A 57,671-nucleotide genomic window follows, 5' to 3' on the forward strand; every position below is an offset into this window, starting at 1 on the left:
CTTGATTAAAATACCATGGACGATAGCCAGCAGGATCAGGATCAGCAGAAAGACAAATTCTATGACGCTTATTAATAGGATCATATACAATAATAATATATTCATTGTCTAATGAATATAAGTCATAACCTTCTCCAAATCCTGATTTCTTTAGCATTACTTGTAATTTTGATTTTGTGGGAGATTGAGACGCGAGCTCAATGCCCATATAACTTCCCGTTCCAGCAGTAAAAACATCTCCGCGTACCCAATACAAATCTTTATTCAGTTGAGAAATAGTTGTAATCGCTCCATCCACAGGCACAGGAGTATTATTGAGTACCCATTTAAATGAAGGGTCTGTATGTGCAGGTGTTTGCGTATAATCAGCTGTTAATATACTTACCTGATTAGCGAGCACTACTCCAGCTTTCGCATATCTGCTAGTAAAGTTTTCCTGTCTATAAATATGATATGTAGCCATTTTTTAAAACCTCCAATTAAAATTAACAATTATATACTAGATTATAAAAAATTTTTTCACATTCTTATTTTTATATATGACTTAATAATAACCATAATATTTCGACACTATTTTTAAAATTTCTATAAATAGGGAGAATATAGATGCACAGCGTGGTTTTACTTCAATTAAATTATTTTTTCTGGTATTTTTCCCTCAATGAAAAAGACTGCGTTGACCATTCAGGAAATATATGACTGTGATGTTCTACACATTCCATGGAACGAGTTTAAAGTTGGAAAAAATTAGTCGTGAGAATATTTTTAAAGCATCTTCTTACTATAAAAAAGGGTGATAATAGTCAATTTCGTAACAGAGCACCACGTAACCCGCGCTTCAGCGGGATCAATACCGGAATTAAGCTAGGGAGAATTGGTTTAAATGCCATCAATTGAGCTAGGTCTTAATCCAGGTTTATAATGAGTAATGCTAGTTATTCGCGTTCTAAACCTGTGAGTGACAAAATAGTCGGCTACCCGAACAATATTTCTTATACCCATCATGGGTATTGGTGTTGATGGTGGGTATGAGAGGTGCTATCATTCTCTTGGTTTTGATTAAAGAGAGGGATAATGTCTAGCGATGAACTAATAAAGCAAATCAAAGCGGTTGGCTGGAATTTTGTGCGAGCCAATGGTTCGCATCATGTTTTCGAGAAATCAGGGGAACCCAGCCCGATAGTAATTCCGCATCCGCGCAAAGATTTGGCGGTCGGGACGCTCAATAAAATACTTAAACAAGCAGGACTGAAATAACTTAATTAAGCGGTTGAAAGGCCGCTCTTTAATCAAAGAGAAGGTGTAAGCATGAGATATCCTATTTATTTACATCAGGCTGACGACGGATCGTTTTCCGGTTTTGTGCCAGACGTGATCGGATGTTACTTTGCTGGCGATACCATTGACGACGCTATTAGCGATGCTCAAAACGCATTAGATACTTATTTTGAATACATGAGCGAAAAGGGTGAGGCTCCAGTACAAGCCAGAACTGTTGCTGACCATCTAAGCAATGAAGATTGCACCGGCGGCAGTTGGGCTTATGTTGACATGGATTTAACTAAATACGATGGAAAAGCCATCAAGCTAAACATTACTATGCCCCAACTTTTGTTGGGTAGAATTGATGAATACGTGAACTCACATCGTGAGTATCATAGCCGCAGCGGATTCTTGGCTGAATTGGCTCGGCGTGAGCTGTCGAAACACTCGTAAGATAATCCCTCTATCAAAACCATGAAAAGCCCGCTAACAGCGGGTTTTTTCTTTTAAGAATACCAAAGTGACATGACTAACCTCAGTTTCGTTTAAAAATAGCGATATCACAATCCCGTAAATTCAAGCTCGGTTTTTAACCCTTGTACCCGTGCTTTGACTGGATGACGATCATCTTTATTTCCTGAGGTCAACTTAACCGCCAAAAGTTCACCACAATCATTGATAATCAGATGAAGTTTAAAGCCATAAAACCGTCTGTACTCGTTTTCCCTCGCTGTGCGACGCCCTCAAATACGCGATGACGGGGAATACGGAGGTTGTGACAAACGGCAATTTTGGTTGAATCAATAAAAGCGATCCTCTGGGTTTCAGCCTTGCGTGACGAAAGAAAAGCACAGAGGGGAATGAGCGCCTTTTGCTTCAAGGTTAACATCCGGGTATAGCTGACCAATTTGGGAAAATCGGCCTGAAGATAGTGTTTAACATGCTGAATATAAAACGTTTTAAAATCACGATAATGGCTCATGTGGAATAAAATGAGGAGCGTCATGACTTCACTGAGAGAAAGGGAAACTTCGCGGCGACGTTTGAGCAAGCCATTTTCAATTAACTGTTGATGCCAGAGAGGAATAAATTGTTGGCAAAAGTCATCGACGCCGCAGTAAAGTTCTTCTAAATTAGACATGCCTGAGGATCTCCACGATTTTGTTTTATTTGACAAAAACTTTGATCGTGCCTCAGGCACTTAGTGCCCTTCTTAAGCAAACCTCAGGTTAAATAATAAGTTAGTGAAAGTTAAACAGCGGGTAAATTACGTCCATAGTAAATTTCTTGTATCTCTTTTTTTAAGAGATGGGTAATTTCCAGCTTTTCAGTTTCACTTAATTGCTCTGGTGTGGCATTAAATAAACAATCATTCAGGTCAAATTCTTTTAGCATCATTTTTGTATGAAATAAATTTTCCTGATAAATATTGACATCCATCATGTAATACTGTGATTGCACTTCTTCGGTCATATAATTCTGAATAGAACTGATTTCGTGATCGATATAGTGCTTCACGCCATTCACATCTCTGGTGAAACCACGCACGCGATAATCCATTGTGACAATATCCGATTCCAATTCGTGGATCAGATAGTTCAGCGCTTTGAGAGGTGAAATAACACCGCAGGTTGATACTTCAATATCAGCCCGGAAAGTGCATATGCCACCGCCCGGATGACTCTCTGGGTAAGTGTGGACACAGATATGGCTCTTATCCAAATGAGCAACGACAGAATCGGGTAATGGACCTGGATTTTCAGTATTGTCTACATCCTTTGGATCCATCGGCTCTTCGCTGACGAGTATAGTGACACTTGCCCCTTGTGGCTCATAGTCTTGGCGGGCAATATTCAGAATATTTGCACCAATGATCAAACAGGTTTCGCTGAGAATTTCCGTTAAACGATTAGCGTTATATTGTTCGTCAATGTAGGCGATATAACTATCCCGATCAGCTTGGCTTTTTGCATAGCAGATATCATAAATACAAAAACTCAGGCTTTTTGTCAGGTTATTAAAGCCGTGCAATTTCAGCTTGTGCAATTTATTTCACCTCTTGGCTTATGGGTGATTATGGGTTCTTGGATAGTGCATCCAGCAGATATTGCGGTAGAGCAAAGCTACCTGCGTGAACGGCTGGGTTGTAGTAGCGGCAGGTAAAACCTGCGGCATTAAAGCGCTGTTGCAGTGTTGTCGGATCTACATGACGTAATGCCCGGTTCTGGCTTGCCCATGCAAAGGTCATTATTCCACCATAATAGGTTGGAATAGCAGCCTGATAGAAACTGCTGTCAGCGAAATAGTTGCTCAATTTTTTATGGCTGGTTACCGCTTCATCCTGTTGTAGAAAACAGACGCCATTCTGGGCAACCAAAATGCCACCTTCATTCAGACAGCGCTGGCAACCTTGATAGAATTCCGATGTGAATAATCCTTCACCAGGTCCGATCGGATCAGTGCAGTCAGAAATAATGACATCGAATTTCTGGTCGGTGGTGCTAACGAAATTAACACCATCGTCAATGACCAGGTTGAAGCGCGGATCATCATAAGCACCGGCATTATGGTTAGGCAGATACTGACGGCAGAATTCAACTACGCCGGCATCAATTTCAACCATAGTAACGCTTTCAAGGTATTGATGACGACAGACTTCGCGCAGCATACCGCCATCGCCACCGCCGATAATCAGCACGCGTTTGGCGTTTCCGTGGGCGAACAGAGGAACATGAGCCATCATTTCGTGGTAGATAAATTCATCACGTTCAGTCGTTTGTACTGTACCATCCAGCGCCATGATGCGGCCTAACTCCGCATTTTCAAAGATAATCAAATCCTGATGCTCAGTTTTATCGTGATAAAGCACTTTATCGACCGAAAAATACTGACCAAAATTGGCGTGCAGGGTTTCGTACCAAGTTTCTTTTTGTGACATTCCGCAGCTTTCCTCCACTGTGATGGCCGTGAAAATTGGGCTCACATAATAGCCAACAATCCTCACAGTTGCACGGTGAAATTTACCCCTTAAGGGGTATTAGGGGAGGAACTACTTCACGTAGGCAAATAGGCTCAACGAATCTCTGGCGAGGGCATGGCACTTTATCGCATTGGAGAGGTAAATACCTTTCAGATCCTGATAGCTTTCTTCATTGAGTCTATCCATCAATTGGCTGTTGTAATTGGTCAAATCCCACTTATTACGTTGAGCGAAATAGATAATGGCCCGCTTAATTTCCCGGTCAGGGATTTGGCTGTAACCACAGTCATATTTCAGATAGATAAACACCGCCGTCAGATCCGCCAGATCTTCAGCTTCATTTTCTGTCAGCGCTTTTGCGGGGTGGGAAAAACCGAAAAGAACTAATAGGTAAGTCAATAAGGCTAATTTTCGCATTTGTATTATTATAATGAATTCGTGTCAGGTTACGTTAACATATTAATATCTTTGTCCGGTAAAATTTATTTTTTTAAATTATTGTAAAGATCGATTTAAATCACATTCCCATTGCTTGACCTTCCTGTAAGGGCAACCTTTACGTTGCTGTTATGTGTTATTTTTTGCCAGTTTAATCAGGAGATTGATATGCAACGACGTGATTTTATTAAATTAAGTGCCGTTATCGGTGTCTCCGGTATGTTACCTGTCTGGAGCTGTTTCTCCTTTGCTGAACCCTATCCGGCGCTCCCCATTCCTCCACAGATAGAGCCAGATGCATCAGGTAAAATTGCTATTGAAATCAAAGCCGGGCAATCCTGTTTTAGAGCGGGATCGGTGACTAAAACTTGGGGTTACAATGGTGATTTACTTGGCCCGGCATTGAAATTGACTTCAGGTAAACCTGTTACTATCGATATTCGTAATCATCTGCCGGAAGAGACGACGGTTCACTGGCACGGTCTGGAAATTACCGGGGAGGCTGATGGTGGTCCACATGCGATGATTGCACCAGGTGGGAGTCGAACCGTGAGTTTTACCCTTGAACAACCGGAAGCAACTTGCTGGTTCCATCCGCATACACATGGTAAGACGGGTTATCAGGTGGCAATGGGGCTTGGTGGATTAGTACTGATTGAAGATGAGAACAGCATTAAAACGGGTTTGCCAAACCAATGGGGGGTGGATGATATTCCGGTGATTTTACAGGATAAACGCTTGAATAAAGAGGGTCAGATTGATTATCAACTGGATGTGATGAGTGCTGCTGTTGGTTGGTTTGGCGATATGATGTTGACCAACGGCGTTGTTTTACCTCAGCATATCGCGCCACGTGGTTGGTTACGCCTGCGTTTGCTGAATGGTTGTAATGCCCGCAGCCTGAATATTGCTGCTGGTGATGGCCGCGAATTGTATGTTGTTGCCAGTGATGGCGGCTTGTTAGCGGAACCCGTTGCGGTTAATGAGTTATCGATTCTGGCGGGAGAGCGTTTTGAAGTCGTAGTGAATACGTCGGATGGAAAACCTTTCGATCTGGTGACGTTACCGGTAGTTCAGATGGGAATGACATTACCGCCGTTTGATCAGCCATTACCAGTTTTGCGCATTCAACCTCAGCTTTTTTCTAGCCGCACAATACTGTCGGAGCAGCTTGCCACTCTTCCTATCTTGCCTTCCTTAAAGGGCTTAAATAGACGTAGTTTGCATCTGGCGATGGATGGTCGTCTGGATATGCAGGGGATGATGCTGTTGTCTCAGCGCTACGGTGAGCAAGCTATGGCGGGTATGGGAATGCATCATGGGAATATGAACCACGGAGATATGCATCATGGCGGTGAATTCAATTTCCATCATGCGAATACCATCAATGGACAGGCTTTCTCTATGACAGAACCTGCTTTTGATGTTAAACAGGGGCAATATGAGCACTGGGTGATTTCGGGGGTTGGCGATATGATGCTGCATCCGTTCCATATCCACGGTACCCGTTTCCGCATTTTGCGTGAAAATGGCCGCAAACCTGCCGCTCACCGCAGTGGCTGGAAAGACATTGTTCATGTGGAAGGTAAAGAGAGTGAAGTGCTGGTTCAGTTCAATCATACGGCGGGAGCTAAACATCCATTTATGGCGCATTGTCATCTGCTGGAGCATGAGGATACCGGTATGATGCTGGGTTTTACTGTTAGTAAATAATCTTGCTCACATTGCCTCTTATTTGGTTTTATCGTGTTTTTTAGGCCATGGTGGCGGTCAGTATCAATAGAACACCACAAAGCGTTGTACAGTGATTGCTGTAGGCACTAAAATAGACGCAGATTTTTGAGAGTTATTTGTCCTGTTTAAATGAAGGTGTTGAGATGCTTAATGTAAGGTTTGACTCAGAAAAGGCTGTAGAGGCTATTCTGTATGTTGCCTCTGTAGCGCCAATCCCTGATATTTATCATGTGGGTAAAATTCTGTATTTTGCTGACAGGCTCCATTTAGAACATTATGGACGGCTTATTACCGGTGATAACTATCTTGCGATGAAAGATGGGCCTGTCGCAGAAAATGCTTATGATATTATAAAGATAGCCAGAGGTGACGGGCGCTTTATTCCAAATGGGTGTGACATTGATGTTATTCGATCATCTTTGTCAGTAGACGGCAGTAATGGAAATCATCAGGTGCGTGCGTTACGTAATTTCAATGAAGATGTATTCAGTGATTCAGATATTAATTGCATAAATGAAGCAATTGAGAAGTATGGGAATCTTTCTTTTAAAGAAATACGTGATATCAGTCACGATAGCGTTTGGATGGCCGCTGATCAGAATGGTGAAATTCCATTGGAAGTAATAGCGGCCAGTTGCAAAGATGGTGACAAATTAGTTGCTTATCTGACTTCTGCTGAGTAGCTGATGACTAATCTTGGTGACAAATTTCCTGCATCTTTTAGGGCAGATTTCTTAGCCCGGCAGAGTTTAGCTATAGGAGATGTTCTTTATCTTCACTGTCCTTTTACAACGCCTCCAAAGTTAAAATATCTGTTGGTTTGCTACTGTGAGCCGCTGCTTGTTCTGATAATTAATTCTAAAATCAGCGAATTTATCCAATTACGGCAGGAGCTTCTTCAATGTCAGGTTGATCTGCTTCAGAAAGATCATAAGTTTTTGCAATGGGATTCGTTTGTTAATTGTATAGATGCTCATGCGGCATTTGATATTAATGATATTAAGGGAAAAATCAGCACTGATTATCATAATATTGTTAAAGGTAAAGTCGCTGATTATTGTATGCGTGAAGTTTATAAGGCGGTTAAATGTTCCCCGACGATGAAACGTGGACAGAAACGCAAAATATTAGAGTCACTAGAACGATTTGTTGGTTAGCTGTATCTTATTCTGTTCAAAAGAACGGAGTATCAATCGGCATACTAATAATCATGATTTTCACTGTGCTTTATCATGATTATTATTTTTAAAAACAATTGGTTATATTTATAATGAAACACACTGTAGAAGTTATGATCTCCGAACAGGAGGTTAAGCAACGTATCGCTGAGTTGGGAAAACAGATCACTGAACACTATCGTGACAGTGGCAACGAGCTGGTTATGGTCGGGTTACTGAGAGGCTCATTTATTTTTATGGCTGATTTGTGCCGTGAAATTCAGGTTCCTCATGAAGTGGATTTTATGACGGCTTCTAGTTATGGCAGCGGTATGAATTCCACCCGCGATGTGAAAATTCTTAAAGATTTGGATGAAGATATTCGTGGCAAACATGTGCTGATTGTGGAAGACATTATTGATTCAGGTAATACTCTGAATAAAGTGCGTGAAATTCTGGCACTGCGTGAGCCAAAATCACTGGCAATCTGTACTTTGCTTGATAAACCTTCCCGCCGTGAAGTTGATGTTCCGGTTGAATGGATTGGTTACTCAATTGAAGATAAATTTGTTGTGGGTTACGGTATTGATTATGCGCAGCATTATCGCCATTTGCCTTATATCGGCCATGTGATTTTGTTGGAAGAGTAATTTTGACAGAATCTGGAAGCGGCAGCTTTCGGGTTGCCGTTTTTATTTTGTGATTCAGGAATGATGTATAGGGCTGCGTCCCTATCTACATTTCGGCACTGGTGCCTAATACGGCTTCCGGTCGTAGAACCATATCGGCAGATATCCCTGATTAACAGTAGAATTTATTCCAATATGTATGGCCTTTTGTCACCTTGCAGCTCTTGACCAGCGACTGGGTTTAAGCAAGCCTCAATAATATCCCTTCGTTGAAATATTGCCATTACACTTCATTCCCTACAGGCTTACTGGCATCCCATTCTTTTAAGATTTCAGGCATTGGTGCTTCTGAGTCACATAAAGCAAGTCGATCGGCTAATTTGTACTTGGGACGATGGTTTACCGCAGAGATCACGGTTTTCCTTTGTTCTTCGACAATTGATAATTGGTCACCCTCTTTCAGGTAGAGGGATTTCAATAGTTGAGCTGGAATAATAGTACCAACAGAGTTTGCAATTTTTCTGACATGAGTGAGCATAGAACTTTCCTCGCAAGTAACTGTTATCACATTGTTGACACTTTAGAGTGGTCTTACCGAAATATCAACATTGTTATTACAGGTAATGTGATTAGATCGCCCATAAAAATGTTCTTTTTCATGAACTATTTTGTTTTCTTTTTATTACCATATGCGTACATTCGTAAAATAAAGAAATCAAAATAGATACTTGATATTTAAATAGGCAGCGATTTAATAAAATGAAAATCTGTATTAATCTTCGTTTAATTACGCTGTAGAAGAGGTTAAATATAACCTTTTCTACAGCGTATTTTGTTATACCCGTTATCTTTCAAGTTGCCTCTTTGTTGGCTGCACTCGCTCACCCCGGTCACATAGTGAGCTATGCTCCTGGGGATTCGCTCCCTTGCCGTCGCGATGCATCTTGAAATCTATAGGGTATAGTTACCTGAAAACTTACTTTTTATTCGTCAGTTTGGATACGGTCTGACGATAGGCAAGTTCCAGCTTTTCACGACTGTCAGCCGTGACGTCCAGATCCTGCAACTGACCATTATGGATACCGTAAACCCAGCCGTGGATCATCACTTTCTGTCCCCGTTTCCATGCGGCTTGCATAATAGTTGAGTGACCAAGGTTATACACTTGTTCGACAACGTTGATTTCGCACAGACGGTTCAGGCGTTCATTAGGCGGTAATTCACCTAGCATAGAACTGTGTTTATACCAGAGATCGCGGATATGCAGCAGCCAGTTGTTAATCAATCCCAGTTCAGTGCCATCAATTGCGGCTTCGATACCACCACAGCCATAATGGCCGCAGATAATAATATGTTCAACTTCCAGTACGTCTATTGCGTATTGAATAACAGAAAGACAATTTAAGTCAGTATGGATAACCAGGTTTGCCACATTTCTGTGCACAAACAGGTCACCGGGAGCGGCATCAATCAGTTTTTCTGCGGGTACCCGACTGTCTGAGCAACCAATCCACAAGAAATGGGGTTTCTGAGACTTTGCTAATTCTTTGAAAAATTTTGGGTTTTCTTCGTTAACCGATTCTGACCACTGCTTGTTATTGGCAAGCAACTCTTCTATTTTTTTCATCATGGTGAATAGCCTGATAGCGTTTATTTAAGATAGAATCATATACAACATCAATTAAAATTTTAATATTTTGTTGCTGTTTGTTTTTCATCTTTCTACTGTTTTTGCAAAGAAAACCAGGCAGGAAAGGCGCATTATATTTTCATATTGCACGCAAAAGCGGCCAGATAATAAAGGTTTTTTTAATTTATGACTTATGCATTGGAGTTAACGCAGCTTACCAAGACCTACACTGGTGATGTTAAGGCGCTGCGTGGGATTGACCTGAATGTAGAAGCAGGAGATTTCTACGCGTTATTGGGTCCGAACGGTGCAGGGAAGTCCACCACAATCGGTATTATCAGTTCTCTGGTAAACAAAAGCAGCGGTAAGGTTAAGGTGTTTGGCTACGATATTGATACGGATATTGTGAATGCTAAGCGCCAGTTAGGTCTTGTTCCGCAGGAGTTTAACTTTAACCCGTTTGAAACGGTGTTGCAGATTGTTCTCAATCAGGCGGGTTATTACGGTGTGCCGCGAAAAGTGGCTCAAGCCAGAGCGAAAACTTATCTGTCAAAATTGGATCTGTGGGAAAAACGCGATCAACGGGCGATCCGCTTGTCTGGTGGTATGAAACGGCGTCTGATGATTGTACGTGCTTTGATGCATCAGCCTAAATTATTAATCCTTGATGAGCCGACAGCCGGTGTTGATATTGAACTGCGCCGCTCTATGTGGAATTTTTTGCAAGAGTTGAATGCACAGGGAACAACGATCATTCTGACCACGCATTATCTGGAAGAGGCAGAAATGCTATGCCGTAATATTGGTATTATTCAGCATGGTGAGCTGGTGGAAAACACCAGTATGAAAAATTTACTTAGTCAGGTGGAATCTGAAACGTTCTTCTTCGATCTGGCGACGAAAAGTCCAGCGCCTGAACTTGCCGGATATAATTACCGGGTGATAGACACATCGACCCTGGAAGTCGATGTTCAGCGTGAACAGGGGTTAAATGGTGTATTTACCCAATTAAATGCTCAGGGTATTCAGATCCCAAGTATGCGTAATAAAGCGAACCGTCTGGAAGAGTTGTTTGTCAGTTTGGTGAACAACAAGCAAGGAGACCGTAAATGATTCAGCTGTACTGGGTGGCGCTAAAAACGCTCTGGATTAAAGAAATTACCCGTTTTGGTCGTATCTGGGTACAGACTTTATTACCGCCGGTTATCACTATGTCACTCTATTTTGTTATTTTTGGTAGTTTGATCGGTTCGCGGATTGGACAAATGGGCGGTGTGGATTATATGCAGTTTATTGTCCCTGGCCTGATTATGATGGCAGTGATTACTAACTCTTATGCCAATGTTTCTTCTTCTTTCTTTGGGGCGAAATTTCAGCGCAGTATTGAGGAATTATTGGTAGCGCCGGTTCCAACACATATCGTTATTGCGGGTTTTGTGGGTGGCGGTGTTGCTCGTGGTGTCTGTGTCGGTATTCTGGTGACATTGGTTTCTCTGTTTTTTGTTCCGCTTCATATTCATGCGTGGTGGATGATTGTTGTCACTTTGCTGATGACATCAATTCTGTTCTCGCTGGGTGGTTTGCTGAATTCTATTTTTGCTAAGACATTTGATGATATCAGCATTATTCCGACCTTCGTATTAACGCCTCTGACTTATCTTGGCGGGGTGTTTTATTCGCTGACATTATTACCGCCATTTTGGCAAGCTGTTTCCAAACTGAATCCGATCGTTTATATGATTAGTGGTTTCCGTTACGGCTTTATGGGAATTACCGATGTTTCTTTAACAGTAACGTTGGGTGTTTTGACTGCGTTTATTGCGGTTTTTTATTTTGTCGCCTGGTATTTGATTGAAACAGGGCGGGGGTTGAGGACTTAATTTGTAAATTGTTTTGTAATTAAGTGGTGGTGATGGGTAGGGGAAGTTTATTGATAATGTCTTCACGACCTACCCATTATTAATCATGTGGTGAGTATTCAGGCCACTTGAACCGGAACGGCTTTGGCAATACGGCTCATAATATTGTCACCGTCAAAGTAAGCCATATTAGGCTTATGATGACGGGCATCTTCGTCAGAAATTTGTATATATGAGCAGATAATTAACTTATGACCTACCTTAGCACGGTGAGCCGCTGCTCCGTTGACTGAAATGATTCTGGAACCACGTTCAGCGGCAATAGCATAAGTGGAAAAACGTTCGCCGTTATCCACGTTATAGATATCAATGGCTTCATATTCCAGAATACCGGCTGCATCCATAAAGTTCTGATCAATTGCACAGGAACCTTCATAATGCAGATCTGCCTGAGTGACTTTCACTCGGTGCAATTTCCCTTGTAGCATAGTGCGCAACATGGTTTTCTCCTGATTTGATGACAACTTAGAACCTGTTATTTTATTTTTCTGCGCCAATAACGTCTGACAGAACAGACTATTATTGAGTTAAATCGACCTGCTGATTATCGATTAATCGGGTTTGCCCTAACCAGGCGGCCATCAGAATAACCGCGTTTTTACTTTCGGTATTCAACGGTGTCAGAGTTTCGGCATCACGGATAAACAACTCATCAGGCATAAAACCCGCTTCACGTAGCTGTTCGGAAGCTTGAGTGAGTAATTGTTCTGTGTGGCGTTCACCCTGCGCCATTTTTTCAGCGATAGATTTCATGATCTTGCTGAGTTCTGGCGCAATTCTATGTTCATCGGCGGTTAAATTGTTATTACGCGAACTCAGTGCCAGGCCATTTTTATCGCGTACCGTTGGTACTGAAACCAAAGTAATATCATAAGCCAGATCGGCAATCATCTTGCGGATAAGTTGTAATTGCTGAAAATCTTTCTCGCCAAAATAGGTTAAATCCGGTTGCACCAGATTGAACAGTTTGCTCACCACGGTTGAAACACCGCGGAAATGACCAGGACGGCTGGCACCTTCCAGTATGGTAGAAAGTTCAGGAACTTCAACATACGTCTGATGTTCCATACCATTGGGGTATATTTCCTTATCGGAGGGGGCAAAGACCAGATCAGCACCATGTTGGTGAAGTTTTTCGCAATCTTTTTGTAAGGTACGTGGATATCTTGCCAGATCATCCTGACGATTAAACTGCATCGGGTTAACGAAGATACTGACGATGACAATATCTGCCTGCCCTTTGGCTTCATCAACTAATGTCATATGGCCGTTGTGCAGGTTACCCATTGTTGGCACCAATGCAATGCGTTTCCCTTCCTGACGCCAGCGGCGGATTTCACGGCGTAGAATCGGTACTGTTTCGACAATCAGCATTGCTTAATACTCCTTAATGTGTTCAAAGTCTTCGGGCTAACAAGGATAATTTATTAATCAAATGAATGTTCTTTACCAGGATAGGATCCACTTTCTACCTGCTCTTTATACAGGCGGATGGCATCGCGCATATTTCCTGCCTCTTCAAGGAAGTTTTTCGCAAATTTAGGTGGTCTGGCGGTAATTCCCAGTGCGTCATGCATCACCAAAACTTGTCCGTCAGTCACATTACCGGCACCAATACCAATCACCGGGATTTGTAATTCATCGGTAATCCGTTTAGCTAATTCGGTAGGGACACACTCCAGCACCAGCAATTGTATGCCCGCTTGTTCCAGTGTAATCGCATCTTTTATCAACTGATTAGCCGATTTTTCATCACGTCCCTGGACTTTATAACCCCCAAGAACATGAACAGACTGAGGCGTTAGTCCCAAATGAGCGCAAACAGGTACGGAACGTTCGGTAAGCATCTTAGTGGTATCGCTTAACCAACTGCCGCCCTCAATTTTCACCATGTTAGCTCCGGCACGCATAAGTTTGGCGGCGTTTTCACAACTTTGTTCCGGTGTGGCATAACTCATGAAAGGCATATCGGCAATAAGGAAAGTATAGGGCGCACCAGCACGGACGCAACGAGTGTGGTAGACAATATCTTCGACAGTCACTGGAATGGTGGTATTAGCCCCTTGTAATGTCATACCCAGTGAATCACCAACCAGCATGACATCAATACCTTGCCCGGCAAATAGCTGGGCAAAGCTGGAGTCGTAAGCGGTAATAGTAGCGAATTTACGTTTTTCTTTTTTGAGCTGATTCAGATCAGCCATGGTGATGGGTTTCATTATCTATCTTCCTCCTGCAATTTTTCTTGTTATATACAGAAATCGGCCACGGACTGAACTGAGATCCTTATCTACAATGATTAGGATCAGAGGGCTGCGGTGGCTGCCAGAGTACCAGGCCGTTTTCCGGGATATGTTTCAGTCTTTCAGATAAAGCTTCCCCATCAGGAAATACCAGGTCAGGGGCGATTTCAGCCAACGGGTAGAGCATGAATTCGCGTTGTTTCAGTCCATAGTGGGGGATGGTTAAGCGTTCGGTATCAATCACCTGATCACCAAATAGCATGATATCCAGATCAAGTGTCCTTGGCCCCCAACGTTCATCTTTTCTGACTCGTCCCTGAGCCAGTTCAATCGCTTGAGTGTGATTGAGCAGCTCTTCCGGTGCCAGAGTGGTTTCCAGTGCTACCGCCATATTCAGAAAGTCAGGCTGATTTTGTGGCCCCATCGGTTTGGTTCGATACCATGAGGAGCTGGCAATAAACTCTGTTTCCGGTAAATCTTTTAATGCAGCAAGTGCATTTTTTACTTGCTGCACAGGTTCTGCCAGGTTGCTGCCAACCGCGATATAAACACAGGTCATGATGATCAGCTGTCCCTGCTCAGTCTTGGTTTATAGTGGCGGCGTGGTCGTGTGCGACGACGGACAATATCACTGCCCAGCTCAGAAATCATACTCCGTTGTTGTGATGCATTGGCTTGCTGGAATGCTTCCCACCAATGAGCAAGGTCTTTTAGCTCATTGCGGTTTTCGACATTGGCACGCAGTTCCAGCAGGTCATAGGCGGCACGGAATTTAGGGTGTTCCATCAGTTTGTTTGCCCGTCTACCATGGCGGCGTGGCAGACGTAACTGCAATTGCCAGATATCACGCATGATGGTTGTCAGGCGCTTAGGAATGGCAAGAGAGTGGCACTGTTCGTCCAGAATATCATTCATCGCCAGGGCGAAGGAGTCGTAGTAAGTCAGACCACTTTCCTGAGACAGCTTTTCTGCATGTTCAACCAATGGATACCAAAGCATTGCGGCGAACAGAAACGCGGGGTTAACCCGTTTATCATTTTGTAACCGATAGTCGGTATTCTTCAAAACCTGATTGAGCATACGTTCCATAGGCGAATCGTTATTTTCGGTGAAATAGCGTTGGACCAATGGGAATAGCGGTTGAAACAGGCGGTATTTGCGCAGAAGTTTATAAGTGCTGTAGCCTTGACCTGTTTGCAACAATTTTAACGATTCTTCAAACAGACGAGCTGGTGGAATATTACTCAGCAGAAAAGCCAGACGGGAAATAGGCTCGGCAGTATCTTCGCTGATTGTCATATCCAGTTTGCTGGCGAAGCGAACTGCACGCAGCATTCTGACCGGATCTTCCCGATAACGGGTTTCTGGATCGCCAATTAAACGGATAACACCGGTTTCCAGATCATTAAGGCCACCGGCATAATCACGCAGAGAGAAATCGTTGATGCCGTAATAAAGGCTGTTAATGGTGAAATCACGGCGCATAGCATCTTCTTCAATTGAACCAAAGATGTTATCCCGTAACAACATACCGCTCTGAGCCTGTTGTGACTGATTTTTATCGTCAGAATCAGTCTGCTCATGTGGTCCACGGAATGTTGCGACTTCAATCACTTCCGGGCCAAACATAATATGGGCTAAACGAAAGCGGCGTCCAACCAGACGGCAGTTGCGAAATAATTTACGGACTTGTTCTGGTGTTGCATTGGTTGCAATATCAAAATCTTTCGGTTGTGTGCCGAGTAGTAAGTCACGGACACCACCGCCGACCAGATAAGCTTCAAAGCCGGATTTATTTAAACGATAAAGTACTTTCAGGGCATTTTCACTGATATCTTTGCGGGAAATATTGTGCTGCTCCCGTGGAATTACCGTTATTGGTAAATCCAAATGAAGACTCTCCTGCTCAACCTTCCTTTGTGTTTTCACGTTGGATGAGGATTGATGGGGGTTTTGGCGATTAGAGTGAAGAGTTACGTACTCTTCCTGAGTAGAATGGTCAGATACGGTGACTGGCCTTTCACTGGCTGCCTGTAGCTCGCGGTTAATTTTCCCCTCGCGGATCAATAAATTACGGCAGAAATTTGCTACTCGGTTAAAAATGGTACACCTCGATAAGTAACTAATCATATAAAACGAATAAAAAACAGCAGCTAATCATAGCCTACTGTGTATTTTTTGAGAATGGTTGTTATGACTAACCTTAACTTTATTCACGTTACCTGTATATTTTACCTTGCCGTGGAATTCGATCCAAATCCCAACGTGCTGTTGCTTTTTTCAACAATTGATCGCGGGAAAGATCTTGCCAGTTTTTTATGACAGGCTGATTAAGAAAAGATAATGCTTCAATTAATAACGGCCGGGGATCATCTAATGGGATTGGCTGGGCGTGATTTTGTTTGGAAAGTTTGTTGCCGTCCTTATTCAGAACCAGTGGCAGGTGAATGTAATCAGGTAGCTTGAGATTTAATTGCTGATAAAGTGCAATCTGGCGGACAGTTGGCTCAATTAAATCAGCGCCTCTGACGACCTCAGTCACGCCTTGGTAATCATCATCGATAACAACTACTAAATTATAGGCAAATAGACCATCACGACGATGAATAATAAAATCTTCTTCAGCCATGACAGGATCGGCGTTTAGGTATCCCTGCAACTTATCTTTAAAACCATAAACAGGGTTGTTTTGTTTTAGCCGGATTGCGGCGTGATTAACAGGCAAATTTAATTCACGGCAGTTTCTGTCATAAAAACCATTAACTTGTTGAATACGTTGACGGGGACAGGTGCAATAATAGCTTAAACCCTGTTGTTGTAACTGATTAAGTATATGACGGTAAGCTTCATGGCGATGAGATTGATAGAGAATTTCACCATCCCAATGTAACCCATAATGCTCAAGAGCGTAGAGAATACGGCTGGCCGCACCGGGAACCTCCCTGGGGGGATCAATGTCGTCAATACGTATCAGCCACTTTCCTTGGCAAGCTCGGGCTTGCAAATAGCTGCCAATTGCGGTGATTAATGAACCAAAGTGAAGATCACCAGAAGGTGAGGGGGCGAAACGCCCAATATAAGCGCGGGGACGTTCAGGTTTTATCATATGGGGATCAGCGAGGGTTGTTCGTACGGCGCCGTTAAGGCGCCGTATCAAAACACCATTAATTAGCCTGCCATCTGCTTTTCACGGATTTCGGCCAGGGTTTTACAATCAATACACAAATCTGCGGTTGGACGGGCTTCCAAACGACGGATGCCTATCTCAACGCCACAGGATTCACAAAAACCGAAATCGTCGTCTTCGACTTTTTTCAGTGTCTTCTCGATCTTCTTAATCAATTTACGTTCACGATCACGGTTACGTAATTCAAGACTGAACTCTTCTTCCTGCGCTGCACGGTCAACTGGGTCTGGGAAGTTCGCTGCCTCATCTTGCATATGAGATACAGTACGATCGACTTCATCCCTGAGCTGATTGCGCCATGCTTCAAGAATTAGCTTGAAATGCGCCAACTGGGCATCGTTCATGTATTCTTCACCTGGCTTCTCTTGGTAAGGTTCTACCCCAGCGATGGCGAGAATGCTTAAGGACGAGGTTTTACGTTTTTGCCCTTCTTGCATAATACTTCTCCTAACACACGCACTATCAAACGAACCCCTAGCGGGGAAAAAAACAGGCCGCTATAAATAGCAGATGGAGCATGGGTTGGCAATTGTTCCTGCCATTAGTTTCACAATGGTGTGAAGACAAACGTAGTGAATGACTTTACACCCTCTACAACTTGACTGTAAATATTAGGTCAATCAATAAATTAACGACTTAGTACAAAAGTTAACTTATCGCCTAAAACCATCCCTTTTTCTGTAATGCTTGCCTGGTAACAGATAACTTCGACCCCAGAGTTTCGTGCTTGTTCCAAAAGAGATGAATAATTGTGATCAATATGCGCAGCCGCCGCGACTTGCCTGATGCCAGAATGCAAGACCGCAAAAAATAAAACCGCTCTTTGTCCTTGCTCCGCTATGTGTTGTAGTTCCCGTAAGTGTTTCTGCCCACGGGTAGTAACAGCATCGGGGAAATAGCCACAATTTTCCTGGAGAAGCGTCACTGATTTCACTTCGATATAGCAATTAATTTGTTGCTCTGCCTGTAACAACAGATCTATCCGGCTACTCTCTTTGCCATATTTTACTTCCCGGCTGATTTTTTTGTATTCAGAAAATTCTGAAATCGCATTTTGTTGAATCGCCTCGGCCACTAAATCGTTTGCTCTGAGCGTATTGACACAAATCCAGTGACCATCCTGTGTTTCGGTCAATTCCCAACTGTTGGGATACTTACGCTTTGGATTGTCAGATGTGGAGTACCAAACGGTATCTCCTGGCGTAGCGCAGCCAGTCATCGCGCCGGTGTTGGCGCAGTGGATAGTCAGTGTTTCACCTTCCGGTGTGATGACATCAGCCAGGAAACGTTTATAACGACGAATCAGAGTGGCGGATTGTAAGGGAGGATGGAACTCCATAAAAACTCCTTAATGACTGATGGCATAAGATTGAAGCAGGCAATGCTACAATGTTGGCCGTTGAAAGTTAACTTTCTTTAATGGAGTATTTGTGTCTTTACTGCCTGTATACGAGGTCGTCGAATCTGTCCTGAGTGCGCTGAAAAGCTCACCACAGGTGCTGCTTCATGCGCCTGCCGGTGCTGGAAAATCTACGGGTTTGCCACTGGAAATTCTGAAAAGAGCAGATTTTTCCGGACGTATCATTATGTTAGAACCACGGCGGATTGCCGCTCGCAGCGTTGCCAATCGTCTTGCGGTTCAACTGAATGAAAATACCGGTCAGACCGTGGGTTATCGGATGCGCTCAGAAACGAAAGTGAGCACGGCTACCCGTCTTGAAGTGGTAACCGAAGGTATTTTAACCCGTATGTTACAGCAAGATCCGATGCTGGAAGGTGTTTCACTGGTGATTCTGGATGAATTCCATGAGCGCAGCTTACAGGCTGATTTAGCGCTGGCATTATTGCTGGATGTACAGGCAGGGTTGCGGGATGATCTGCGGATTTTGATCATGTCGGCTACGTTGGATAATCAGCGGCTCTCTTCTTTATTACCTGATGTGCCGGTGATTATTTCCGAAGGGCGTAGCTTTCCTGTCACCAGAAATTATCATCCTCTGCCTGCTTATCAGCCTTTTGAACAGAGTGTCGCCACTGTTGTATTACGGTTACTCCAGCAAGAGCAAGGTTCTGTGCTGTTGTTTCTGCCGGGGAGTGGAGAAATTCAACGGATATTTGGACTGCTTAAAGGGAAAGTTTCTGCGGATACCGATCTTTGTCCGTTATACGGTGCTTTGTCATTGGTTGAACAGCAAAAAGCGATCGAATCTTCACCGTTTGGACGCCGTAAAGTTGTTCTGGCGACTAACATTGCGGAAACCAGTCTGACGATTGAAGGTATCCGGTTGGTGGTTGATAGCGGTCTTGAGCGTACAACACGTTTTGAACCCAAAAATGGGTTGACTCGTCTGATGACTCAACGTATCAGTCAAGCTTCTATGACACAGCGAGCTGGCCGCGCAGGGCGGTTAGAAGCCGGAATTTGCTGGCATCTGTTTAGCCAGGAACAGGCAGAAAGAGCAGCAGACCACAGTGAACCTGAAATCTTGAATGCAGATCTCAGTAGCTTATGGCTCTCCTTATTGCAGTGGGGATGTCGCGATATTTCCCAATTACACTGGCTGGATATGCCTCCTGTGGCGTCGCTGGCGGTAGCCAAATCGCTTTTATTACAGTTAGGTGCGGTAAGCCATCACAATCAGTTGACGTCTAGAGGCAGAAAAATGGCGGAGTCTGGCAGTGATCCACGCCTTGCTGCGATGTTATGTGCTGGTTTAGAACAGGGAACCGATGCGTTGGCAACCGCCGCTATGCTGACAGCGATTCTGGAAGAACCGCCTCGAGATGGTCAGCCGGATATCACTTATTGGGTTGAGCAGCGTCAAACTCAGTGGTTACGACGGGCAAAACAGCTAGCCAGAAATATGAACGGTAATTTTGGTGAGCCAACCAGTGGATTAGCGGCAATGTTATTGGTTCACGGTTTCCCTGACAAAATAGCCAAAAATCGGGATAAGCATGGGCGTTTTCAACTGGCTAATGGTCTGGGTGCGATGATCGATGATGAAGAAAAGTTATCAGATGAATCGTGGCTGGTGGCACCTTCGTTATTACAAAATAGCAGAAATCCTGATGCCCGCATTCTGCTGGCTTGTCCGTTGGATATTGAACAATTGCTACAGCAACAACCGGATTTATTCAGTGAACAAAGTATCGTTGAATGGGATGACAATAAAGGAACATTGCGGGCATGGAAACGGCTGCAATGTGGGAGTCTGGTAGTAAAAGCGCAACTATTGGCAAAACCTTCAGATGAACAATTACAACAGGCCCTGCTAAACTGGTTACAAAGTGAAGGATTACAAGCGTTGAATTGGTCACCTGAGGCTGTGCAATTATGTACCCGTATTCAATGTGCGGCTAAATGGTTGCCTGAAATACAGTGGCCTGCGGTAGATAATGATTCTTTGATGGATTCTCTTGATCATTGGTTAATGCCGTTTCTTATTAGTGTGCGTGATTTGAAGGGGTTGAAACAGATTGATTTGTTGCCGGCATTGGCAAGTTTACTTGACTGGCAACAGCGCCAATGTCTGGATAATGAGCTGCCCATTTATTACACTGTTCCTACCGGCAGTCGGATAGCAATCAATTATTTCAGTGATAAACCACCGGTATTATCAGTGCGGATGCAGGAAATGTATGGTGAGCAGCAAAGTCCATCGTTGGCAAAAGGGCGGGTAGCATTGGTACTTGAATTATTATCGCCGGCCCAGCGCCCATTGCAGATCACGCAAGATTTGGCTGCTTTTTGGCAGGGGGCATATCGGGAAGTGCAAAAAGAGATGAAAGGGCGCTACCCAAAACATCTATGGCCGGATGATCCGGCAAATACGGCACCCACTCGGCGGGTAAAAAAATATTCGTAATAGAATTTAACAACTTTCTTGTAGGCGAATAAATTCATTAAAAAAGATATGAATACCCATTATTCAGCGTTTGAATGGCTTTGGAGAATTTTGGAATGTCTGGTGAAGATCATCAACCAATCGGACGTAAAAGCAAGAAACCGGTATCCCGCCGTAAACCGCCATCGAAAAGACGGCATTTGTTGGATGATTATGATGATGGTTACGAAGATGACGACTACGATGATGAAGAGGATCAACCCATGACAAAGAGAGGCAAGTATTCCTATCCACCTAAGAAAAAGTGGCGTTGGTTCTGGTTATTATTCAAGATATTTATTGTCTTTGCTGTGTTGCTGGGGGGGTATGGTGTTTATCTGGATGGCAAAATTCGTGACCGCATTGACGGAAAAGTCTGGGATCTGCCTGCGGCAGTTTATGGCCGGATGGTCAACCTTGAACCGGGCATGAACTACAGTAAAAAAGAGATGGTACATCTGCTGGAAGGAATGCAGTATCGCCAGGTGACGAAAATTACCCGTCCTGGGGAGTTTTCTGTCAGAGGCGAAACCATTGAGATGCTGCGCCGTCCATTTGATTTTCCTGACAGTAAAGAAGGGCAGATCCACGCTCTGTTGACTTTCAGTGATAACCGTTTGGCAGGGATAGAAAATATAGAAAACCAACGTCAATTTGGTTTCTTCCGTCTTGATCCTAAACTCATTACCATGTTGCAGTCACCCAATGGTGAGCAGCGGTTGTTTGTGCCGCGCTCTGGTTTTCCTGATTTACTGGTCAATACCTTGCTGGCGACAGAAGACCGTCATTTCTATCAACATGATGGTATCCGCATCCTTTCTATCGGGCGTGCGTTTCTGGCTAACTTGACGGCGGGGCGCACTGTTCAGGGAGGAAGTACCCTGACGCAACAATTGGTCAGAAACTTGTTTCTGACCAATGAACGTACCTTGGTGCGTAAAGCGAATGAAGCTTACATGGCGGTTTTGATGGATTACCGCTACAGCAAAGATCGTATTCTCGAATTGTATCTGAACGAAGTTTATCTGGGGCGAAGTGGTGGTGAACAGATCCGGGGGTTCCCGCTGGCGAGTCTTTATTATTTTGGCCGTCCGGTGGATGAATTGAGTTTGGATCAGCAGGCGTTGCTGGTCGGCATGGTGAAAGGTGCTTCACTCTATAACCCGTGGCGTAATCCGAAACTGGCTCTTGAGCGCCGTAATGTGGTGCTTAAACTTTTACAAAATCAGCAAATTATTGATGAGGACCTTTATAAACTACTGAGCGCCCGCCCACTTGGGGTAAAACCGAAAAGTGGTGTCATCACGCCACAACCTGCGTTTATGCAACTGGTTCGTCAAGAGTTGCAGGACAAACTGGGCGATAAAGTTAATGATTTATCTGGTGTGAAAATCTTTACGACTCTTGATCCGGTATCCCAGGATGCAGCTGAAAACGCAGTGGAAGAGGGAATTGCTAGCCTGAGAAAAACCCGTAAAATCGCCGATCTTGAAGGGGCAATGGTGGTTGTCGATCGCATTAGTGGTGAAATCAGGGCGATGGTTAGTGGTTCTCAACCGCAGTATGCCGGATTTAACCGGGCCATGATGGCGCGCCGCCCGATTGGTTCTTTAGCAAAACCCTCTACTTATCTGGCTGCACTGAGTGAACCTGATCAGTATCGATTGAATACCTGGCTGGCGGATGAACCCCTTTCCGTGAAACAGCCGAACAGTAAGGTTTGGGAGCCGAGAAACTATGACCGCCGCTTCCGTGGACGTGTCATGTTGGTGGATGGGCTAGCTAGTTCACTGAATATTCCGACGGTGAATCTTGGATTGGCTGTTGGCCTTGATCATGTAAGCAACACACTGATCCGGCTTGGTGTTCCGGCAGACGTTATCCAGCAGGTTCCGGCTATGTTACTGGGTTCTCTCAGCTTGACACCGCTGGAAGTGGCTCAGGAATATCAGACGATGACCAGTGGCGGCAACCGCGCAACGCTTTCTGCGTTACGTTCTGTCATTACAGAAGAGGGGACGGTGATATATCAGAGTTACCCGCAGGCTGAACGGGCTGTTCCTGCTCAGGCGGCTTACCTGACACTGTATGGTATGCAGCAGGTTGTGGCGAATGGGACTTCGCGTTCTCTGGCGGGTAAGTTTGGTCGTTATAATCTGGCAGGTAAAACCGGTACAACCAATGATCTGCGTGATAGCTGGTTTGCCGGGGTAGATGGCAAAGAAGTGGTGATTTCATGGGTTGGCCGGGATAACAACGATCCGACTAATCTGACTGGTGCCACTGGTGCGCTAAATGTGTATCGCCGTTATTTGGAAAATCAGACACCGCTGGTGCTGAACAACATTCCGCCAGAAGGCATTGTCGATATGGTGGTTAATCAGGACGGCAGCTTTAATTGTAGCGGTGGCAGTGGCTGGAGAACATTACCGGTTTGGACTTATGATCCACAGAGTCTGTGCCAGCAAACAGCGGTGTCAGCACCTGTTCAGCAACAAGAACAAGCGCCGGGCTGGTTGCGGGAGATGTTTGGTCAATAAATGAATATTTGATCAGATGAATGACAAAGCGCTGATCTTTAGGTCAGCGCTTTGATTTTCTGAGTATTGTTTTTCGGCTGCAAAGCCACCGTTCACCGTTTTTTTCATCAGCTTCCCAAACATACCGCGTCATTACCTTTTCAGCTTTACACCATTATCGCAGTAGTAATGCTCATATATGTTTCATATTTGCATGAAAAATGTTGCAAAATATGGGTTTTTACGCCCATCTGAGACGAAAAAATCAGTAACTTTCGGAATATTCCTATATGTTTTTTAAGTAAAATCTGATGAATTATTGATCATGCATATTAAGTAATAGAGTGGTAAGAATATGATGATTCCAGTCAGATCCTTTCTTCATGCGGTTAGTCAATGGAGAAATGAATAGTGGCAATAGGGTATTTCCTGCTCGTAGGTGACAAAACAACCTGTGGTGGTCAGATTATTACTGGTGACCACACCATGACATTTGATGGACGGGCAACCGCTCGTGAAGGGGATAAGGTTACCTGTGGTAAACATTCTGGTACTTACATGATCGTCGGTGGTATATCAGATATGTTTGACATGGGACAACGGCTGGCTGGCACACTGGATAGTGTCAGCACCTGTCCCTGTAAGGCTCGGTTTATCAATTCCATTATGGATTGCTATGAGAAAGAATCTCAGCCGGTCAATCAGGCCGTGGCTCCGGCTAATATGGCTGCGCAGAATCTCTCATCGCCTGCGGGGAAAACAGCAGGTGTTCAGTCCGGGCCGACGCCTGTCCCGAAAGCACCGCCGCCAATACCGGTGTTTACGAAATCTTGCTTGCGGGGCAAAGGTTGTACTGATGCTGGAACCGAAGCTGAACCCGCAGATAACTTCGGCAGAATGGCGATATATCAGGTTCCGTCATCTCCTGTTCCCGTAACGCCGCAAAAACCAGAACCGCCTCCACAGGGCAAGCAACACCCACCTGAACCGGATAAACCGCAGGATAAAAAATTACCGTGGTATAAACGGTGGTTTAGCCGTGGCAAAGATAAAGCCGAAGCAGCCGCTACCGCTGTGGCCGCAACTGCCCGCAGCGCAGTAGCGGAAGGGGAAGAGCTGGTGATGCGTTACATTGGTGGAGGTGCTACCAGTGCCGGGCGCTGGCTGGCGGCACCCAATCCGGTAACGGTTGGGTTAATGGGGCTGTTTTATTCACCGGAGTTGAATCAGGGCGAGGAGGATTACTTAAATCAGTATCAACTCAGGCAAATAGCCGAACAGTTCGGTAAGGCTCCGACTCGTGTACGTTTCCGCTGGATCAGAGATGAAAAAAGCGGCAGGATGACTATTCAGGGGTATCACGTCAGCCTGGAAAGTGGGTTGGATAAAGTGCCGGTTCATATGATGAAGCTGAATCGGACCACGGGTAATTATGAGTTTTGGGAGCCGGGAGAGCACAGGCCGACGATTTTATGGACGCCGAACGAACAAGAGTTTAAAGTTCCGGCCCATACCGGGAATGAAGAACAGCCGTTTATTCCGTCACAAATAACCGTGTTGCCGATCCCGGATAAAGTGGGCAGTGATATTGAATCGCTACCGATGCCGGAAGAGAAGGATTTCCGCGATTATATTTTGGTATTTCCAGCCGATTCTGGCATGAAACCGATTTACGTGATGTTCAACACCCCCCGAAATCAACCGGGGACGGTAACCGGCCAAGGGCAAAAAGTCGAAGGCAACTGGCTAAGTCGCGCAGGACAAGATATGGGAGCCCCAATTCCCAGTCAGATAGCGGATAAGTTGCGTGGGAGGACATTTAATAACTTTGATGATTTCAGAAAGGCATTTTGGAAAGAGGTTGGAAACGATCCTGAGTTAGCAAAGGATCTTTCTGATGTAAATAAAAAAAGAATTAAAGAGCTTGGATATGCGCCGTTTGCCATTCCGATTGAACAAGTAGGTGGAAAGAAAAAATTCGATATCCACCATGTAAAACCAATTAAAGATGGTGGGGCTGTCTATGATCTCGATAATTTACGGGTAGTCACCCCAAAAAAACACATTGAACTCCATTCTAATTAGAGAGGGGATGTAAGATGGAACTGAAAAACAAACTGGAAGATTATACTGAAGCTGAATTCTTATCCCTATTGAATAAAATATGGGCTGTGGATGTTTCAGAGGAAGAACATGATAATTTAATAGATCATTTTGAAAAACTTTCAGAACACCCGAACGGAAATGGACTAATTTTTTATCCAGAAAATGGAGTTGAAGATAGTCCAGAAGGTGTGCTTAAAGTGATAAAAGAATGGCGAGCGAAAAATGGCAAGCCGGGTTTTAAAAAGTAGCCGTAATTAAGTAAATGATGAAAAGGATTCTTACAATCCTTTTCATCATAGGCAGGTTAATACCTTTCAGGACGATGAAGCTGAATCGGACCACGGGTAATTATGAGTTCTGGGAACCGGGAGAGAACAGGCCAACGATTTTATGGACGCCGAACGAACAGGAATTCAAAGTTCCGGCCCATAACGGGAATGAAGAACAGCCGTTTATTCCGTCACAAATAACCGTGTTGCCGATCCCGGATAAAGTGGGCAGTGATATTGAATCGCTACCGATGCCGGAAGAGAAGGATTTCCGCGATTATATTTTGGTACTCCCCATTCCGAATATGCCGCCGGTGTATGTGTATTTGAGTAAACCGCCGGTGAAATTGTTTGAAGTGGATTTGTACAGCAATTTTGCGGGCAGACCAAGGAATGGAACACATGCTGATCATATGCCTTCGGCTGCTGCGGTTAAAAAACATTTGAAGAGATTAAATTCCAAATTAACAGACGCCCAATTGAATCAGCTATCTAAAGATGTTGCCGCAATCATCATTCCAGCTGAGATTCATCAGAAGCTCAGTGCTACCTATGGAGGCCGGAATTCTCCAACTCAAATAGAACAGGATGGAAAGGACTTGAAGGCAGCTGTAAATCGTGATTTTAATACAATAAAATCAGAGCTGAAAAACTATGGTGTAACAGAAGAACAGCTTGAAAAAGCTAGAGAAAAGATGCATGAGATTAATCAGAAACAAGGGTTATACGAATAATGGCGATTAACATTGAAGCGTTAATTAATAGTTTAGGGAGAGACTATAAAAATATTTTTGATGAAGGGCTAATTCCTTATAAAACGAAGCCAAGTGGTTTTCCTGGTGATGAAGTGATATGTCTGGATATGATAAGAGAAGGGGTTTTTTTGTCTTTTTATAGGAAAGATAGAAAATTAAAGGAGATTACATTAACCTTAATTAATAATAATAAGCCTACTTACTTATTCCCCGGTGAGTTGCCATCACCATTAATCCTTAAAATGTCACGTAAGTGGATTCATGAGCATTTTGGGGAGCCTGAGAAATCTCACCCTCCCGAGATGATTATGAAGCGCCAGTTTGGTTGGACAGAATTATATACATTACTTGATTTTCATATTCCCACAAGTATGCAAATTTCTTATGATCTAACTGAATTGGTTGAATCTTTAACTTTTTTACCCACATCAGAAGTACGTTGGTAGTCAATAATAAACATGGGAGATTCTTTTTAAGAGCCAATTCATTTGTGAACAGCTTGGAAATTCAAATAGCAGATGAATTGGTTTCACCAAGAGCAGAGGTTATACAAATAATGGTGGTTAATGTTGAAGTGTTAATAAATAGTCTAAGAAAATCTTATTAGGAAATTTTTTATTGAAGAGTAATCTCTTAATTATTTTTCTTGGATAAAGGGTGTTAATTACGACTATTTAATCTATTTACGACAAAGTTTACTCCAGATTGAAAACGTTAATAAAATCATTTCATTTTGGAAAATGTATTTTATGATTAAACGACTCATGTTCTTATTTTTCTTTTTTCCCAAAATGGATATAAGCATTAACAGAGTCAATTTTTGTTTTTCATTTTTTACTGATAGTTTTATAATAAGCCGGTTTTAAACTGTTTTAAAAGTCATGGTGTTAATCCTCGGTTTTAATCTGGATAAAATTTTAACCACTTTTAACGTCTGCTTTTTATCAAGTTTAATCATTATGGCATATTGTAGCTTTACGTTTAATGAACATTAATCATAGCCGATTTTAGCTTTACTGACGTTGTTTTACCGGAAATCCTAGGTAGTTTTAATAAATTACCACCCTTTATTTTATCTTGATAAATCAGTAAGTAACCTGATGAGATTAAAGATATCTTTACGGATAATCAACTTTTTTCAAGGCTTAAATCCCGCCAGATTAACCGTTTTATCCATTTTTTTATTGCGTTATTTTTAGGGTTTCCTTCACAAAATAATGGCGAGAAAGCGTTTAAATATCCGCCTGTTCGGATAATATTCCTGTATTCGCATTTTTAAATGGTTATAGCAGTAAAATAAGCAGAGTATAAAATCGCTGATAAGAAACCCCACGCTAATCACTGGTGATTGAGCGTGGGGAGTAAATCACACAAGTCTATCGTAAATCAAATATCTTCAATGATTACGGGTATACCAACAAGTTTGATTCACGACTCTACATTTACAATGCTTGTTGCTTCAGGAACCTCAATTAATTTTCCTGACTTCACATCATAGATGTACCCATATATAGCAATATTTTCGGGCACAAGGGGGTGAGTACGAATACGGTGAATATCTTCAACTAAACTATTAACTCGATTATCAATGGTAAGCCATTTGATATATTTTCCCTCGGATGAACCTGTGCCGTTGCCGATATCTTTAAATCCCTCATCCGTCATGATGACACTTTCCAGGCTGCTTTCCAGTAGATCGCCCATGATATTGTCTGTAAAAAGCTCCATCCCACAATGAGTATGATGAATGACAAACCACTCTTTTGTTCCAAAAAGTTTGTAAGAAATTATAAGTGAACGAATGGCGTCATCACTGGCTCTTCCGCCTGCGTTACGAATAATATGAGCGTCACCTTCCGATAAACCTGCAAATTTTGCTGGGTCCAGCCTGGCATCCATACAAGTCAATATGGCAAATCGTCTGACAGCCGGTAAACCAAGATTTTTTTTATCATCACCAAAAGTTGTTGCATATGCAATATTAGCATCACTTATTTCTTTGATAACGTTGCTCATCCTCTCTCCTTCATATTTTCTGGTTTAGTAAATTATGATGTAAAACAAAAAGATAGAAATAAAACTCAACTTCTTGATAAAGCCAGAATATCTATTTAATAAATGAATATGAGTCTGAAAACACGGAATACATAAATAAAATTTATGAAAAATATATACTTGTATCCTTTGTGCTGGTCAAGTGAAACAGGGTGTTTTTTTGAAGGGCAACGGATTTATAACTTACCGTTAAATCGATAGCTCTTTATAGCATCATGTTTGATCTATATCTTGAGATATACCCACACTTGTAATATGCTTTGATATATACCAATCAGTATTAGGAGGTTGTATGGGGCATATAGCTAAATTGTTTATGAATGGGAGGAGTCAAGCGGTACGTCTGCCAGCGGCTTATCGATTTGATTCTGATGAAGTTTTTATCCGAAAGGATCCTGAGACAGGAGATGTAATACTGTCCCGTAAGCCACACAATTGGGATGGATTTTTTGCGGCATTGAAGGGAACAACTATTCCTGACGATTTTCTGAGTGAAGGAGAACGGTGTCAGCAAGAGCAATCTCGTGATCCGTTTGAGGGATGGGAAGAATGAAGCATTATATGCTTGATACAAACGTAGTAGGGCATTTTATCAGAGGGCACCATTCAGTCGTGCAGCATGTTCTATCTGTGCCAATGTCGTCACTTTGTATTTCAGCTATTACAGAAGGTGAATTATTGTTCGGATTGGCGCGTCGTCCAGAAGCAAAGCAACTCCGTATGGCAGTAAGAGAGTTTCTCATGCGGATTGATGTCTTACCTTGGGATAATTCTGTTGCTGAACACTATGGTATGATCAAGGCTGAGATGCAAAGACAGGGTAAGATATTAGCACCACTTGATTTACTTATTGCAACGCACTCGCTAAATATGAAGATGATATTGGTTACAAATGATCGTGCTTTTCAATATGTACCGGGATTGCATATCGAAGATTGGACTGTTTAAATTGAAGTTACCTGATGTTATGAGCGCCGTAAAAATACGGCGCTGTTATTTGAAGCAAAAAAATTATTTTAATTTGGCAAAGCAGCGGGCGGCAGCATTAACAGTACGTTGAATATCTTCATCAGTATGAGCGATAGACATAAAACCCGCTTCAAATGCAGAAGGAGCTAAATAAACCCCTTCATCAAGCATCAGATGGAAGAAACGTTTAAAGCGTTCAATATCGCAATTCATCACATCTTGATAACAGGATACTTTCTCCGCATCAGTAAAGAAAATACCAAACATCCCGCCAACATGGTTAACCACCAGCGGAATGCCAGCCGCTTTTGCTGCTTTCGTCAGGCCAGCAGACAAGTTATCTGTCAGTTCAGTCAGGCGCTGATGTACACCGGGCTGAGAAACTTCTTTCAAACAAGCAAGACCCGCAGCCATGGCAATTGGATTGCCGGATAAGGTTCCAGCCTGATAAACCGGGCCGGTTGGTGCTAATTTTTCCATCACTTCATGACGTCCACCGAAAGCACCAACGGGCATACCACCACCAATGATTTTGCCAAGGCAAGTCAGGTCAGGCTCTACATTGTAATAAGATTGCGCACCGGATAAGGCGACGCGGAAACCTGTCATCACTTCATCGATAATCAATAAAGCACTGAATTCATCACACAGTGCGCGCAGGCCAGGTAGAAATTCTGGCAGTGGCGGCACGCAGTTCATATTACCGGCAACGGGTTCGACAATAATACAGGCTATCTCTTCAGGATATTTTTCAAACGCTTCCCGAACCGAATCCAAATTGTTATAGGTACAGGATAGTGTGTGTTTGACGAAATCAACCGGAACCCCCGGAGAGTTTGGTTGGCCGATAGTCAGCGCGCCAGAACCGGCTTTGACCAGCAGGCAATCAGCGTGGCCGTGATAACAACCTTCGAATTTGATGATCTTATCGCGGTTGGTATAGCCACGAGCCAGACGGATAGCACTCATGGTCGCCTCTGTGCCTGAGTTGACCATGCGCACCATATCCATTGATGGCACCAGTTCAGTCACTAATTGAGCCATTTCTACTTCAGTGGCAGTGGGTGCACCAAAACTTAACCCTTGTTCGGCGGCTTTGATGACTGCATTACGGATAGCGCTGTGGTTATGCCCCAATACCATGGGACCCCAGGAGCCGACGTAATCAATATAGGCTTTACCATCAACATCATAGAGATAGGCACCGTCAGCGTGTTTGATAAACCGAGGCGTACCGCCAACGCCGTTAAATGCACGTACCGGAGAATTGACGCCGCCGGGAATAAGCTGTTTGGCCTGAGAATAGAGGATTTCTGATTGGCTCATTAAAAGGCTCCTGAATGTAACTTTAAATGGGTTTATCGCTTGCCTCACTGATTATAATGATCTTAGGACGATAATTCCGGGTTTATTCTTTACGTAATCAAGGAATGGTGAATCGACCACTTTTTTATTGGCTGCAAGTGAAGACGCATTTCTAAACATTGGGCCATTATCTGTCATAATAAAAATCCCTGTATGCGTGACATCCAGCCCGGCAATATGGGTGTATGTTCCTATATAATCTCCCGTTTTTAAGTGTTTAATCACGGAATCATTCACTTTATTACCTGGAATATATTGAATATCTCGGCTGATAACACCAAGTCCGGGGATATATTCGCCACCATCCGCTTTTCTATTCAGACTTTTTGTGATTTTTATGTAAGAAGAACTTATTTCATTCGTCACATCTTTGGCATTTAATTTTTCTCTGGTTGACCAGTCTGTGAAGAAATGTTTTCTTTGTAAAAAACTGATTTTTTCGTCGATATACCTTGTCTGAATGAGATTCTTTATAAAATCCTGTTGGTCATTTGATTTCCTTAGCGATTCTACGTAATCAAGAAAAGTAAAACAGTCCAGGCCGCTAAAATCTATAACTAATTTTTCAGGCTCAGTCGGGGAACCGACCAGTTTGTTTGCGACATAAGGTGTGTTGATGAACTGATAAGAGATATTTTTTATCATTTCACCAGGATTGTCTTTATTTCCCGGTTTTATCTGGTTTTCTATGATGTCATTAATTTTCTTCGAGGTATAACTGTCAATATCGACTGGCTTGCTATGGGCTACGCAGCCTGCAAGGGTGACAACCAGCATAAGTGGTAATATTTTTTGCATAAGAACTCCGCATGGTGACTTTAATAAATATTCAATAAAGTAACTAATAATCATGATAAATCAATAAATTTTCCTTTTTATAGTGAATTGATTAACTGATGATTGAACTATACTTCATTCAGGATCCAGAAAGTGCTTATTGATATTGTCTGAATTCTGCATATCTGTCAGTGGCTGTAACTGGTGGTCTCATTTGCCTCTTTTCACTGGTGCATTTTGGACTCGCTGATTCATCAAGGGTTAACCTCAATGTTAAAAGATGCTCAGACAACTTGTTAGCTATTCTTGAGTTGCTGAAATGACAAAACTTGAACGAACTAACCAGGTATTAGATAATTCGAATTATTAATAAATCGGCAAATTTCTGTTGTCTTGTGAATGTCTTTGCCGGGTTCCGGTCTGGAGTAAAAAATGATGAGCGATGATATAGCATTACCTTTGCAGTTTACTGATGCTGCCGCCAGTAAAGTGAAAATCTTAGTTTCGGATGAAGAAAATCCAAACCTGCGTTTACGGGTTTATATCACAGGTGGCGGTTGCAGTGGTTTCCAGTATGGCTTTACCTTTGATGATCAGATCAATGAAGGCGATATGACCATTGAGAAGCAGGGTGTCGAGTTGGTTGTTGATCCGATGAGTCTGCAATATTTGGTTGGCGGTTGTGTTGATTATACCGAAGGTCTGGAGGGTTCACGCTTTATCGTCACCAACCCTAATGCTAAGACAACCTGCGGTTGTGGTTCTTCTTTCAGTATCTGATTCCAGGTTGTTTCCCGCAATGGGTCTGTGAATAATATGACCCATTTTCGGGATATTCCTGTAATCCCACTAAACTATTTTGCTTTATCCGGACCCCTTATCGTTCAATTGCTGGCATAGCTGTTCGGCGGCCAGAACGATACGAGGCCCTGCGCGATGAAACCAATCTTCATGCAATGTAATCACTTTGGCATTTAATTGTGGATGCCAGAAATTTTCAATTAATCTGGCTTGTTCCGGCCCTCCACTGATAACAATCGTCTCAGGTTTCCGAGTGAGTACTTGCTCACGGCTTACCTGTGGCCAGGGAACGGGGCTGTCAGCGAAAATATTTCTGCCACCACAGGTTGAAAGCACTTCACTTTGCAGTGTCTGTCCTGAGGCAGTAAACAGAGACTGAGTGCCGAATTGTAAAAAGACAGGTTTTGGTGTGGTCGCGGCATATTTTTGTTTCAGAGCAGCAAACCGTTGACGAAGTTCAGCCGCAGATTTTTTTGCCTGTTGAGGATGGGGACTGTATTCAGCCAGTCGTTCTAAATCTTGAGCTATCTGTTCGGTGGTTTTGGGGTCGGAATAAAAGATTTTAATACCAAAAGAGGCGAGTTGTTCCAGTGGCCGTTGGGGATTACCTCCTCGCCATGCCAAGATTATATCGGGTTTAAGCGTGATAATTCGTTCCAGGTTAATGCCTTGCCAGTTCGCCACTTGCTCAAGTTTGCTGGCTTGAGGGGGATAATCAGAATAAGCACTGGCGGCGATCAGATTGTCGCCTAACCCGGCAGCATAGGCCAATTCTGTGGTTGACGGGGATAAACTGATGACACGCAGAGACTCGGCATGCAGAGAATGGCCGAAACCACTGAGAAGCAGTAAAAGTGATAACCAAACTGAACTCAGGCTTTTTATCCATTTCATGTAAGGCGTGCCTTTAAAAGATTAAATATATTGTCACCAGACACGCCCTGCATTTTTCCCGAAAATATCAATCAGGGCGTGATTCTATCGGTAATATCTTATTGATTCTTGCTCAATTCAGTCAGCATTGCGTTAACCATTAATGTGGATTGGCGGGCTGCCACGGAAAGAAATTCATCAAAACTGAGATGAGATTCTTTATCTGCCACGTCAGAGATTGCACGTACCACAACAAATGGTGTGTTGTATTGGTGGCAGACATGCCCTATCGCTGCTGCTTCCATTTCTACTGCGGTAACCTGTGGGAAAGTGGCCCGGATACGTGCCAGTGGTTCTGCTCCGTTAATGAATGCATCACCGCTGCAAATCAGCCCACGTATCGCATTCAAATCCAGTGAACGAATACATTTTTCTGCCAGTGCGATCAGTTGGTTATCCGCCAGGAACGCAGGGGGGCATTGTGCCATTTGACCCGGTTCATAACCAAAAGCGGTAACATCAGCATCATGATAGCGAACTTCGCTGGATACCACGATATCACCGATTTGCAGTTGCGGATTAAGGCCACCTGCGGAGCCTGTGTTGATAATCACATCAGGCTGACAATGTTCAAGCAGCAAAGTCGTACCAATTGCAGCAGAAACTTTACCAATACCGGATTTTAACAGTGCGATCTCCACGCCGTTGAGCTTACCGGTATAGATTTCGCAGCCACCTCGTGACAGTGTCTGACGATCTTCGATTTGATCGCGCAGTAAAGTCACTTCTTGCTCCATAGCACCTATCACGCCTACTTTCATTATGTCATACTCGCTGTTGATTAATTAATCATATAAAATCATTCAGCTCTTGAGTTTAACATTTAATACAGAACAAGCAGATAATCTGTGGTGTAAAACAGTGCTATCTCACAAGTCGGGGGATAAATGTCCGGGATAGACTTTAATCAGAAGCTTAATTATCAACGTAAATACAGCTATTATGATGTTGATCCTAATGATGAAGAGCAAGTTATTCGCCAGTTTGAAAGTGATCGCGGGCGGATTATGAATTCAGCGGCGATTCGTCGTTTACAGCAGAAAACCCAGGTTTTTCCTTTGGAAAATAATGCCGCTGTCCGCAGTCGCTTGACTCATTCATTGGAAGTGCAACAGATTGGGCGCTATATTTCGAAAACGATTATCAATGAGCTGAAAACGCGTAATTTGTTGGTTCAATACAGGCTGGATAAACGGCTGTTGCCATTTGAGAGCTTGATTGAAATGGCTTGTTTAATGCACGATATTGGTAATCCACCTTTTGGTCATTTTGGTGAAGCGGCAATTAAAGACTGGTTTGCCAGAAAGCTCGATCTTAATTTTGCCCTGGAAAATATTGAGCGAAAAGATCAATGTGAAATGCCTGCATTGCATTTGTGCGGAGATGTGCAAAAAGATCTTTTCCGGCGTCAATTACGTAAAGATTTATGTCAGTTTGAAGGGAATGCTCAGGCTATCCGTATGGTACACAGCTTGTTAAAACTCAATCTGACTTATGCTCAGATTGGCTGCATTCTAAAATATACCTGTCCTGCTTTTCGTCTTGAAAAAGAGCTGGATCAATTTAATTACCTGATGAAAAAATCGGGCTTTTATTGGTCGGAAGAGAATTTTGTCCGTGAATTGCGTCGCGAGCTTAAAATGGGGGAATTCTGTCGTTTCCCGCTGACTTATATTATGGAAGCCGCAGATGATATCTCTTATTGCATTGCTGATCTGGATGATGCGGTTGAAAAGGATATTTTTGGCGTAGATACCTTGATGGAATATTTGGAACAGGAGTGGGAAGAGAACGGTGGTCATCGGTCTGGCGATCTGTTCGACGCTACGATTAGAAAAGCTTATAAAAGAACGAGTGGCAACGAATTACGTCGAAGTCAGCAGGACCAATTTTTTATGTATTTGCGGGTTTATATTACCGGCAGGCTGGTACCTTATACTGCCCGTCGTTTTATTGATCATCTGCCTGCCGTTTTTGAGGGTTCATTTAATCAAGCGCTGCTTGAGGATAAGAGCAAGGAGCATCGGTTGCTTCAAACGCTGAAGAACATTGCTTGTAAAAGAGTGTTTAATCATCCGGAAATTGAAGAGTTGGAATTGAAAGGGTATAAAATTATCAATGGGTTGTTGGATTTTTATTGGCCACTATTGAAGATGTCCCGCCAGAGTTTTATGCAATTAAACCAGAACAATTTCCATAAAGATTATTTTATTGAAACCCGGTTGCTGCACAAACTTTCCACTAAGCATCGCCTGGCTTATAACGAAGCGGTAGAAGGCATTATCGCCACTGATGAATCTGAAAAAGACCTGATGGAATTTTACTACCGTGCTCGTCTTATTCAGGATTACATCAGTGGCATGACGGATAATTATGCTTACGAAGAGTATCGCAAATTCATTGTGTGTAACTGATATTTTGGCCGTTACTCAATAGCTTTTGGGCAGCGGCAAGTACATTGTCAATTTCATCTATTAGCTCCAGTAATTCAGGTTCTATATCGGTTAATGGAATGTTTTTTTGTAATTGTTGTTCAATTAATTGGCAGAGTGTTTTAAGTTGTGGCACGCCGCTGTAACAGCAACTACCGTGCAGCTTATGGATCTGCTGCTGATAATCGTCAACAATGTCGCCGGATAAAACTTTTTCTGTGATTGCTTTTATATCCGGTAGAGAATCCACCAGCATTTTTATCATTTCTATCGCCATCTGTTCTTTTTTTGCTGCCTGTTGCAGCGCTAACTGCCAGTTAACAGGTTGTGATTCCGGTGCTTTAATGTGACGGTTTAGCACAGTTCTCAGACCATCTTCATCCAGGGGTTTGGTCAGAAAATCTTCAAATGGTGATTGATCTGCATCGCTCCTTGGCCGGCAGGTATAGGCTGTGACGGCGATAATGGGGGTATTACAATGTTGTGGTAGCTGGTGGATGCGTTCAGAAGTACAGATGCCATCCATACCCGGCATATGGATATCCATCAGAATGACATCAAAATGGTGAGATTTTGCTGATTGTAAAGCGTCTTCTCCATTGTTACATATCACTGTTTTTTCTACGATCTCTTCCAGTAATGAGCCGATTAGTTTGAGGTTGGCCGGATTATCATCAACGGCCATGACTGTCATGGGTAAACGTGGGGATTGACTAATCGTTTTTTGCGGTACAACAGAGCCGGTTAGAATAAAGTCATCTTTTCCTAGCCACAAATCAAAACGAAAAATGGAACCTTTTTCTTTCTCGCTGGTAAAGCTGATATTACCACCCATTTCGCGGATCAGTTTCCGGGTAATCACCAGACCAAGGCCGGTACCACCGTAACGGCGGGAAATACTGGCATCTGCCTGATGAAAAGCCTGAAACAGATGGGGTTGCTGTTCAGGGCTGATACCGATACCGGTATCTCTGACCGTAATCTCTAAATTGATTTTATGAGATTGCAGTTGTATCAGATTGATTTTTATCTCCACAAAACCTTGTTCAGTGAATTTAATGGCGTTACCGATGATATTGGTGAGTATTTGCTGGAGGCGCGTAGGGTCGCCTATGACCAGATTCGGTATTTGGGGATCAACGCTGTGCGTGAGTTGAATGCCTTTATTTTTGGCGCTGGGGGTCAATAAAACTATCACCTCATCAATCGTATCTTGTAGAAGAAATGGAATGTTTTCCAGTACCAGCTTATCCGCTTCAAGCCGGGAAAAATCCAATATATCATTGATAATATTCAGCAGATGATTGGCAGAACGTTCAATAACATACAGATATTCAGCTTGCTGTATTGTCAGAGAGGTTTTCAGTGTTTGGCGGGTAAAACCAATGACGCCATTAAGTGGTGTACGTAATTCATGAGACATATTTGCCAGAAATTCTGTTTTTATTCTGGCGGCTTCCTGAGCGCGTTTTTTTGCTATTGCCAGCTCAACGTTCTGAATTTCGAACTGTTCCATCGTCTCCCGTAGATCTGAAGTGGTCTGATCAATATCGTTCTGCATCTCTTCTTTATAACTGGAAAGGGATTTTGCCATGGCATTAATGCCATTTTTCAGCGTATCCAATTCACCAAAATATTTCCCGCTGACACGGCTGTTTAACTGCCCCTGGCGAATTCTATCAACTGTACTGACCATATCGCTGATAGGTTTTGTGATTTTGCGGACCAAATGGTAGGCAAACAGTGATGCCCAGCCAAGGCAAATCAATAATAGCAATATAAAGATAACTATCTCTTTATATTGCTGCAAGTGAGCTGACCGTAAATCAAGATCAATGGCGATATAACCGATTGGATGTAGCGATGGGGTATCCGCGTTCTGCTGATTTTGAGATAAATGGCGCTCTGAGATAATCGGCATACGTAAAATAATACTGTTTTTGACTTCCATTCTTGTCAGGGTGGTTGGCAGTGGCGTACCTGATGTGATCTGTAGTTGAGCTGAATTGTATTTATAGTTTGATATATCAAATAGCTGATTATCATCATTAAAAATGGCAATCGCCCGGACTATCTCCGAGTTTCTGCGATGAAGCCGGGTTATCAATGAGTTGACGCGTTCACGGTTATGCAGGTTTATCCCGATTTCACTGGCAATCGAAAGCGGTTCGATAATACTGACCCCGGATCGAACGATTTGGTTTTTCAGTTCACGATAGTGATAGCAGAGAAACGATATACTGAAAAACATGCCAATCAGTAAAATCGGAATCAGGATCAGGCTCATCATTCGAAAGCGTAAGCTATATTTGGTCATAGGCGTCCATTATGGGAAAATAAGAACTTAATAATTCATAGTCCGTAAGAATCATGGTGCAATTTTATTCCCCCAATCGCCGAACAGTAAACCGGCATATCATCACAGTCACTGCTGATAACCTGGATGCCCAAGGACAGGGTGTAGCTCGTTATCAGGGTAAAACCATTTTTGTCGCCGGATTATTGCCCGGTGAACAGGCACAGGTACAACTAACGGAAGAGAAGCGCCAGTTTGCCAAGGCAAAGTTGGTTAAGCGTTTATCTGACAGTCCATATCGTGTAAATCCCCGCTGCCCGCATTTTGGAATATGTGGCGGTTGTCAGCAACAACATGTTGCATCTGATTTACAGCGTGAGAGTAAGGCCAGTGTTTTGGAACATCTTATTAGGCGGGAAACCGGTATAATTGTCTCCGCCAAGCCGGTGATTCTCAGCCCTGAATATGGTTACCGGCGTCGGGCAAGACTTGGTTTACATTATCAAATTAAACAACGTCAACTCGTAATGGGGTTTCGTCAGAATCAATCCAATGAATTAGTTGCGATAAAAACATGCCCTGTTTTACAACCTGAATTGGAACGGTTATTGCAGCCACTATCTCAATGCCTGAATAATCTAAAAGCAGCTAAACGGTTGGGACATGTGGAATTGGTGCTGGCAGATAACGGCCCATTGATGATATTGCGCCACCTTGATCCCCTGAAAGGGGAAGATAAAGCAAAGTTATCCACGTTTTCTGTGCAGCACAATGTGGCTGTCTATCTGGCGGCAGATGAAACTTCAATTGAGTCACTGAATGAACCGCCGGAACCTTGGTATCAGGTAGGTGGCCTGAAACTGGTTTTCAGTCCAAGAGATTTTATTCAGGTTAACGATGAAGTCAATCAGCAAATGGTTGCTCAGGCGATGGAATGGCTTGATTTACAACCGAATGACAGAGTGCTCGATCTGTTCTGCGGGATGGGAAATTTTACCTTACCTATTGGCCGGATAGTGCAGTCGGTGGTCGGAGTGGAAGGGGTTGCCACGCTGGTAGCGAATGGGCAATATAATGCCAGATTAAATAATTTGGATAACATATCTTTCTTCCATGAAAACCTGGAAGCGGATATACATCGTCAACCCTGGGCAAAACTGGGGTTTAACAAGGTATTATTAGATCCGGCGCGTGCTGGTGCGGCAGGAGTCATGTCACACATCGTCGAGCTGGCCCCTGAAAAAGTGGTCTATGTCTCTTGTAATCCAACAACATTGGCGCGGGACAGTAAGATTCTGCTTGAGGCTGGCTATCACATTATCAGTGTGCGGATGCTGGATATGTTTCCGCATACCGGTCATCTGGAGTCAATGGCGCTATTTAGCCACCAGGTTGCGGTTGGGTAGAGGCTGTGAAGTATCAGGAGAGATTATGGTTGCGGTAAGAAGTGCTCATTTAACCCCTGCGGGAGAGTTTGCAGTAAATAAGTGGATCGCCAGTTTAAATATAGCGAATCTTCAATTGGGTGAGAAATTAGCCGAAACCTGGCGTTATTGTCACGAAAAAGCGCAAAATCATCCTGATTCAGAACTTCTGTTATGGCGCGGTGTGGAAATGGTTGAGATCCTTTCCACGCTGAGTATGGATAATGACAGTATGCGCGCTGCGCTACTGTTTCCACTGGTTGACGCCAAATTGCTCGACAATGAAACCGTCACAGAGGTGTTTGGCAGTGCGATTATCAATCTGGTGAAAGGTGTCATGGATATGGATGCTATTCGTCAGTTGAAAGCCACGCATAATGATTCGACCTGTTCTGTGCAGGTTGATAATGTCCGCCGGATGTTGCTGGCAATGGTAGAAGATTTTCGCTGTGTTGTTATCAAGCTGGCGGAACGTATTGCCCATCTGCGGGTAGTGAAAGAGGCGGCTGAAGATGAGCGTGTACTGGTTGCTAAAGAGTGTTCCAATATTTATGCGCCGCTTGCTAACCGCCTGGGGATTGGTCAACTCAAATGGGAACTTGAGGATTACTGTTTCCGTTATCTCCATCCTGATGAATATAAAAAAATTGCTAACTTACTGCATGAGCGGCGGATTGATCGTGAACAGTATATTGATCACTTTATCAGCACATTGCGTAAATATATGCTCAAAGAGAGCGTAACAACTGAAATATACGGACGACCTAAACATATCTACAGCATCTGGCGCAAAATGCAGAAAAAATCACTGGCATTTGATGAGTTGTTTGATGTCCGGGCTGTGCGGATTGTGGTTGAACGTTTACAGGATTGTTATGCGGCGCTGGGGATAGTACATACTCACTATCGTCATTTGCCCGATGAATTCGATGATTATGTTGCTAACCCGAAGCCTAATGGTTACCAATCCATTCATACCGTAGTGCTTGGGCCGGGTGGTAAAACACTGGAAATTCAGATCCGGACCCGTCAGATGCATGAAGATGCGGAATTGGGAATAGCTGCACATTGGAAATATAAAGAGGGTGCGACGGCGGTTGGTCGAGCGGGGTATGAAGGACGTATTGCATGGCTGCGTAAACTGATCGCATGGCAGGAAGAGATGGCTGATTCTGGCGAGATGCTGGATGAGGTTCGCAGCCAGGTGTTTGATGATCGGGTATATGTATTTACGCCGAAAGGAGATGTTATTGATCTGCCTGCCGGCTCTACGCCACTGGATTTTGCTTACCATATTCACAGCGATGTAGGGCATCGTTGTATTGGGGCGAAAATCAGCGGTCGAATCGTGCCATTTAGCTACCAATTGCAGATGGGCGATCAGATTGACATCATCACGCAGAAACATCCGAACCCAAGCCGTGATTGGCTGAATCCAAATTTGGGGTATGTCACCACCAGCCGTGGCCGGGCGAAAATTCATAACTGGTTCCGCAAGCAGGATCGGGATAAGAACGTCATTGCGGGCCGTCAGATGTTGGATAACGAACTGGCACACTTGGATATCAGCCTGAAAGAAGCAGAAAAGCTGCTAATTGCGCGTTATAACGTTCATACCCTTGATGAAGTGCTGGCGGGAATTGGCGTTGGTGATATCCGCATTAACCAGTTGGCTAACTTCCTGCAAAGCAAACTCAATAAAACCACTGCGGAAGATGCAGATCGGGAAGCGCTTCGCAATCTGGAAAGCAAATCCCATCCGCAGCGTAGTTCTGCTAAAGATAACGGGCGGATTGTGGTAGAAGGTGTTGGTAACCTGATGCATCACATTGCCCGTTGCTGCCAGCCCATTCCGGGGGATGAGATTGTCGGCTTTATCACCCGTGGCCGGGGAATTTCCATCCACTGGGCTGATTGTGAACAATTGGCGGATTTGCAGGCAAGTGAGCCTGAAAGGGTGGTAGATGCGGTTTGGGGAGAAAGTTATTCCAGTGGTTACTCACTGATTGTGCGTGTGATAGCGAATGATCGCAGTGGATTACTGCGTGATATCACCACGATCCTGGCGAATGAAAAAGTGAATGTACTTGGGGTGAGTAGTCGTAGTGATGTAAAGCAACAGATTGCCACCATTGATATGAATCTTGAGATTTATAACTTGCAAGTATTGGGACGGATATTGGCAAAAACCAATCAGTTACCGGATGTTATTGAAGCTAAACGTCTTCATGGCAACTGACCGCAGGGAAATTAGGATAAAAAATGAAGTCACCCGCTATAGAACGGTTACTGGGGATTATGGCGCAATTGCGCCACCCTCAACAGGGATGTCCCTGGGATAAAGAACAGACATTCAAAACTATCGCACCTTATACATTAGAAGAGACTTACGAAGTCATTGATGCCATTGAACGTGGCGATTTTTCTGATCTGAAAGAAGAATTGGGCGATCTATTATTTCAGGTGGTGTTCTATGCTGAAATGGGCAAAGAGCAGCAGTTATTTGATTTTGATGACATCTGCAATGCCATTAGCGATAAGCTGGAGCGCCGCCATCCGCATATTTTTGAGCCGCAGCAAAATATCCGTAGTGACGTGGCTATCAGTGGCTGGGAAAAACGCAAAGCGCAGGAAAGAGCACAAAAAGATCTTCATTCGCTCCTTGACGACATTCCGGCAAGCCTGCCGGCGTTAATGAAAGCGTATAAAATGCAGAAACGTTGCGCTTCCGTCGGTTTTGACTGGGACACTCTGGGGCCCGTGTTAGACAAAGTTTATGAAGAGATCGACGAAGTGATGGATGAGGCTCGTCAGGCAGTTGTTGATGAGCCGCATTTGGAAGAAGAGATTGGTGACTTGCTGTTTGCCGTTGTGAATTTGTCGCGCCATTTGGGGTATAAACCTGAAATCGCGTTGCAAAAAGCGTGTAATAAGTTTGAGCATCGTTTTAAAGGCGTGGAAAAGCTGATCTTGGACAAAGGCCAGACGTTGGAAGCGGCGACATTGGAAGAGATGGAACAAATGTGGCAACAGGTTAAGAAACAATAAGTTGAAGGAATAGCCTGAAAGCTGAAATTTTTAGTTTTTTGACAGGAAAATTTATGTTAAATAAATTTTCCTGATCTTCGCGTAAGAAAGGATTAAGTGTTTCTGGATTGGCTATTCTATTATTTCGTGATGAATGTCTTGCTCGTTTTTCCAATGATAAATTTTTTTCAAAAAAGAATATTCTCAAGAATAGAGGGTAATATTGGAATATCATTCTCACCATTACCCAATAATTTTAAATGCACGGAAGAGGTTTACTCAATGCTGATGGATATCAATATATTTATACATCAAAAGGAAAATCAATGCCGATTGTATTTAAGTAAAAACCAATGTATTGTGTTTAGTAACTATTTGTATTTACATTCCAGGATGAAGTTTCCAAAAGACTCACAAAGGACGTTATTTAGATTCTGGTTTTAGAGGGTTGTATGAATTTAATAATAGCTGATGCATTGGAGTATAAAGGCAGGATAAAGAAATTTGCTTCCGGGAATAAAAATGTCATTATATTTCTCTGTCTTTTATTACTCCCGGCAAAAGCCAGTGGTATAATTGAAATCTTAATTGTTTTTTCTTCGAATATTATTACGCCAGGGAGTTACATTAAATCATTTTATTTCTCTTCCATATCGTTAATAATTTATGTGTTATTTTATTTGGTTAACATAAGATTTTTCCCTACGGCAAGAAAAAATTCATTTGTTGTTTCTTTGGTAGATAAAAAAACATTATTTCTTTGTCGTGTCGTTTTTTTTATTTACAGTGCTTTCCCGATGATTATTTTCTTTTTCTTGGGTTTTTTCTCTGGAAATGTTAATTTTTTGTATTATTTCTCATCTATGTTGTTTTTGATTATTTCTTTTGCTGTAATTGGATTTTGCCTATTTGAGTTAAACTTCTTATGTTTTGTTTTTGTTGTTGCATTCTTTATTTTATCTGCATCATTCCGAAATGGAATATTATATAATTTTATTTTCACGTTAGCTATTTTATTGATAGCATTTAGATTATATTTAAATCCTACATTATGTTACCCAATTAATCAAAACAAGAAGTTGCTTTCATCAAGATTTTTTTCATTACTTTATATTATAAATCTCCGATATTATTTTCATAAAAATAAAATATCGTCACTTATTATGTTATTATTCGTTATAATATTATATATATCATGTGAAAGTGCTTTTTCTCAAATTCCAGCCAAGGCTGATTATATATTATTAGTATATTTCAGTGTTGTTACATATATATGCATGTTATTGTTCTATAATTTTTCATATATTGAAATAAATTATCTTTCATATTTATCTAATTTTTTGTCTATGCGGAAAATTTTGTTTTATAATTATTGTATTTCTTTGTTTTTATTTTCTTTTTTAACTTTTGCTTTTTGTTTTTTGGTTATTAAATCATTCCCTGTTATTATGTTTATATCTTATGTTTTTCTTTTGGTTTTTTTGTCATTTATTTCTCTATTAAGAACACAGTACACGAAACTTATTATTCTTTGTGTTATTTTCTTTTTTACATATTTTTTTGGGGTTATTTATGCTTGAAGTTATTGAACTGGAAATTATTATTAATGATAAGACTATTTTTTCAGGCGTTAATTGTAATTTTTATGTTGGATTAAACCGTATTGCGGGAATTAATGGTGCGGGTAAAACGGCTTTTCTTTCAAGTATTGCTGGTGTAAATAAGGTTAAAAAAGGAATGGTTAATTTTATAAAAAAGGAGAAAACATATCGATTTAGTTTACAAAGGCATGGTTTTTACATCTCAGATAATGTTGATTTTTATAACTTTATTACTGGAATGGATGTGATAAAGCTAGGTAAACATTATCGGAAAAGTAATCTAAAACATCAATTAGACTACTATTTAAATGGTTTTGGCATATCTAAATATTCTGGTATTGAATATGGGAAAATGTCACTTGGGACAAAAAAGAAATTTTTATTGACATCGGCTTTTATGACAGATGCAGATGTTTATATTTTTGATGAGCCAACAAATGGCCTTGACTCAGATTCTATAACATTTTTAATAGCGTTGATGATTTCTCTCGCAGAAGAGAAAATTGTTATTTTTAGTTCACATGATGACAGTTTTTTACAAGCATTAAGTTTCACTACCTATGAAATAAATGGTAATAAAATAATGTATCATGGTAAATAAAATATTTTGGTAATATTGATAGCTGTACTATGGTCGTAAATAAATATTATGTGGCGATTTTACATAATAAATGCAACATTATAACGTTGAAAGTAACCCGATTCGTATGTTGTTAAATCGTTTATTTGCGGATTTTGTTATTTAGATTTTTGTTTATCCTTTTTTCAGTAAACATAAGCATTAATAAAGCCAATTTTTTTCTCATTTTTCACTGATGGTTTTATAATTGGCTGGTTTTAAACTATGATTAAAAATCATTTAAATATTTTTGGCATATTAGGTAACTTGAGTTTCGTTTGAGAAGGGAACTAACGTGTCTCAGACACGATCAGCATTTTTGACGAAAAATTAGCGGGATTTGTTGTTTTTTTGCTTAGTTTTCCTTCAGTATAAAAGAAAGTATGCTACTATTTGCCTATGAAAAGAAAAAATACACCAACGCCACATGATGCTGTTTTTAAACATTTTTTAAGTCATGTGGATACTGCCAGAGACTTTTTGGAAATACACCTGCCGGCGACATTACGGGCAGTTTGTGATCTGGATACATTACGGTTGGAATCAGGGTCGTTTATTGAGGATAATCTGCGCGCACATTATTCTGATATCCTGTATTCGCTAAAAACAGTGCAGGGTGACGGATACGTATATTGCGTGATTGAGCATCAGAGTTCCCCGGATAAGATGATGGCATTCCGGCTGATGCGATACAGTATTTCCGCAATGCAGCGGCATCTGGAACAGGGACATGAAAAATTGCCGCTGGTCATTCCGGTATTGTTTTATCATGGTAAAACTCGGCCGTATCCGTGGAGTACCAACTGGCTTGATTGTTTTGATGTTCCGGCATTGGCGAAGGAAGTCTATTCTGCCGCATTCCCTTTGGTGGATGTGACGGTGATTCCGAACGATGAAATTTTAACGCACAAACGGATTGCGCTGTTGGAGATGGTGCAAAAGCATATCCGGCAGCGTGATATGGCGGAGTTACTGCAAGAACTGATCATACTGCTGACATATGATTACTATACGGATGAGCAGTTGAAAAGCGTGTTAAACTACTTGTTACAGGCGGGAGATACCGCCGACCCTGAAGGGTTCATTCGGCGACTGGCAGAGCAGTCCCCGAAGTATGAGGAGGTACTGATGACTATAGCGCAGAAACTGGAGCAGAAAGGGCGCCAGGAAGGACGTCAAGAAGGGCGTCAGGAAGGACGTCAGGAAGGGCGCCAAGAGGCAACTCTAAAAATCGCGCATGCATTGCTGAACAGCGGAATCGATCGTGAAACGGTGATGAAAACCACCGGTTTGAGTGAGAACGAGCTTGAGCAAATACGCCACTAATTCACACTGAGAGTCTTTATCGGTGTAAAGATTCATGTGTAAATGCCCGAAGCGCATAGAAACGGTACACCATTTGGGTGAGTTCGGGTTTGTATTGCTCGGGCATTCCGCTTTTGAATAAAATAAAGCTGATGAGTTGTTTGTGTCAGTCTAGACAAGGATTGGTGGTTGAAAAGAAAGTCAAAATACTTATTGCAGGCGGAGGATGACGCCTGTAAAGAGCTTTATTTAGCGATTGGCAGAGCAGTCCCCGAAGTATGAGGAGGTACTGATGACTATAGCGCAGAAACTGGAGCAGAAAGGGCGTCAGGAAGGACGCCAAGAAGGACGTCAGGAGGGGAGCCAAGAGGCAACTCTAAAAATCGCGCATGCATTGCTGAACAGCGGAATCGATCGTGAAACGGTGATGAAAACCACCGGTCTGAGTGAGAACGAGCTTGAGCAAATATGCCACTAATTCACACTGAGAGTCTTTATCGGTGTAAAGATTCATGTGTAAATGCCCGAAGTGCATAGAAACGGCACACCATTTGGGTGAATTCGGGTTTGTGCTGATAATTTTTCAAAAAGGCGCTTACGATTGCTGAAAAAGGAAATGCAAGTAAAAAGGAGAAAATACACCATGTTAAAAAGATGAGAAGCCTGTAAAATTATTCTCATTACGGGAGTTTTCTTATTTTTTAATTAAAAATTCATTTAATACATGGCTTTAAGGAGCAATTTTTGTCAATTTAATGGTTTTTTCGTTTTCTGATCTCTATTTAACTTCTCTATTTTAATTAAACTGATAATTAAGTTTTCTCGTTTTTCTGTATTTGATTTTTTAGGTTTAAAACCAGAGAGTAACAGATGTGTTAATGGTATTAAAACAACGCTTATTTCTTTAATAATCTTTAATGTTTTTAAACATATTTGTGCTTTTTTACTAATGATTTGCTTAATACGGTTAATTCTATTAAATGTTTTAATATAATCTTATGTTTTTGTTATTGGATTAATGTTTTCATTTTGCCGTTTTATTAATCAATTTAAAACCCGTTTTTCCTGTTGTTTTCTCTTTCTAATGTCAGCAGAGCATTGAATCTTTTACCCGCTTTAAAAAATCCTTAATCACTGTTTTTTACTTTTAATGATTAAAGTCTTTAACTGTTTTTTCAAGATTTTAAAACCACCTTGACAGGTGAAAAACCGTTTTTTTTAACTGCTGTTTTATCACATTTAGATAAAGCGTGTGAAATGCCGCCCAATAAGGGCAGCGATTAAACCTCAGTAATTAATGGTAATAATCCCAAATTTAATAACTGAATTTCAATATCATTGGCTTTATCAATATCATCCTGATTTTCGCCGTTAAAAATGCCTTTTTTGGTGATAATTAATGTACCCAATTGTTCTTTATCATTTGCAATCGGCAAGATTTCATCTGCCATTGGTAACAATGAGGGATCTATTATGGAGGGTAAATAAATCATCCAGCCGGCACTTAACCTGTCGGGGAATACCTGATTTCGCTTCAAGGTATATCCGTTAGTTTCTACCATAATATAGGGGGCATTACGGCTGAAAACCAAAAAGGTAATAAAATCAATTAATCGTGAAAATTGAAATTCTTTTTCGTCAATATTGAGATCTATTCTTACCTTAGTTTGTCCTAACCTGTCTCTACGATAGTTCTCATAAAATAGGGAACAGCCAAATTCATCATTTTCGCCATCCCAGATTTTTTTTCCTATAAAAGGGAAATCTTCTTTGTAACTTTTTTCAAACACCTGAAACGCTTTTTCCGTCGGGTGGTCCCCTTCAAAAACAAGGTATTCCAATGCTTCTTTACGAGTATGACCTGTCAAATACCAGGTCTTATGACGGCAAAAAAAGTGATCGATTTGCTGAGTAATTCGATACAAATCAGCCAATACTATTTGGGGAGTCAACGGTTCTTGCTGGTCAAAATACAGCTTTATTTCTGGTGATAAAATAGTCATTTATTGTCTCGTATTATCTGAGTAAAGGGGTGTGAAATACTTTAATATTGAAATATTCAGCAAACTCCTGTGAGTAGTAAGCGGCGCTTACAGGCTCCATAAAATGCCAGTGGGAGAGTGGAATATCATTCAATGAGGCGCACACATCTTGTTGTCGTCTACCCTGCTTTTTCATGGATTCATCACCAGTCCACCATATCACTGGCTTTCCCTTCCTAAAAAACTGATCATATTTAGCCTTGGATTCCAGAAACAGGCATGCTTTTGGTCGCCAGCCATCGAAGCTGACTCCCAGACATTCCCATACCTGTATGAGTTTTGTGTCCGGTTTGTAAACGGTTTTGGCTATCTGGATTTGATAATCAAGGGTCACCTGCGAGTATGAACGGGTGCTTTCCCAGCTGGGACTTACTTTCTCAATGGCTGGACACGCCTTGCATTTTTCCCTTGTTGTACTGATCGCGTCCGTTTGGGCTTCCGCTTGCTCTTTTTCATCATCCTTGTCTTTTGTCATTTCCGTAACGCCGAGGCCAACACCAACGCCAACCAATATGCCCGCAAGGGCTGATGCTGCATATTCGGCAGCAGTCAGGGCTACCGGAATTACCAGAGGTAAAGGCATGTTAATTTCTCCTTTTCAACAAGTTATCTATTATCCTCAAGATATCTTTGTATTGTTGTTCCGGGTTTTCTCCTGCTTCAAGGGCATTTTTGATTTCTGGTACACCATGGAAATTAAGATTAAATGCAGTTAAATAAAGGTATGATCTAACCAGTTTTTTATCTTTAAAGCCCAGCTCGCTGATTAAATACCGATACGCCTCTTTCAGTCGCTTATGCAAATTTTTTTCATCCTCATGCACAACCAAGTCGGCATGTTCTGACAAAATGCATTGCCTGATTTTTTCAATATAAGTATTGTCCTCTAGATCTATAATTTTATCGAATTGTTCCTGAGTGAGTTTAATCATGGCATTGCTCCTTAACTCATAAGCTACTATTACCTATATTGGGCCTTTTATCTGTGTGCAATTTAGACGAAACGATCACCATGGAAGCAATCATACTGTTTTTTAATCAATTAAGGCAATAAATTCATTCGAAATTGAGAAGAGACAATAACGATTGGCTTCATGAAAAATGAAGTTTGTGTCTGTACACCTGTCTACATTGAAAATGCTGTGGAGGGGGAAAATACCTTATTTTCGTGCAGATTATTTGTAGCGAATTTAAGGTTCGGGTATACTGCTTTCCCGTCCTGGTTATATCCATCATCTTTAAACCTAAACTTTCAGGTTCAGCATGAAAACTAATTATATTTTTGTGACCGGCGGGGTCGTATCCTCTCTGGGTAAAGGCATTGCCGCAGCCTCTTTGGCCGCTATACTCGAAGCCCGTGGACTTAATGTCACTATTATGAAACTGGATCCGTACATCAACGTCGATCCGGGGACGATGAGCCCAATCCAGCATGGGGAAGTTTTTGTTACCGAAGACGGCGCTGAAACTGATCTCGATTTAGGTCACTATGAGCGTTTCATCCGCACTAAAATGACCCGCCGTAATAACTTCACCACAGGCAGGGTTTACTCTGAGGTTCTGCGTAAAGAGCGTCGGGGCGATTATTTGGGTGCCACTGTTCAGGTTATTCCTCACATCACCAATGAAATCAAAGATCGCATCATCAGTGGTGGTGAAGGTCATGATGTGGTGTTGGTGGAAATTGGCGGTACTGTCGGTGATATTGAATCTCTGCCATTCCTTGAAGCCATTCGTCAAATGGCAGTAGAAGTGGGGCGTGAACACACGTTATATCTGCATCTGACGCTTGTTCCTTATCTGGCCGCAGCGGGAGAAGTGAAAACTAAACCAACTCAACATTCGGTAAAAGAGTTGCTTTCTATCGGTATTCAGCCAGATATTCTGATTTGTCGTTCAGATCGCGTCATTCCGGCTAATGAACGGGCAAAAATTGCGCTTTTCTGCAATGTGCCGGAGAAAGCGGTTATCTCCTTAAAAGACGTTGATTCCATTTATAAAATCCCAGGGCTATTGAAATCTCAGGGCTTAGATGATTATATTTGTAAACGATTCAGCCTTGATTGCCCGGAAGCAAATTTGTCCGAATGGGAACAGGTTATTTACGAAGAAGCGAATTCTTCCGGTGAAATCACTATCGGCATGGTGGGTAAGTATATTGAATTGCCTGATGCTTACAAATCGGTGATTGAAGCGTTGAAGCATGGTGGATTGAAAAATCGTCTGACTGTTAACATCAAACTGATTGATTCCCAGGATATTGAAACCCGTGGTATTGAATTGCTGAAAAATCTGGACGCGATTCTGGTTCCTGGTGGTTTTGGTGGTCGTGGTGTAGAAGGCAAAATCATGACAGCCCGCTATGCCCGTGAGAATAAAATCCCTTATTTGGGGATCTGCTTGGGAATGCAAGTCGCATTGATTGAGTTTTCGCGCCATGTTGCGGGCTTGGAAAAAGCCAGCTCAACAGAATTCGAACCTGATTGCCGGTTCCCGGTTGTCGGCCTGATCACCGAATGGCGTGATGAGGATGGTAATTTAGAAGTGCGTAGCGAAGAGAGTGATCTTGGTGGAACGATGCGTGTGGGGGGTCAGCTATGCCACCTGACAAAAGACAGTCTGGTGCGTACCTTGTATGGGGCAGATACCATTATTGAGCGCCATCGGCATCGTTATGAAGTGAATAATTTGCTGTTAAAACGTATTGAAGATGCCGGTCTGCGGGTAGCAGGCCGTTCAGTAGACAATAAATTAGTGGAAATTATTGAGATCCCAGACCATCCTTGGTTCGTGGCTTGTCAGTTTCACCCAGAATTTACTTCTACTCCTCGTGATGGTCATCCGCTGTTTGCCGGTTTTGTCAAAGCAGCCGGTAAATACCAGAAAGGCCAGCTCAAATAAGATGTGCAGTAAGTGGCGGCATGAGGTATTCCGTCGCTTACCTGAAATGTAACTTGTACTGAGGAAAACCTAATGTCCAAAATCGTTAAAGTGATCAGTCGTGAAATCATTGACTCCCGTGGTAACCCAACCGTAGAAGCAGAAGTGCATCTGGAAGGGGGCTTTGTTGGTTTAGCGGCGGCACCATCGGGTGCATCTACCGGCTCCCGTGAAGCGTTGGAACTGCGTGACGGTGACAAATCCCGTTTTATGGGTAAAGGTGTACTGAAAGCTGTTGATGCAGTAAATGGACCCATTGCCCAGGCAGTTATTGGTCAAGATGCTAAAGATCAGGCTAACATCGACAGAATCATGATCACCCTGGATGGTACTGAAAACAAATCTAAATTCGGTGCTAACGCGATTCTGGCGGTTTCTCTGGCTAACGCGAAAGCAGCGGCAGCGGCGAAAGGTATGCCATTGTACGAGCACATTGCTGAATTGAATGGCACTCCAGGTAAATTCTCTATGCCGTTGCCGATGATGAACATCATCAATGGTGGTGAGCACGCGGATAACAACGTTGATATTCAAGAGTTTATGATTCAGCCAATCGGTGCAAAAACGCTGAAAGAAGCGGTTCGTATCGGCTCTGAAGTGTTCCACAATCTGGCTAAGGTTCTGAAAGCGAAAGGAATGAGCACCGCTGTGGGTGACGAAGGGGGTTATGCGCCTAACTTGGAATCCAACGCTGCTGCACTGGCCGCGATCAAAGAGGCGGTAGAACAAGCAGGCTATGTTTTGGGCAGAGATGTCACCTTGGCGATGGATTGTGCCGCTTCTGAATTCTACAACTCAGAAACAGGTCACTATGAACTGAAAGGTGAAGGTAAAACTTTCACTTCTCAGGAGTTCACCCATTACCTGGAAGATTTGACCAGAAAATACCCAATCGTTTCTATCGAAGATGGTTTGAATGAATCTGACTGGGACGGTTTCGCTTACCAGACGAAAGTGCTGGGCGAGAAAATCCAGTTGGTTGGTGACGATCTGTTCGTGACCAATACTAAAATCCTGAAAGAAGGTATCGAGAAAGGTATCGCTAATTCCATTCTGATTAAGTTCAACCAGATCGGTTCTTTAACTGAAACTCTGGCGGCGATCAAAATGGCAAAAGACGCCGGTTACACCGCGGTAATCTCCCATCGTTCCGGTGAAACTGAAGATGCGACAATTGCTGATCTGGCCGTAGGTACAGCCGCAGGGCAGATCAAAACCGGTTCTATGAGCCGTTCTGATCGTGTTGCTAAATATAACCAGTTGATCCGTATTGAAGAAGCTTTGGGTAACCGCGCTCCTTTCTATGGCCTAAAAGAAGTAAAAGGTCAGGCTGATCGGTAATTTTAAGTAATCAGTATTAAACAGGAGGGGTAAAACCCTCCTTAATGTTTTAATAATAATACGCGGGAGTTTGAGCGAGTGTCGGCTCTGATGCTGGAATATAGGGTGAAATAACTGGTTGGCGTCATCTTCCGTAATTGAGAGATTTTTTTAATACGTTCGTTAATGTATTTAATGCTGCTTCCAATATTTCCCAAAATAACTATAATTTTTGAATATTCTAATATCCGTAAAAGAACACTACTTAATAATTAAAGTTCATTTATGATCTGTTAGCCGTTAGATATAACATTTTCCTATTCGGAGAATACTTGGCTGTACTTAGCGGGGTTTAACGTCTTAGTACAGCTATTTTTAGTATTCCGCATCAGTGCGGACTCAGGGAAAAAGCTGTAACAATATAAAAATATTAATTTGAAGAGAAGATGAATATAGCACCTTGAATAACCAAACTGAGGAGAGAGGAAGGAATGATTGTAAAAAACGACTGGCACCCAGCGGATATTATTGCAGGACTTAGAAAACGGGGAACGTCGTTATCTGCTGTTTCAAGAGATGCGGGGCTTGCATCATCCACTTTATCAAACGCTTTGCACCGTCCGTGGCCTAAGGGTGAGCGGATCATTGCTACTGCTTTGGATTGTGAGCCTTTCGAAATATGGCCAAGCAGATATTCTAAATAAATTAAAATAAACTTCTCGTAAATAAGTCAATGAGGAGAGATTAAGTACCCGAAACTTTTTTTGTGTCTTGTGAAAAGCTTCGGGTATGATCATCGGATTAAAATAGCGTTATTAAAGCCTTTCCTTGATATTTGTCATAGTTAATTTTTCTGCATCAACTGTTTAATCTTTTGTATTATTTTGACACTCCTCCCTGTATTTTTTTTCTGATTTCACAGATATTTTATATTGAATATATCTAATCCATGAGCATTCAACCGATAATTAAAGCATATCGAAGATCGAGATTTGGAATGAGAAAGTTTGATATACGAAGTGATGAGAGTTCAAATGCTTTACTTGTTAAATCGTGAGAATTGTTTATAGAGGCGTCATACACTGAACCTTAAGTATTAAGCCTCTCGAAAATACCCTCCAACCCATTATTTTTATTGGATTTTCCTTGGGGCAACTTCAACGCATTTTTGGCGAGATATTTCAGGGCCCAATCCAGAGGGTGTTCTATTTCCGACCAGGCATGATGAATAATCGTGCCCAATATCGGCAATAACCCGACATCAACATTTTTGGCTGCCTTGAGAAAGGAAACTGAAGGCAAAAACCGCCTCGCCAGACTGCGCCGGACTATCAACGCTAGCAGACTTGCCCAGATGAGCCCTTCCGCTATCGCTTTCTGGCCGGTCGCAAAGCTTGTCCAGTGGGTGTGGGATTTTAGTTCCCTGAACAGCAGTTCGACCTGCCAGCGACAGCGATAGACCGCCATGATGTCATCGGCGGTAAAGTGGGATGGCGGCAGATTGGTGAGCCAAAAACAAAAGCGTTTTTCCTGCGCAAACCAACGCCGGATGACCCGAAATTCGAATCGGCCACGCCGACAGGTGAAATCCAGCACTTCAGCACGGTTGTTTTTGCGACTAATCTCCCGGAGTTGCTAGGTAAACTCAGAATTGCCACAGTAAAACGCGATGCGGAGATTGCCGAAGCAGAGGCAACGCGGGATGCCCGGATTCAGAAAGCCAAGGCAGAGGAAGAAGGGCAGAAGGCTGAACTCATTCGAGATACGAATATTGCGGAGGCAAATAAGGAAAAAGAGCTGAAAGTTGCTTCATTCAAGAAGGAACAGGATACGGCTAAGGCAGAAGCTGATCAGGCGTACCAGATTCAGGAAGCCAAGGCGCGACAGCTCATGGTGGAGGAACAGATGCAGGTGGAACTGGTACGGCAAGATCGTGAAGTTGACCTTCAAGAGAAAGGGATCCTCGTTCGGCAGATGCAGTATGATGCAGAAGTGAAAAAGAAAGCCGATGCGGATAAATACGCGGTCGAGGAGGCAGCAGAAGCGGATAAAGCGCGTAAGATGCGTGAAGCAGAGGCGATGCAGTACTCTATCGAAGCTCAGGCGAAGGCGAACGCTGAGCAGAAGCGGCTTGATGGGATGGCGATTGCAGATGCGGAGCGAGCAAAAGGGACTGCGGATGCTGAAGTTATCCGTCTTCGTGGCTTTGCGGAAGCGGAAGCCAAGGAAAAACTTGCTGAAGCCTTCCAGAAGTTTGGTGAAGCTGCCGTACTCGATATCATTGTGAAGATGCTACCAGAACTTGCAGGCAAAATTGCTGCGCCGCTTTCATCAATTGATAAATTGACTGTTGTTGATACCGGCAATGGTGAAGGCGCTGCCCGCGTTAGTAACTACGTCACTCAACTGATGGCGACAGCCCCGGAAATGTTGAAGAATATCTCTGGCATTGATATTGAGCAATTGATTAAAGGCATAACTGGGAAAGCCGAAGAATCGGCAGAGAGCCATGTACATACACCGCAAAAGCTGAATTTGTAATTTGACGTATTAAGCACATGGAGACTGTTCGGAGGATTGGGCAGTCTTATTCTGCTTCTGTTAATCGACCTAACCCTATTTTGACATTAATTTTAGTTTTTGGTTTTTGCCATCGAATATTATTTCTTAATTTTGGTGAGTGTTTAAGCTGTTCAATCCATTGTTTAACGTGGGGTGCTGGGCACATAATGGCATCGCTAAACGGCAAACGGCTTCAGTCTATTTGAAACAGTTGTGTAATACTGGGGTATTACAAAAAATTCAGGCCGGAAAAGAATAACTATCTGTGCGGCAAAATCGGAAATCATTTACTGGTTTCTGATTTTTTATATGTCTCTAACTTTTGCTCTAACTGATTTTCTCGAAGAGTCACCTGTTAATGTCGCCCAGTTGACGACCTTTTCCGAACATATCCCCGATAAGTGGGTGGCTAGAGCCGCTTCCCTCTCTGTCCAGGCAACCATAAGACGCCGACGACTCCTCAGCGATATGGTACTTTGGCTTATTGTCGGTATGGCCTTTTTCAGGAACGAGTCTATTACTGAGAAAAGTGATGAGTAAGGCTTTATCTCTTGGCAATATGCCCAAAAGATTAAAGGCGTTGAGAGGAGACCTATCGGCGCTCTTCATAGAAAGACGCCCCAGGTCATCTAGGCCTAGGGTGGTTAAGATATCTAAGACCCGCTATCCGGTTAATCGCAAAGCAGCTTCTCTTAAGTGAACTACATTGCGCTATTGGATCAATATTGAGTGATGGCTTATTTATATTGATTTTATTGGTTTTTTATTAATCTATCTTTTTGTTAAGTACACGTAAAACAGAAGTACTCAGCAAATTGAGCTAATCTTGTCCACCAGTTCCCGTAGGTGCTGTGCTAACTGGTCAACGGTTTTCTCACCTGTAGCAGCTTCCACCGTTAAGTTTTCCAGCATATTGTCGTTATCACGGATCTTGATACCGTTGCGGTAGAGAAAAGTCATGGTAACAAAAAACGCTGTGCGCTTATTACCATCATTAAAGATATGACCACGAGCGATAGCCACCCAGTAAGTTGCGGCCAGTTCAAAAATATCCGTTACGCCTTCATAGTGTGTACGGTTTTGTACCCGATAGATGAGCGCTTCAGCTCTGCCGGGATCGGACATACCGGCAACACCAGGAAGCCGTTGTAATATACGGTCATGAAAAGCGATAACTTCCTGTGCGCTAACCCATATCATCGGTTTGTCAGCGCCTCTACCGTATGCCCATGATGCTGCATAATCACATCAAACTCTGCATCCAGCTTGGCGTTCTGGTATGCCTCGAATTCAGATTTGCTGATAACCACCGCTGAGCTACCGTCTCTACGGGTGATTTCAACCGGTTCGCCATGAGTGGCTGCATCCAGTACTTCTGAGATATTGGCTCGAGCTTGAGTCGAGGTGTATGTACGCATGATGTGTCTCCTAAGATGTACGTTTAAATTGTACATTTTGAGTGCTAATTATTCAATCATTACAAAGAAACATCAAGAGAAACATATACACTGTAGAGATATTGTACGAAGCCTTATAAAAACATCAAACTGTTGCAAACCAAAAATACCTCGCGACACGAATCACTCTTGAACAGTTTGTTATGTGCGTGGTTAAATTTTTGAAGAAAGCATAAAAAACCTTGGGGCAATTATGTGAGAGCAGGAAGCAGTAGTCTTGCAAATCACGTTCTGATGAGATGCTGACCGAATAACTAATAGCTCTACTCGCTCAGATTCCCTGATAAGTATGATTGTTCGCTTTATCATCATGGTGAAAGGGAAATTATGCCCGCATATACAGTAAAAGCCGCCATTCGAGATGTCAGCCCTATGATCTGGCGACGTTTTCGCATTCAGAGTGATATGTCACTAGGCGCTTTTCATTTTTTACTGCAATTTGCTTTTGGTTGGGATAATGACTATCTCCATACCTTTCATATCTACGGTAAAGACTATGGTGTCAGCTATGAAGGTGGTCTCAGTTTTTATAATGATCCCTGGGCTGTTTCACTTGCGTCTTTTCATTTCGAAAACCGTGATAAATTCACTTATGAGTATAATTTCTATCGGCATGGGTTACTGGATATCCGCATTGAAGCGATTGAACCTGACTCAAATAAAAGCACGCCATTCTGTCTCAGTGGGCAAGGTATGCCTGATGTCACTCAATATGATGAAACCGAAGCGACATTGAAGCTATTGGAAGCCATTGTCGAAAGTGATGACAGTACAACGTTTGGCGACATCCAAGAATTCATCGACGAGTTCAATCGCGTCAAATTTAATCGCCATCGACTCAACCCAAACTCCCTCAGATTGACGCGCTGAGAGCGAAAGGCATTAAGTTAAAGCTAGCCTGTGATAATGTGGGATTAGGTATTTCTACGTATTATAAATTGCGTCACCGGTTAAAAAATAGGGGTATACCACAGCGATAGCCCCGGGAGGACAGCATCATGCAACTCACGATCCAAATTATTGCGTAAGG

The 57,671-nt window shown here is 42.6% G+C and carries 57 protein-coding genes and 4 pseudogenes; 33 read left to right on the top strand and 28 right to left on the bottom strand.

Going from position 1 to position 57,671, the window contains the following annotated elements; all coding sequences use genetic code 11:
- Positions 1-463, bottom strand: a 463-nt coding sequence (locus PTE_RS24690) for a hypothetical protein (RefSeq protein ID WP_081738288.1), incomplete at its 3' end; no start/stop codon positions are given.
- A gap of 198 nt (positions 464-661) precedes the next feature.
- Here PTE_RS24690 and PTE_RS25865 point away from each other — a divergent pair.
- The 3 genes from PTE_RS25865 to PTE_RS19565 all read left to right on the top strand — a co-directional run bounded on the left by PTE_RS25865 (position 662) and on the right by PTE_RS19565 (position 1,716).
- On the top strand, positions 662-751 hold the full coding sequence (locus PTE_RS25865) for an S-4TM family putative pore-forming effector (protein WP_232832504.1): 90 nt from the start codon (positions 662-664) through the stop codon (positions 749-751).
- 323 nt (positions 752-1,074) lie between these two features.
- Positions 1,075-1,257, top strand: a complete 183-nt coding sequence (locus tag PTE_RS19560) for a type II toxin-antitoxin system HicA family toxin (RefSeq protein ID WP_036849727.1) — start codon at positions 1,075-1,077, stop codon at positions 1,255-1,257.
- Between the two features lie 51 nt (positions 1,258-1,308).
- Positions 1,309-1,716, top strand: a complete 408-nt coding sequence (locus PTE_RS19565; protein ID WP_036782624.1) for a type II toxin-antitoxin system HicB family antitoxin — start codon at positions 1,309-1,311, stop codon at positions 1,714-1,716.
- 125 nt (positions 1,717-1,841) lie between these two features.
- On the opposite strand, the pseudogene PTE_RS19570 reads toward PTE_RS19565, so the two are convergent.
- The 4 genes and pseudogenes from PTE_RS19570 to PTE_RS19585 form a co-directional block, all read right to left on the bottom strand.
- Positions 1,842-2,404: pseudogene (locus PTE_RS19570) on the bottom strand (IS982 family transposase); the annotation flags it as partial.
- Between the two features lie 110 nt (positions 2,405-2,514).
- Entirely contained in the window at positions 2,515-3,309 is a 795-nt protein-coding gene (speD, locus tag PTE_RS19575; RefSeq protein WP_036849728.1) for an adenosylmethionine decarboxylase, read from the bottom strand.
- Positions 3,310-3,337: 28 nt separating this feature from the next.
- The gene (speE, locus tag PTE_RS19580; RefSeq protein ID WP_036849729.1) at positions 3,338-4,201 is read right to left on the bottom strand and encodes a polyamine aminopropyltransferase; all 864 of its coding nucleotides are present in this window, start codon (positions 4,199-4,201) and stop codon (positions 3,338-3,340) included.
- Between the two features lie 111 nt (positions 4,202-4,312).
- Positions 4,313-4,660 (bottom strand): YacC family pilotin-like protein, encoded by a 348-nt coding sequence (locus tag PTE_RS19585; RefSeq protein WP_036849730.1) that lies wholly within the window; start codon positions 4,658-4,660, stop codon positions 4,313-4,315.
- A gap of 189 nt (positions 4,661-4,849) precedes the next feature.
- Here PTE_RS19585 and cueO point away from each other — a divergent pair, with 189 nt between their 5' ends.
- The 4 genes from cueO (at position 4,850) to hpt (ending at position 8,222) form a co-directional block, all read left to right on the top strand.
- The gene (cueO, locus tag PTE_RS19590) at positions 4,850-6,394 is read left to right on the top strand and encodes a multicopper oxidase CueO (protein ID WP_036849731.1); all 1,545 of its coding nucleotides are present in this window, start codon (positions 4,850-4,852) and stop codon (positions 6,392-6,394) included.
- Positions 6,395-6,558: 164 nt separating this feature from the next.
- Complete coding sequence (locus PTE_RS19595) at positions 6,559-7,098, top strand: Panacea domain-containing protein (RefSeq protein WP_036849732.1); 540 nt, start codon at positions 6,559-6,561, stop codon at positions 7,096-7,098.
- A gap of 3 nt (positions 7,099-7,101) precedes the next feature.
- Positions 7,102-7,572, top strand: coding sequence for a hypothetical protein (locus tag PTE_RS19600; protein ID WP_036849733.1), 471 nt, complete (start codon positions 7,102-7,104; stop codon positions 7,570-7,572).
- A gap of 113 nt (positions 7,573-7,685) precedes the next feature.
- Positions 7,686-8,222, top strand: a complete 537-nt coding sequence (gene hpt, locus PTE_RS19605) for a hypoxanthine phosphoribosyltransferase (protein ID WP_036849734.1) — start codon at positions 7,686-7,688, stop codon at positions 8,220-8,222.
- A gap of 262 nt (positions 8,223-8,484) precedes the next feature.
- Here hpt and PTE_RS19610 read toward each other — a convergent pair whose 3' ends face one another.
- From PTE_RS19610 to PTE_RS26885, 3 genes are all read right to left on the bottom strand, one after another.
- Entirely contained in the window at positions 8,485-8,739 is a 255-nt protein-coding gene (locus PTE_RS19610; RefSeq protein WP_152963102.1) for an AbrB/MazE/SpoVT family DNA-binding domain-containing protein, read from the bottom strand.
- Positions 8,740-9,177: 438 nt separating this feature from the next.
- Positions 9,178-9,831, bottom strand: a complete 654-nt coding sequence (can, locus tag PTE_RS19615) for a carbonate dehydratase (protein ID WP_036849736.1) — start codon at positions 9,829-9,831, stop codon at positions 9,178-9,180.
- Positions 9,797-9,919 carry a hypothetical protein gene (locus PTE_RS26885; protein ID WP_278249200.1) on the bottom strand — a complete coding sequence of 41 codons (123 nt, stop codon included), beginning with the start codon at positions 9,917-9,919 and terminating at the stop codon, positions 9,797-9,799. Before PTE_RS26885 ends, can begins: the two co-directional genes overlap by 35 nt.
- 98 nt (positions 9,920-10,017) lie before the next feature.
- Between PTE_RS26885 and PTE_RS19620 the strand changes: the two genes are divergently transcribed.
- Entirely contained in the window at positions 10,018-10,944 is a 927-nt protein-coding gene (locus PTE_RS19620; protein ID WP_036849737.1) for an ABC transporter ATP-binding protein, read from the top strand.
- Entirely contained in the window at positions 10,941-11,711 is a 771-nt protein-coding gene (locus PTE_RS19625; protein ID WP_036849738.1) for an ABC transporter permease, read from the top strand. The genes PTE_RS19620 and PTE_RS19625 overlap by 4 nt, the downstream gene beginning before the upstream one ends.
- 98 nt (positions 11,712-11,809) lie before the next feature.
- On the opposite strand, the gene panD is transcribed toward PTE_RS19625, so the two are convergent.
- The 8 genes from panD to sfsA form a co-directional block, all read right to left on the bottom strand.
- Positions 11,810-12,190, bottom strand: coding sequence for an aspartate 1-decarboxylase (panD, locus tag PTE_RS19630; protein ID WP_023044121.1), 381 nt, complete (start codon positions 12,188-12,190; stop codon positions 11,810-11,812).
- 79 nt (positions 12,191-12,269) lie between these two features.
- Entirely contained in the window at positions 12,270-13,124 is an 855-nt protein-coding gene (gene panC, locus PTE_RS19635) for a pantoate--beta-alanine ligase (RefSeq protein WP_036849739.1), read from the bottom strand.
- Between the two features lie 53 nt (positions 13,125-13,177).
- The gene (gene panB, locus PTE_RS19640) at positions 13,178-13,969 is read right to left on the bottom strand and encodes a 3-methyl-2-oxobutanoate hydroxymethyltransferase (protein WP_036849740.1); all 792 of its coding nucleotides are present in this window, start codon (positions 13,967-13,969) and stop codon (positions 13,178-13,180) included.
- 67 nt (positions 13,970-14,036) lie between these two features.
- Positions 14,037-14,552, bottom strand: coding sequence for a 2-amino-4-hydroxy-6-hydroxymethyldihydropteridine diphosphokinase (gene folK, locus PTE_RS19645; RefSeq protein ID WP_036849741.1), 516 nt, complete (start codon positions 14,550-14,552; stop codon positions 14,037-14,039).
- Positions 14,553-14,557: 5 nt separating this feature from the next.
- Positions 14,558-16,060 (bottom strand): polynucleotide adenylyltransferase PcnB, encoded by a 1,503-nt coding sequence (pcnB, locus tag PTE_RS19650; protein WP_241826120.1) that lies wholly within the window; start codon positions 16,058-16,060, stop codon positions 14,558-14,560.
- Positions 16,061-16,211: 151 nt separating this feature from the next.
- Positions 16,212-17,099 (bottom strand): tRNA glutamyl-Q(34) synthetase GluQRS, encoded by an 888-nt coding sequence (gene gluQRS / locus PTE_RS19655; RefSeq protein WP_036849743.1) that lies wholly within the window; start codon positions 17,097-17,099, stop codon positions 16,212-16,214.
- 62 nt (positions 17,100-17,161) lie between these two features.
- The gene (gene dksA / locus PTE_RS19660) at positions 17,162-17,617 is read right to left on the bottom strand and encodes an RNA polymerase-binding protein DksA (protein ID WP_036840254.1); all 456 of its coding nucleotides are present in this window, start codon (positions 17,615-17,617) and stop codon (positions 17,162-17,164) included.
- A gap of 191 nt (positions 17,618-17,808) precedes the next feature.
- Positions 17,809-18,519, bottom strand: a complete 711-nt coding sequence (sfsA, locus tag PTE_RS19665; RefSeq protein ID WP_036849744.1) for a DNA/RNA nuclease SfsA — start codon at positions 18,517-18,519, stop codon at positions 17,809-17,811.
- Between the two features lie 91 nt (positions 18,520-18,610).
- Between sfsA and hrpB the strand changes: the two genes are divergently transcribed.
- The 6 genes from hrpB to PTE_RS19695 all read left to right on the top strand — a co-directional run bounded on the left by hrpB (position 18,611) and on the right by PTE_RS19695 (position 27,162).
- Entirely contained in the window at positions 18,611-21,049 is a 2,439-nt protein-coding gene (gene hrpB, locus PTE_RS19670) for an ATP-dependent helicase HrpB (RefSeq protein WP_036849745.1), read from the top strand.
- A 95-nt stretch (positions 21,050-21,144) separates the two neighbouring features.
- Positions 21,145-23,607 (top strand): bifunctional glycosyl transferase/transpeptidase, encoded by a 2,463-nt coding sequence (gene mrcB / locus PTE_RS19675; protein WP_036849746.1) that lies wholly within the window; start codon positions 21,145-21,147, stop codon positions 23,605-23,607.
- Between the two features lie 390 nt (positions 23,608-23,997).
- Positions 23,998-25,671: an S-type pyocin domain-containing protein gene (locus tag PTE_RS19680; RefSeq protein ID WP_036849747.1), complete on the top strand. Its 1,674-nt coding sequence runs from the start codon at positions 23,998-24,000 to the stop codon at positions 25,669-25,671.
- Between the two features lie 14 nt (positions 25,672-25,685).
- Positions 25,686-25,940 (top strand): bacteriocin immunity protein, encoded by a 255-nt coding sequence (locus PTE_RS19685; RefSeq protein WP_036849748.1) that lies wholly within the window; start codon positions 25,686-25,688, stop codon positions 25,938-25,940.
- 14 nt (positions 25,941-25,954) lie between these two features.
- Positions 25,955-26,695, top strand: coding sequence for an S-type pyocin domain-containing protein (locus tag PTE_RS19690; RefSeq protein WP_280739725.1), 741 nt, complete (start codon positions 25,955-25,957; stop codon positions 26,693-26,695).
- Positions 26,695-27,162 (top strand): DUF6392 family protein, encoded by a 468-nt coding sequence (locus PTE_RS19695; protein WP_036849750.1) that lies wholly within the window; start codon positions 26,695-26,697, stop codon positions 27,160-27,162. Before PTE_RS19690 ends, PTE_RS19695 begins: the two co-directional genes overlap by 1 nt.
- 982 nt (positions 27,163-28,144) lie before the next feature.
- On the opposite strand, the gene PTE_RS19700 is transcribed toward PTE_RS19695, so the two are convergent.
- Positions 28,145-28,732, bottom strand: coding sequence for a beta-class carbonic anhydrase (locus PTE_RS19700; protein ID WP_036849751.1), 588 nt, complete (start codon positions 28,730-28,732; stop codon positions 28,145-28,147).
- A 331-nt stretch (positions 28,733-29,063) separates the two neighbouring features.
- Here PTE_RS19700 and PTE_RS19705 point away from each other — a divergent pair, with 331 nt between their 5' ends.
- Positions 29,064-29,324, top strand: coding sequence for an antitoxin (locus PTE_RS19705; RefSeq protein WP_036849752.1), 261 nt, complete (start codon positions 29,064-29,066; stop codon positions 29,322-29,324).
- An 8-nt stretch (positions 29,325-29,332) separates the two neighbouring features.
- Positions 29,333-29,719: a type II toxin-antitoxin system VapC family toxin gene (locus PTE_RS19710; RefSeq protein ID WP_203448946.1), complete on the top strand. Its 387-nt coding sequence runs from the start codon at positions 29,333-29,335 to the stop codon at positions 29,717-29,719.
- A gap of 63 nt (positions 29,720-29,782) precedes the next feature.
- Here the strand turns inward: PTE_RS19710 and hemL are convergent, their stop codons facing one another.
- Positions 29,783-31,066 carry a glutamate-1-semialdehyde 2,1-aminomutase gene (gene hemL, locus PTE_RS19715; RefSeq protein WP_036849754.1) on the bottom strand — a complete coding sequence of 428 codons (1,284 nt, stop codon included), beginning with the start codon at positions 31,064-31,066 and terminating at the stop codon, positions 29,783-29,785.
- Positions 31,067-31,117: 51 nt separating this feature from the next.
- Entirely contained in the window at positions 31,118-31,903 is a 786-nt protein-coding gene (locus PTE_RS19720) for a DUF1460 domain-containing protein (RefSeq protein WP_036849755.1), read from the bottom strand.
- A 414-nt stretch (positions 31,904-32,317) separates the two neighbouring features.
- On the opposite strand from PTE_RS19720, the gene erpA reads away from it, so the two are divergent.
- Positions 32,318-32,662 (top strand): iron-sulfur cluster insertion protein ErpA, encoded by a 345-nt coding sequence (erpA, locus tag PTE_RS19725; RefSeq protein WP_031280637.1) that lies wholly within the window; start codon positions 32,318-32,320, stop codon positions 32,660-32,662.
- An 84-nt stretch (positions 32,663-32,746) separates the two neighbouring features.
- On the opposite strand, the gene btuF is transcribed toward erpA, so the two are convergent.
- Entirely contained in the window at positions 32,747-33,577 is an 831-nt protein-coding gene (gene btuF, locus PTE_RS19730) for a vitamin B12 ABC transporter substrate-binding protein BtuF (RefSeq protein ID WP_051477476.1), read from the bottom strand.
- Between the two features lie 98 nt (positions 33,578-33,675).
- Positions 33,676-34,377, bottom strand: a complete 702-nt coding sequence (gene mtnN / locus PTE_RS19735) for a 5'-methylthioadenosine/S-adenosylhomocysteine nucleosidase (protein WP_036849756.1) — start codon at positions 34,375-34,377, stop codon at positions 33,676-33,678.
- A 126-nt stretch (positions 34,378-34,503) separates the two neighbouring features.
- On the opposite strand from mtnN, the gene dgt reads away from it, so the two are divergent.
- Entirely contained in the window at positions 34,504-36,030 is a 1,527-nt protein-coding gene (gene dgt / locus PTE_RS19740) for a dGTPase (RefSeq protein ID WP_036849757.1), read from the top strand.
- Here the strand turns inward: dgt and PTE_RS19745 are convergent.
- Positions 36,014-38,365 (bottom strand): ATP-binding protein, encoded by a 2,352-nt coding sequence (locus PTE_RS19745; protein ID WP_036849758.1) that lies wholly within the window; start codon positions 38,363-38,365, stop codon positions 36,014-36,016. The genes dgt and PTE_RS19745 overlap by 17 nt on opposite strands.
- Before the next feature lie 53 nt (positions 38,366-38,418).
- Here PTE_RS19745 and rlmD point away from each other — a divergent pair, with 53 nt between their 5' ends.
- From rlmD to PTE_RS19780, 7 genes and pseudogenes are all read left to right on the top strand, one after another.
- On the top strand, positions 38,419-39,750 hold the full coding sequence (gene rlmD, locus PTE_RS19750; RefSeq protein WP_036849759.1) for a 23S rRNA (uracil(1939)-C(5))-methyltransferase RlmD: 1,332 nt from the start codon (positions 38,419-38,421) through the stop codon (positions 39,748-39,750).
- A 25-nt stretch (positions 39,751-39,775) separates the two neighbouring features.
- Complete coding sequence (gene relA / locus PTE_RS19755) at positions 39,776-42,007, top strand: GTP diphosphokinase (RefSeq protein WP_036849760.1); 2,232 nt, start codon at positions 39,776-39,778, stop codon at positions 42,005-42,007.
- A gap of 23 nt (positions 42,008-42,030) precedes the next feature.
- Entirely contained in the window at positions 42,031-42,816 is a 786-nt protein-coding gene (mazG, locus tag PTE_RS19760; protein WP_036849762.1) for a nucleoside triphosphate pyrophosphohydrolase, read from the top strand.
- 153 nt (positions 42,817-42,969) lie between these two features.
- On the top strand, positions 42,970-43,239 hold the full coding sequence (locus PTE_RS27365; RefSeq protein WP_422615341.1) for a TauD/TfdA family dioxygenase: 270 nt from the start codon (positions 42,970-42,972) through the stop codon (positions 43,237-43,239).
- Between the two features lie 1,128 nt (positions 43,240-44,367).
- The gene (locus PTE_RS19770) at positions 44,368-44,997 is read left to right on the top strand and encodes an ATP-binding cassette domain-containing protein (RefSeq protein ID WP_036849766.1); all 630 of its coding nucleotides are present in this window, start codon (positions 44,368-44,370) and stop codon (positions 44,995-44,997) included.
- Between the two features lie 417 nt (positions 44,998-45,414).
- On the top strand, positions 45,415-46,341 hold the full coding sequence (locus tag PTE_RS19775; RefSeq protein WP_036849768.1) for an Rpn family recombination-promoting nuclease/putative transposase: 927 nt from the start codon (positions 45,415-45,417) through the stop codon (positions 46,339-46,341).
- A gap of 168 nt (positions 46,342-46,509) precedes the next feature.
- A pseudogene (locus PTE_RS19780) lies at positions 46,510-46,798 on the top strand (Rpn family recombination-promoting nuclease/putative transposase); the annotation flags it as partial.
- An 802-nt stretch (positions 46,799-47,600) separates the two neighbouring features.
- Here PTE_RS19780 and PTE_RS19785 read toward each other — a convergent pair.
- From PTE_RS19785 to PTE_RS19795, 3 genes are read right to left on the bottom strand one after another with little or no spacing between them, the layout of a single operon-like run.
- The gene (locus PTE_RS19785; protein WP_036849772.1) at positions 47,601-48,323 is read right to left on the bottom strand and encodes an Imm52 family immunity protein; all 723 of its coding nucleotides are present in this window, start codon (positions 48,321-48,323) and stop codon (positions 47,601-47,603) included.
- A 13-nt stretch (positions 48,324-48,336) separates the two neighbouring features.
- The gene (locus tag PTE_RS19790; protein ID WP_036849773.1) at positions 48,337-48,945 is read right to left on the bottom strand and encodes a restriction endonuclease fold toxin 5 domain-containing protein; all 609 of its coding nucleotides are present in this window, start codon (positions 48,943-48,945) and stop codon (positions 48,337-48,339) included.
- Between the two features lies 1 nt (position 48,946).
- The gene (locus tag PTE_RS19795; RefSeq protein ID WP_036849774.1) at positions 48,947-49,294 is read right to left on the bottom strand and encodes a hypothetical protein; all 348 of its coding nucleotides are present in this window, start codon (positions 49,292-49,294) and stop codon (positions 48,947-48,949) included.
- Between the two features lie 331 nt (positions 49,295-49,625).
- Here PTE_RS19795 and pyrG point away from each other — a divergent pair, with 331 nt between their 5' ends.
- From pyrG to PTE_RS19810, 3 genes are all read left to right on the top strand, one after another.
- Entirely contained in the window at positions 49,626-51,263 is a 1,638-nt protein-coding gene (gene pyrG / locus PTE_RS19800; protein ID WP_036849775.1) for a glutamine hydrolyzing CTP synthase, read from the top strand.
- Between the two features lie 72 nt (positions 51,264-51,335).
- The gene (gene eno / locus PTE_RS19805) at positions 51,336-52,643 is read left to right on the top strand and encodes a phosphopyruvate hydratase (protein WP_036849777.1); all 1,308 of its coding nucleotides are present in this window, start codon (positions 51,336-51,338) and stop codon (positions 52,641-52,643) included.
- 473 nt (positions 52,644-53,116) lie between these two features.
- Positions 53,117-53,326 (top strand): helix-turn-helix domain-containing protein, encoded by a 210-nt coding sequence (locus PTE_RS19810; RefSeq protein ID WP_036850231.1) that lies wholly within the window; start codon positions 53,117-53,119, stop codon positions 53,324-53,326.
- Positions 53,327-53,711: 385 nt separating this feature from the next.
- Here PTE_RS19810 and PTE_RS24695 read toward each other — a convergent pair.
- Positions 53,712-54,257 (bottom strand): annotated as a pseudogene (locus PTE_RS24695) (transposase); the annotation flags it as partial.
- A 504-nt stretch (positions 54,258-54,761) separates the two neighbouring features.
- Between PTE_RS24695 and PTE_RS26670 the strand changes: the two are divergent.
- The 3 genes and pseudogenes from PTE_RS26670 to PTE_RS24090 form a co-directional block, all read left to right on the top strand.
- Complete coding sequence (locus PTE_RS26670) at positions 54,762-55,163, top strand: flotillin domain-containing protein (protein ID WP_241826154.1); 402 nt, start codon at positions 54,762-54,764, stop codon at positions 55,161-55,163.
- 169 nt (positions 55,164-55,332) lie between these two features.
- Complete coding sequence (locus PTE_RS27075) at positions 55,333-55,443, top strand: hypothetical protein (RefSeq protein WP_339366732.1); 111 nt, start codon at positions 55,333-55,335, stop codon at positions 55,441-55,443.
- 50 nt (positions 55,444-55,493) lie between these two features.
- A pseudogene (locus PTE_RS24090) lies at positions 55,494-55,709 on the top strand (transposase domain-containing protein); the annotation flags it as partial.
- Positions 55,710-55,991: 282 nt separating this feature from the next.
- Here the strand turns inward: PTE_RS24090 and PTE_RS19830 are convergent.
- Positions 55,992-56,384: a type II toxin-antitoxin system death-on-curing family toxin gene (locus PTE_RS19830; RefSeq protein ID WP_036849781.1), complete on the bottom strand. Its 393-nt coding sequence runs from the start codon at positions 56,382-56,384 to the stop codon at positions 55,992-55,994.
- Positions 56,381-56,602, bottom strand: coding sequence for a type II toxin-antitoxin system Phd/YefM family antitoxin (locus tag PTE_RS19835; protein ID WP_036849783.1), 222 nt, complete (start codon positions 56,600-56,602; stop codon positions 56,381-56,383). The genes PTE_RS19830 and PTE_RS19835 overlap by 4 nt, the downstream gene beginning before the upstream one ends.
- A gap of 366 nt (positions 56,603-56,968) precedes the next feature.
- Between PTE_RS19835 and PTE_RS19840 the strand changes: the two genes are divergently transcribed.
- Positions 56,969-57,511, top strand: coding sequence for a plasmid pRiA4b ORF-3 family protein (locus tag PTE_RS19840; RefSeq protein ID WP_036849785.1), 543 nt, complete (start codon positions 56,969-56,971; stop codon positions 57,509-57,511).
- Positions 57,512-57,671: the final 160 nt, after the last annotated feature.

The organism is Photorhabdus khanii NC19, assembly GCF_000517265.1.
In the GTDB taxonomy this organism is placed as follows: Bacteria; Pseudomonadota; Gammaproteobacteria; order Enterobacterales; family Enterobacteriaceae; genus Photorhabdus; species Photorhabdus khanii.

Bases quoted from the DNA above. Each gene is read 5' to 3' on its own strand.
- PTE_RS25865 (WP_232832504.1), top strand. From the start codon at position 662: ATGAAAAAGACTGCGTTGACCATTCAGGAAATATATGACTGTGATGTT.
- PTE_RS19560 (WP_036849727.1), top strand. From the start codon at position 1,075: ATGTCTAGCGATGAACTAATAAAGCAAATCAAAGCGGTTGGCTGGAAT.
- PTE_RS19565 (WP_036782624.1), top strand. From the start codon at position 1,309: ATGAGATATCCTATTTATTTACATCAGGCTGACGACGGATCGTTTTCC.
- speE (WP_036849729.1), bottom strand. From the start codon at position 4,201: ATGTCACAAAAAGAAACTTGGTACGAAACCCTGCACGCCAATTTTGGT.
- PTE_RS19585 (WP_036849730.1), bottom strand. From the start codon at position 4,660: ATGCGAAAATTAGCCTTATTGACTTACCTATTAGTTCTTTTCGGTTTT.
- cueO (WP_036849731.1), top strand. From the start codon at position 4,850: ATGCAACGACGTGATTTTATTAAATTAAGTGCCGTTATCGGTGTCTCC.
- PTE_RS19595 (WP_036849732.1), top strand. From the start codon at position 6,559: ATGCTTAATGTAAGGTTTGACTCAGAAAAGGCTGTAGAGGCTATTCTG.
- PTE_RS19600 (WP_036849733.1), top strand. From the start codon at position 7,102: ATGACTAATCTTGGTGACAAATTTCCTGCATCTTTTAGGGCAGATTTC.
- hpt (WP_036849734.1), top strand. From the start codon at position 7,686: ATGAAACACACTGTAGAAGTTATGATCTCCGAACAGGAGGTTAAGCAA.
- PTE_RS19610 (WP_152963102.1), bottom strand. From the start codon at position 8,739: ATGCTCACTCATGTCAGAAAAATTGCAAACTCTGTTGGTACTATTATT.
- can (WP_036849736.1), bottom strand. From the start codon at position 9,831: ATGATGAAAAAAATAGAAGAGTTGCTTGCCAATAACAAGCAGTGGTCA.
- PTE_RS26885 (WP_278249200.1), bottom strand. From the start codon at position 9,919: ATGAAAAACAAACAGCAACAAAATATTAAAATTTTAATTGATGTTGTA.
- PTE_RS19620 (WP_036849737.1), top strand. From the start codon at position 10,018: ATGACTTATGCATTGGAGTTAACGCAGCTTACCAAGACCTACACTGGT.
- PTE_RS19625 (WP_036849738.1), top strand. From the start codon at position 10,941: ATGATTCAGCTGTACTGGGTGGCGCTAAAAACGCTCTGGATTAAAGAA.
- panD (WP_023044121.1), bottom strand. From the start codon at position 12,190: ATGTTGCGCACTATGCTACAAGGGAAATTGCACCGAGTGAAAGTCACT.
- panC (WP_036849739.1), bottom strand. From the start codon at position 13,124: ATGCTGATTGTCGAAACAGTACCGATTCTACGCCGTGAAATCCGCCGC.
- panB (WP_036849740.1), bottom strand. From the start codon at position 13,969: ATGAAACCCATCACCATGGCTGATCTGAATCAGCTCAAAAAAGAAAAA.
- folK (WP_036849741.1), bottom strand. From the start codon at position 14,552: ATGACCTGTGTTTATATCGCGGTTGGCAGCAACCTGGCAGAACCTGTG.
- gluQRS (WP_036849743.1), bottom strand. From the start codon at position 17,099: ATGATAAAACCTGAACGTCCCCGCGCTTATATTGGGCGTTTCGCCCCC.
- dksA (WP_036840254.1), bottom strand. From the start codon at position 17,617: ATGCAAGAAGGGCAAAAACGTAAAACCTCGTCCTTAAGCATTCTCGCC.
- sfsA (WP_036849744.1), bottom strand. From the start codon at position 18,519: ATGGAGTTCCATCCTCCCTTACAATCCGCCACTCTGATTCGTCGTTAT.
- mrcB (WP_036849746.1), top strand. From the start codon at position 21,145: ATGTCTGGTGAAGATCATCAACCAATCGGACGTAAAAGCAAGAAACCG.
- PTE_RS19685 (WP_036849748.1), top strand. From the start codon at position 25,686: ATGGAACTGAAAAACAAACTGGAAGATTATACTGAAGCTGAATTCTTA.
- PTE_RS19690 (WP_280739725.1), top strand. From the start codon at position 25,955: ATGATGAAAAGGATTCTTACAATCCTTTTCATCATAGGCAGGTTAATA.
- PTE_RS19695 (WP_036849750.1), top strand. From the start codon at position 26,695: ATGGCGATTAACATTGAAGCGTTAATTAATAGTTTAGGGAGAGACTAT.
- PTE_RS19700 (WP_036849751.1), bottom strand. From the start codon at position 28,732: ATGAGCAACGTTATCAAAGAAATAAGTGATGCTAATATTGCATATGCA.
- PTE_RS19705 (WP_036849752.1), top strand. From the start codon at position 29,064: ATGGGGCATATAGCTAAATTGTTTATGAATGGGAGGAGTCAAGCGGTA.
- PTE_RS19710 (WP_203448946.1), top strand. From the start codon at position 29,333: ATGCTTGATACAAACGTAGTAGGGCATTTTATCAGAGGGCACCATTCA.
- hemL (WP_036849754.1), bottom strand. From the start codon at position 31,066: ATGAGCCAATCAGAAATCCTCTATTCTCAGGCCAAACAGCTTATTCCC.
- PTE_RS19720 (WP_036849755.1), bottom strand. From the start codon at position 31,903: ATGCAAAAAATATTACCACTTATGCTGGTTGTCACCCTTGCAGGCTGC.
- erpA (WP_031280637.1), top strand. From the start codon at position 32,318: ATGAGCGATGATATAGCATTACCTTTGCAGTTTACTGATGCTGCCGCC.
- btuF (WP_051477476.1), bottom strand. From the start codon at position 33,577: ATGAAATGGATAAAAAGCCTGAGTTCAGTTTGGTTATCACTTTTACTG.
- mtnN (WP_036849756.1), bottom strand. From the start codon at position 34,377: ATGAAAGTAGGCGTGATAGGTGCTATGGAGCAAGAAGTGACTTTACTG.
- dgt (WP_036849757.1), top strand. From the start codon at position 34,504: ATGTCCGGGATAGACTTTAATCAGAAGCTTAATTATCAACGTAAATAC.
- PTE_RS19745 (WP_036849758.1), bottom strand. From the start codon at position 38,365: ATGACCAAATATAGCTTACGCTTTCGAATGATGAGCCTGATCCTGATT.
- rlmD (WP_036849759.1), top strand. From the start codon at position 38,419: ATGGTGCAATTTTATTCCCCCAATCGCCGAACAGTAAACCGGCATATC.
- relA (WP_036849760.1), top strand. From the start codon at position 39,776: ATGGTTGCGGTAAGAAGTGCTCATTTAACCCCTGCGGGAGAGTTTGCA.
- mazG (WP_036849762.1), top strand. From the start codon at position 42,031: ATGAAGTCACCCGCTATAGAACGGTTACTGGGGATTATGGCGCAATTG.
- PTE_RS27365 (WP_422615341.1), top strand. From the start codon at position 42,970: ATGATAAATTTTTTTCAAAAAAGAATATTCTCAAGAATAGAGGGTAAT.
- PTE_RS19770 (WP_036849766.1), top strand. From the start codon at position 44,368: ATGCTTGAAGTTATTGAACTGGAAATTATTATTAATGATAAGACTATT.
- PTE_RS19775 (WP_036849768.1), top strand. From the start codon at position 45,415: ATGAAAAGAAAAAATACACCAACGCCACATGATGCTGTTTTTAAACAT.
- PTE_RS19785 (WP_036849772.1), bottom strand. From the start codon at position 48,323: ATGACTATTTTATCACCAGAAATAAAGCTGTATTTTGACCAGCAAGAA.
- PTE_RS19790 (WP_036849773.1), bottom strand. From the start codon at position 48,945: ATGCCTTTACCTCTGGTAATTCCGGTAGCCCTGACTGCTGCCGAATAT.
- PTE_RS19795 (WP_036849774.1), bottom strand. From the start codon at position 49,294: ATGATTAAACTCACTCAGGAACAATTCGATAAAATTATAGATCTAGAG.
- pyrG (WP_036849775.1), top strand. From the start codon at position 49,626: ATGAAAACTAATTATATTTTTGTGACCGGCGGGGTCGTATCCTCTCTG.
- eno (WP_036849777.1), top strand. From the start codon at position 51,336: ATGTCCAAAATCGTTAAAGTGATCAGTCGTGAAATCATTGACTCCCGT.
- PTE_RS26670 (WP_241826154.1), top strand. From the start codon at position 54,762: ATGGCGATTGCAGATGCGGAGCGAGCAAAAGGGACTGCGGATGCTGAA.
- PTE_RS19830 (WP_036849781.1), bottom strand. From the start codon at position 56,384: ATGATATGGGTTAGCGCACAGGAAGTTATCGCTTTTCATGACCGTATA.
- PTE_RS19835 (WP_036849783.1), bottom strand. From the start codon at position 56,602: ATGCGTACATACACCTCGACTCAAGCTCGAGCCAATATCTCAGAAGTA.
- PTE_RS19840 (WP_036849785.1), top strand. From the start codon at position 56,969: ATGCCCGCATATACAGTAAAAGCCGCCATTCGAGATGTCAGCCCTATG.